This window comes from Dyadobacter sp. 676 (assembly GCF_040448675.1).
Lineage (GTDB): Bacteria > Bacteroidota > Bacteroidia > Cytophagales > Spirosomataceae > Dyadobacter.
This window is the reverse complement of sequence record NZ_CP159289.1, coordinates 5,552,819-5,610,489: the sequence shown is the minus strand read 5'-3', so window position 1 is coordinate 5,610,489 and position 57,671 is coordinate 5,552,819. Positions and strand designations below refer to the sequence as shown.

Below are 57,671 nucleotides of genomic sequence, written 5' to 3'. Positions count from 1 at the left end.
CGAAAAAGGCGACGATTTCTGGAATTTCGGCGCGTTTGCAATTTCGCCACGCAATCAGTTGGAATTTCTGGTGAAAGTCTATCAGGGCAAAACGCCGTTTTCCAAAAAGAATCTGGTGGTTTTGAAAAGTGTTATGGTCAATGAGCAAACTAACGATTATACCCTTCGTGGCAAAACAGGGTGGACGCGCGTCGACGGCAATGAAATCGGGTGGTGGGTTGGATATGTAGAGCGGCAGGATAATGTTTACTTTTTTGCAACACGGCTTATCAAAAAAAGAAACGAATCGAATCCGGATTTTGGAAAATGCCGGAAGACTATTACAAACGCTGTATTAACGCAGCTTGGAGCTATGTAGGTGCCAGCTTAGCACTCTCTCGTATTTTTGCCTGCAAGCCGATGAAAACACTTTCCAGCATCCAATCAAATCAGCCAGCCGCGGCGCGGGCACGTTCCGCGGGTCCAGCCTGAAGATACTGTTGACGCTTTTGAGCTGTTCGCCATGGTCCTCCAACACGGCATAGGCATTTACCCGGACAAATGTTTAGTATAGACGGTCGTTTTACCAATTACATTCGCATCAGCTACGCATTCCGCTGAATCCGGAAGTCGAGCAGGCAATCAAAATTCCCGGCTCATTAGCCCAAAATTTGATCCTTCGAACGCTGCCGCATTTTGTGGCGGAGCCATCTGATTAACTTACAGCTCCTTTCGCATTTTGTAATTGGTGATCCATACTCCCCTGATCAGGTTATGGTTTTCATGCAATATAACAAAGCCCAATTTTTCGAAGAACGGTCTTGCGGTTTTGCTAACGTCGGCCGTAAGGCACCGGGCTCCCATTTGGATAGCCTTTTCTTGCAGCTGCGCCATCATGAGCTGGGCAACCCCTTTTCTAAGATGGTCTTTATGTGTATACATGAAGTCGATATAGTCGGTGCCTTTTAATGAAGCGAATCCTGCTATGTCGCCCCCCGATTTCCGCTACCAGAAAATACTGTTCGCTAAGTGCCTTATCCCAACGAAGCTGGTTTTCAGTTCCCCGTTTCCACGCCTCCCGCTGCTGCGCGTCGTAGTCATTTGAGCAAGTGTGGTCGATGGTTTGACGATATATTTGTTGTAGGCGGGCTTTGTCACCTGGCCAAACTTTGCGGACTATAATTTCCATGTTCATAGTTTAAAAGCGATAAGCCTCATTAATAAGGTAGTCAATGCTGTACTGCGAAATTACGCCACAGTATCCTGGTTTAGCATATCTATCTTGTAAGCGGATACATTTCTCCACTATCTTTTAGGCATAATTCGCTTCAAATAACTGTCATTTTTCAACGAGATCGCAATCCGTAACCAAGCCGTCGGAGGTGAGATGGACGAGTATATAGGTGTCCGGCTGATTGGACTTCAATTGGTAAGTTACTATTTCGCTTACTTCGCTTCCATGGCGTTGAATTCCCCGGCCTGCGACGTTTTCCGAATGAATAAAAGTTAATGATTTCAAAGTTTCCGGCTCCCGCATTCCTCCCGCAAAATCGCGTTTGGCTCCCAAAGTGAGGCCTGACGCCTCTTCTAATACTTCTCCACCTTTTACCATTGCCTGCAAAGCCGCCAGGATTTTGGGTGTGCGTGACGGATCCGGATCCGCATTGGTTTTATGGGCATTGGCAAGCGGCCCGATACGTGATACTTTTCGCTGATAGCCCTGATCATTGTCCTCAAGCGTAAAGCCTGTCACATTTCCATTAATATCGGAATTGAAGGTCACAGAAACGCTGCGGTCGGTGGATGTAAACTTATTCTTAGCGACGGGCACAAATTCTTCATCGACAAAACCATCCTCCAAGGTAAAAAGTCGCTGGTTTTCAGCTTCGAATGTGACCATTCGATTATTAAATAATTCATATCGACCTTCGAATGCCTTTAAAGTTTGGGAATCCACGTCTACCGCGACCGGTTTGGTCTTTACAGGAAATCCATCCCACTGGTAATAGTCAGCGATAAAATCAACGATCCTGCCCATCATGTGCGAGTTATCATTTGCATTGATCATGATCACAACGCCTTGTCCTTTGTCCACGCTAGCGGTAAGTAACGCATCGAAACCCTCGTCGCGCCCGTTGTGACCGAAGCGGAGCGTAGCACTGTCGCCCTGCAAAAAAACACCAAGCCCGTCCCTGTTTTTCTGATCTGTCAACATTTGGCGGGCCATGGACCGGGATAACGCACTTCCTGGTTTTCCGGCATAGGCATTCTGGATACTGATCGCGAATCGGGCCAGATCGGACGGCGTAGTCCACAATCCCGCTGCTGCCATTTCGGGATAAATGTGCCAGCGGCCGTCTACTAACCTTCGGTTGTTGTAATGGCCGGTTGCAGTCAGTTTTGCCAGTTCAGGAGGTAAAGGTTGTTGGTAGGTGCTATTTTCCATACCCAATGGCGAAAGCACATTATCTTTCATGAATTCCGGGAAATCAGCGCCAGTCACATCCACCATCAGTTGTTGCATGACGGTATAACCGCCACCCGAATACCTCCAGCGGGAGCCCGGTACAAAGTCTACGCGAACCGGTGGTGTATTGGCCGGGGCTGTCCCATCCAGAATCTGAACTACCGAAGGAATCTTCGCGCCCACAGGATATCCGGGGAATCCGTGCACTGTAAGACCGGCAGTATGACTGAGTATCCCGCGCAGTGTAACCTTTTTATCATTTGTAAATTCATTATCAGGGACCTTCCAGCTTTTAAGTTTTACATTAACATCCTCGTCCAGAAGAAGTTTACGATGTTCAACTAGATACAAAGCCCCCATAGCCGCAACCGATTTGCTAACCGAGCCCGCTTGAAACAAGGTACTGGTCGTGACAGGCACCTTGTTATCTTTATCAATAAATCCATATGCCTGGGCCTTCAGGATTCTTCCGTCCTGAATGATAGCCAGGGATAAACCGGGAATACGCCGCTTCTGCATCTGGCTCCGGATAAAATCGTCCAGATCATCCGCGTGGACGTGAAATACAACTAATACAAAGGAAAGAATCAGAAAGAGGCGATGGTTTTTCATGGATGTTTTGGTAAGAATGTTTTCAAAGTTTCAACCACTGCGGTGGCCACCACTACGGTCGGCCGCAAAGCTAAAAAGTCTCTATCCTATCGTCTGTTAATGACCTGTAAAAGAAGGTTAACGAAATGTAAATGCTGCTTTCACGACTGCTATGGATTTTGTTGGATATGCTATACAAAATGTTGCCTATACAACTGTCTTACAAAAACGCTTCGATTTTCTCGACGAAAGTGTCGCATCGGCTCGGCCTGATCGGGTCCTGATAGAGGCCGAGACCGGATAAAAGCAGGGTGACCAGGATTTTGTAACCTGATTTTGGATACAAATCTCCCGGATACTGTTAATTCTGCCGGACCGGGCTTCCCTAGTTTTGTACCGGTTAAAACAAACGAACACCAAAGTATGAAACTTGTGAAATTGGGAAGCCAGGGCCTGGTGGTACCTTCGATAGGACTGGGCTGTATGGGAATGACGGGCATGGCCCATATGGATATTTACGGTAAAGCGGATGAAGCCGAAGCCATTGCCACCATACACCGCTCGCTCGAACTCGGGGGAAATTTTCTCGATACGGCCGACCTTTACGGGCCGCTGGTCAACGAACAGCTCATTGCCAAGGCGACGAAAGGCCGCCGCAGCAGTTACCTTATCGCGACAAAGTTCGGGTGGGAAATCGATGACAATGCACAGATTACCTGGAAATTCCGGGCAGACAAGGCTTATGTAAAAAAAGCTGCGGAGCGCTCGCTTCAAAACCTGGGAACCGACTACATTGACCTATACTACCTGCATCGGCTGGACGCCGGGACGCCAATCGAGGAAACAGTGGCCGCTATGTCGGACCTGGTGAAGGAAGGCAAAGTGCGTTACATTGGATTGTCGGAAGTTTCGGCCGAAACCGTCAGGCGGGCCCACGCGATCCACCCGATCACTGCTGTGCAAACCGAGTATTCACTTTTCGAACGCGGTCCCGAAGAAGCAGGTATCATGCAAGCATTGGAAGAACTGGGCGTTGGCTTCGTGGCCTATTCACCATTGGGTCGCGGATTTATTTCGGGCGAACTGAAAAGCCCGGACGATCTGGCCGCGGACGATTTCAGGCGTGGTATCCCGCGTTTTCAGGGCGACCAGTTTTATAAAAACCTGGACTTACTGGCGGAAATACAGCGCATGGCCGGGCAGAAGCAGGTAACCTCGTCGCAGCTGGCACTGGCATGGACGATTGCCAAAGGCGCCGTGCCCATTCCTGGAACGAAACGCAGGAAATACCTCGAAGAAAATATCGCCGCCACTGAAATTGTGCTCAGCCAGGTCGAACTGGCGCGGCTGGAAGCAATTATCCCGCTGGGAACCGACACAGGCGACCGTTACGACCGATTTGGTATGGACGCAATAGACCGGTAGTCATCGTGCGGGCTGGGCAAAGTCCCGCACGTTGCTTATATTTAAACAATGAAGAAACAGGCCCCACACATTATCCATTCGATTGCCGAGCAGCACCGCGTTCTTGGTTTACCCGGGCCGGTGCACCCCCTGGTGAGCGTATTCGATTTTGACGAAATGGACCACGCGCGCGCCGATACCGGTAGCGAAATGCTCGTGATAAACATGTATTGTATTTCTCTCAAAAGAAATGTGACAGGTAAAGTGCGCTACGGGCAGGGTTTCTGCGATTTTGATGAAGGAATTATGTTTTGCACCGCACCGGGCCAGGTGAGCAGCAATATCTCCGGGGACCACAGGCCCAGCGGTTGTTGCGTGGTATTCCATCCCGATTTTATCAGGCGTCATCCGCTCGGTCGGCGCATGAAAGAATACAGCTTTTTCGACTATGCTGTCAACGAGGCGCTTCACCTGTCGGAACGGGAAGAAAGCCTGGTGCTGTCGGTCATGAAGATGCTCCGCGACGAAATCAGCGGGCGGGTCGACGCGTATTCCGAAAATGTGATTATTGCGCACCTGGAACTGCTTCTGAGCTACGGGCAACGTTTCTACGGCAGGCAATTCCTTACCCGCAAGCCCGCAACGAGCGACGTGCTCGTACGCCTGGAAAAGCTCTTGTCCGACTATTTCGCGAGCGACCGCCCCATGTTCGAGGGCCTGCCGACGGTATCTTACCTGGCCGGCGAACTGAATTTTTCAGACAGCTACCTGAGCGATCTGCTCAAAAATCTCACCGGACAAAACACACAGCAGCATATTCACCGGTTTGTGATTGAAAGGGCCAAAGTTTTACTCACCCAAACCCGGCTAACAGTGAGCGAGATCGGTTTTCAGCTGGGGTTTGAATTTCCACAATCGTTCAGCCGGCTATTTAAGAGCAAGACCAATATGACGCCGGTAGAATTCCGGGCTTCGTTCGACTAGGCCTGCCGGCAAACAACCCGACTGATTCATATTCAGTAGAAATGAACAGATATAATCAGGCTCTCAACCGTTCGAAATCCACGTCGTTTTCAACAGAAATCAAAGTGGGTAGAATTCGAGGAAATTGTTCGGGCCGTAAAAAACAGTATGATTAAAGCCCCACACACTTTTATGTTGACTTCTACAACTACTCCTCGTTCCCGAAATGCCCAAAACGGCTTTTATATCTAGGCAAAAGGGATTGCTATCCCTTCTGGTCAGCCTTTGGGTTCCGGTGTTGATTTTTAATGTGCATGTTCTGCGTGCGCAAAGTGATTCGGCTCAAAATAAGTCGGAATTTACCGTCACCAAACGGCTGCTATCCATTGAACATGGGCTGGCTTCGCACGAAGTTTTCTGCGGGGTTCAGGACACCGCCGGGTTCCTTTGGTTTGGAACACGCAACGGGTTAAATCGCTACGACGGCCGAAATTCCTTACTATTTACCCGGCAGCGCAATAAGTTGCAGGAGAACAAGGTGGTTCAGTTGGCAAGGGACGATGCCAACCGCCTTTTTGTCCAATACGGCAGCACTGGTTTTCAACTGATGACGAACGGAAAAGTGGATGTGATCGACGCGACGACGCAAGAGGTTAAAACATTGACAGCTGCATTTCCGGACCTGCCTTTCAAAGAGCGCGACGTGTATTCGGTCGCGAACGACGGCACGGGGGAGGTTAGCTTCCTGACCGCTTTTCCGTTTCGTTATTGGCGCTATTCAAGCAAAAAGGGGTTCCGGCTCCGTTTCGAGATGAAGGATTGGGACAAAAATGCTCCAATTGACTATCGGGCAACCGGCCCCCATTGTGCGTTCATGGAAGGGAAAGCCCTGTTGAAATTGAACAATCAGGAAAAACAGTTCCTGGTCACCCCTGACACGGTGATTGCATTTCAACAGCATGATGTGTTACGCTCCTTGCCCATTGGTTTTACAAATTACAATGAGCTCTTAATCACCTATAACACAGCCGGCAACACCGATCAATTCGCTGTGGGTAAGCTGGGCTCAAATGGAAAACTTACATTGGTAAAGGACCCCGCCCGATACAATCTTGCACCGGTAAAGAACCGTTATTGGTTCCAGGTTTATGCTGCAACCGGCAGTGGCGGGGCTGCATTCTACATTCCTACCGATGCGCTTTACTTATGGAACAAAAGCGCCTTCTTGAAAGTCATCGATCATTCGGAGCTGAAAGGTTTTGAGAACCTGTTTATCTACCAACTCTTTCCCGATGCATTGGGGAACCTTTGGCTTTGCACTTCACTCGGTGTATTTCAGCTGACGCTCAAAAAGAATAGGTTCCAGCCTTACTTTTCAACCAGCCAGCAATCGATTGAACCCAACAGCCAGGCCCGCGGCATCTATGCAGACCAGACCGGGAAGGTCGCCGCCAACATTTGGGCGCATACTTTTTCGCAAAGCGGAGATAAAATGCAAGCCGTCAGGAATCAGTTCATTAACTATGCGCTCATCAAACACCAGTCGGCATTGTACAGCGGAGGTTATGCGCTCTCGCGATATGACGATGCCCAAAATAAGGTCGTCACTTTCGCCAAAAGCCTGGGCTCCGAGATCTGGTCGATGCATTCGCTCAATGATAGCCTTTTGCTGTTAGGCAGGACGAATGGTTTCTCGGTTTTTAACTCAAAAACCAACAAGTTCGATTCCGTCCCGGTTACGAAAGCAAGTGCCGAGGCGAAATTCGTTTACAGATTTTTTACCGATAAAACGGGGATTTTGTGGGCTGTCGCCGAAAATGGGTTATATAAACTGATCAATGCTCCCGGGGATGCCAGAAAAGGTTTCCACAACTTGTCAATGGAGAAACGGCAATCGGGTTTTCTGAGCGGGCTGAGCCTGTTGGACGCCTATCAGGACCCCGACGACATTTTCTGGCTTGCTACGAATGGCGAGGGGCTTTATCGTTGGAATCCTAAAACGAATCAATCAAAACAGTTCAATATTACCGCCGGTTTTCCTTCCGATGTTTTGTACAGAATTGAGCCAGATGCATTCGACAACCTTTGGATCAGTTCCGATTATGGGCTAATCCGTTTCAATCGGAAAAACCTTTCGGTCAATACTTACACGACCGTCGATGGCATTTCCCACAACGAATTTAACCGCACATCCTCGTTCAAGGCCAGCGACGGCAGGTTGTTTTTTGGCGGTTTAAACGGCGTGAATGCGTTTGATCCGCGTGAATTTCGTACCGACAGTTCCAGGCTGGAAGTTCCTTTGCAGATCATTGCTTTCAATCAGTTCGTAGGGTCGCAAAGCAAGCTGGTTAATAAAACCAACGTCTTGCTGAGCGAAGGAAAAATAGTATTAAAACCCGACGATAAGTTTTTTACGCTGGACTTCCAATTGCTGGATTTTACCAAAAACGAAGAACGCCGGTATGCCTATAAAATTGAAGGACTGGACACTGACTGGAATTATATCAACGAAAACTCGGTCCGGATCAGCGGATTGCCTTATGGAGACTTTGCGCTGCGCATAAGAGCCCAAAACAGGGAAGGTGCATGGAATAAGCGCGAGCTGAACATTCCGCTTGCGGTCCTGAAACCTGTCTATCTCCAATGGTGGTTCATACTGATCGCATTGACGTTATTCACGCTGAGTATTTATTTAATTATTCGTCTCAGGTTAAAGCAATTAGCCCACGAAAAAAGGCATTTGGAGCAAATTGTCAACGAGCGGACGGCACAATTAAGGCAGTCGCTTTCGGAGCAATCGGCTTTACTATTGGAAAAGGATGTGCTTATGAAAGAGATCCATCACCGCGTAAAAAATAATTTGCAGGTTATCTCGGGATTACTCGAACTGCAAAGCAAAACTTTAACAGATGAAACGGCCCGCGAGGCTTTGCAGGAAGGCCGCAACCGCGTCCGCAGCATTGCATTGATCCACCAAAACCTTTATCAGTTTGAAGACCTGAGCACCATTGAGCTGAAAAGGTTTATCGAGGACCTGTGCAAGCAGGTACAAAGCGTTTTTCAGTATAAAAAAAGGTTGATGTCACCATTAACGTGCCGGAAGTACACCTGGATATCGACTCTGCCGTTCCTCTTGGTCTGATATTGAACGAATTGCTGACCAACTCATTCAAGTATGCATTTGCCGAGACGCGACCCGGAGTTGTCGAATTGAAAATCAGACAGAGGGGGGAAGGCGAATATCAGCTGGATTACGTGGATAATGGGCCCGGTCTGCCTGAAAATCTGAACTTTGATAAAGTATCGACGCTGGGGTTACAGCTGATCAATGATCTTAGCAGGCAAATCGGAGGCAAAGTTCAGTATGTAACCGACGGTGGTGCTAAATTTACTATTAATTTTACGACTCGCGACGTTCGAAAAAATCAAGATTAAGACCATGGGTGTTCTGAAAATAGGCGTGGTAGAAGACGAGCTTGTCATCGCCCGCACGATTGTTAATACGCTCGAAGAGCTGGGATATGCACCTTGTGGTCCGGCAATCAATTACACCGAGGCAATTGACATGCTGGAAAATGAAAAACCTGATCTGGTGCTGCTTGATATTCGGCTGGCAGGCCGGAAAGACGGTTTCGATGTCGCCGAAAAGCTTAACGAAACCTATAAGCTCCCTTTTATTTTCCTGACTGCGAACAGTGACGTTGAGACGATCGAGCGCGCCAAAAAGGTCAAACCGCATGCATATATTGTCAAGCCATTTGCGAAAGAAGAACTTTTTGCCGCCATCGAAATTACCTTTAACAACTTTACCGGAAACCTTGCCGAAGTGAAACCGGTCAAGACCACCTTCAATCCGCCGAAAAACTTCATGTTTGTAAAGGACGGCTATGTTTTCAGAAAGATATTTTTTGATGAATTGCTTTACCTGGAAAGCGAAGCCAATTATGTGCTTTTGCATTTGACCTCGCAAAAAAAGGTCATGGTGCGCTCAACGATCAACGATTTTGTCCAGCAGCTCGACCCGGCGGCATTCGCCCGAATTCACCGGCGCTTTTCAGTCAACGTGAACCTCATCGAAGATATTTTTCCAAACGAAATTTCCATGCAAGGCGTCAAACTGCCCATTGGAAAATCTTACCGGGACGAACTTTTCAGTTCGCTAGGCATCAAACACGCCTGAACCCGCTTCCCAAACTCCCTGCATTCCATCCCGAACCTGCCGCGTTCATCCCTTTTTTTGACCGAATAATCAGCCATAACCACCTTTGGTGCTGCTATGGCGCTGATAGATCTGGACAAAATTATTGTAAAAAGAACCATCCTGGGAATTCGCTGCACCGTGTGCGGCGGAAACCTGGCTATTTCTCCAAAAAAATCAGTCACCAGCCAGCTTGCCAGAATCCTTTCCCTGGGCACCGTCAAAGCCGGGGATTACGAATGTGAAACTTGCAAAAAGCGCTATGTGCTTCTGTGAGTGATGGCTAATATATATTTATATCGATCCGTAAACCATTAATATACAATCGCATGAGCCTCCGATTGAATGACCCTGCCCCTGATTTTCACGCTGACACAACACAAGGCCCGATCCAGTTTCATGAATGGATGAAGAGAGCAGGTGATCCAGTCCATTCCACCGCTCATGCGGCCTCAGGCTCAAATTGTTGAGCTCAACAAATTCAGCGTAAAAGATGTGGCGCGGTATGCTGTGGAATAACCAAGATCAGAAAGAATGAAACAAATTATACTTGCATTTGCAATCAGTCGGAGAACTGCATTGCGGCATTTTCCTGTGCTTTTGTCGATCATGTTGCTGGCAATGAGTAATGTTTTTGGCCAAACAACCTGGAAGGGAAGTATCAGTTCCGATTGGAACGATGTGCAAAACTGGTCGAACGGGGTGCCTGACGCCAGTGCTGACGTTATCATAACCGATGCCGGAGCTGCGCCGGCAATCGAGGGTAACGTTGTGATGCATGCGAAATCTGTACTTGTGCAGCCCAATTCCACCCTGACAATTGGCCCAGCGGCAATTTTGATCGTCAGTGGGTCCAATGAATTCACGACAACGTTCACATTCAGGGCAGCAATGAACAATTTGGGCCATGTTGTCAATGCAGGAGGTCTTAAATTGGGCACAGCGTTATTTCCAATTCCCCAGTATGCGATTGTAAATCAAGGGACGTTCGACAACAAGCCCGGCGCCAGAATCCACATTGACGCGATTGATGATACGGGGATCTATAACACTGCGACCGGCACGTTCAACAACGAAGCTGATATTTTCATTGGAGCGGAATTATTAGTTCGCTTTCACGGCATTTGGAATGAACATCTTTTTAATAACAAGCCAACCGGAAATATTGAGATTAACCGCAGTAGCCTGAGAGGAATTGTAAATTATGAGAATACAGCGACTGGGCTCCGGGGTTCATTTATCAATGAAGGGAAGATTAGCATTGGCGCACTGGAAAGCGTGGGCGACTCCGGAATTGAAAACACGGCGGATTTCACCAATGAGGCGGGCGGCGTTGTCATCATTGACCGCGCTGTTACCGGAATATTTCAACCGACTTCCGGCGACTTCATAAACAAGGGCAAGTTGGTTGTCGGCACCAGTGTTCCTGGCCGCTCCCTCGAGAAAGCAATTAGCAATCAGGGAGACTTCTTTAATCTTCCCTGCGCGGACCTTTCCCTTTTTTCAGCGCTGGATAACAGCCAGACTTTCTCCAATGCCGGACTACTTTACATACAGTCGGACAGGGCCCATCGAGTCGCCACCGGCCTGGAAAACACTGGTATCCTGGTATTTTCTGCTAATAGTCAGACAATCGGGTCACTAGAAAATAAAGGAATAATCATTACCAGCAAAACAATTCCGGCTTGCGGAGGCACGGTGAACATGCTGACTTTGGGAAATACCAAAGGCTTTCATGTGGAAGGGGTTTTCACAGATCCCGAGGCAACTACTTCTGCCGGAACATATGATGCAGAATCAAATGCTTTTGAACCTGCTGAATCGATTGCCGCCGGTGTTCATACACTTTATATCAAAATTCAGTCTGCGTACGGGTGCACACGCGTTGTCCCGTGGCAACTGACGATCCCCGAGGGAATTATTAAAGTCATCATTGTTGAGCCGACAGTCGTTCAGCCCACCGAAACAGTACCGACCGGCAGCATTACCATCAACACGCAAGGTACCGGCGAGCTGGAATATAGTGTGAATGACGGAACTTCGTGGTCTGCTGAACCCATTTTTACGGGTCTCCCGGATGGCGATTATGACATCAAAGTCCGATCCAGTATCAATACGAGTTGTGAAGTGTCTTATACGCAAAACCCTGTTAAACTAAGGTTGAATGTCGTCGCTGATGAAACGGACATCTGGACCGGGTCGGTTTCTTCTGATTGGACAAACGGTCAGAACTGGCGTGACAAAAGTATTCCCACGGCCTCCAATGGTGTGATTATTCCGAATGTTTCCAATTTACCGGTCATCAAAACAGGCACAACTGCAGTTGCACTGGCGGTGAAAGTGGAGGAGGATGCTACATTAACCATTGAGAAAGAAGCTAGTCTCAGTCTCTCTGGAAGTTTGGCCTATGAATCGCTCGCCTCGGGTGCGGAACCCTTGAATTTTACCGCGGCTTTGAACAACATTGGAACGGTGATAAACGTCGGAACGCTTCAAATAGGTTCACAAAGCAGCGCCGGGACTTTTGGTATTGTTAATCAAGGAACTGTGAACAACAGTGCTGGAGGAAATATACAGGTGGACCGTTCGGAAGACACCGGCATCTTCAATGCAGCCGGAATCTTAACTAACGCGGCCAACATTACGATAGGCAGCCTGGGAAATGTGGGCAATCATGGAATATGGAACGACGCGACGTTCAGTAACGAGGGTGACGGGCACATTAAAATTGACCGTTCAACGCTTCGTGCCATTAAAAACAATGCGGATTCATTGAAATCGGTCAACGCTACATTTAATAATTCAGCGGCCATCACAATTGGCGACAATTTCAGTGCAGGCGTCACCGGAATTGAAAACCTTGCCAATTTCAACAACTTCGGCAGCGGCGAGATCAGGATGCAGCGCTCAACGGGAAGTGGCTTTTACAATGCAGCAGGCAATTTTGTCAACGATGCTATCATCTCCATCGGCACAACGGGTGCCGGAAGCAATGGGATTGCAAACTGGGGAAACTTAGCCAACAATGGGAGTGGTAGCATTTATATTGACCAGTCCGGTAACTTTGGATTGTTCAATGCAGCCGGAATCCTTGATAATAAGGGCAAAATAAATGTAGGCGAAGCAACTTCGGGCGGGGCGACGGGAATCGAAAACCATGCTGTTTTTAAAAACGCACCCGGGGCGGAGATTCAGATCGACCATACGCTGGCGGCAGGGATCCACCATCTTACAGGAAGCTTCACAAATGACGGCACCATTGTCATGGGCCGAACAGGGGGCACCGGAACAAACGGATTATGGACAGAAACCGATTTTACCAACACGGCAACTGGAAAAATCTATATTGACGGAACGAAGGCTTACGGCGGATCGAGTTTGAATCATATCGACGGCGTTTTTGATAATTCGGGAGAGATTCGGTTGGGTATGAACGGAACAAGCGGAAAGACCAGCATTTTCGTCGACGGAAATGCCACTTTAAATAATAACACGGGAGCGCTTCTCACGGCTGACCGCAGTAGTACCGCCTCCGCTGAGGTCAAAGGTTTTTTAAACAATGCGGGGCGTTTGCAGCTTGGTTCCGTGGCGTATGTTGGTAACTATGGTCTGTACATTTCGGGAACGGTGAGCAATAATCCGGGAGCGGACGGTTTGCGCGGGGAAATACAGATTTCCAATACAGGAGTTTGTGCGCTTTACATCACAAATACGCTCATTAATAATGCCGATCTCAAGATTGGAGCCACAGCAAGTGTTGGCACATGCGGGATGGAAAATCAGGGGATGGTCCGAAACAACGCCAGCGGCCATATCAGCATCGATCGCTCCACCGTTGTAGGACTGACGCACGCGAAGGGAATCTTCGAAAATGCCGGGGCCTTGTCCATTGGAGCAAATCACGCCGTAGGGCCTTCCGGTTTTATCAACCAGGCCACTTTCCAGAACCTGGCCGGAGGAACCGTTGGCATCGACCGCACCTTTCGCATGGCGCTGCGAAACGACGGCGCTTTTTCGAATGCAGGCAACATTACCATCGGTGCGTTGACTTCGGTGGGAGCGACAGGTCTGGAAACAAATTCTGTTTTCAACAATAGTGTCGGCGGGCATATCCGGATCGATAACGCTACGGACATTGCTTTATCCAATCCAGCCGGCACATTCACCAACGAAGCCGACATCACTATTGGCGCTGCGACGGCCGTTGGCCGGTATGGACTGGTAAACCGCGCAGCATTCAACAACAACGCAGGTCACATTCGTATTGACCGCAGTTCAGACACAGGGCTATATGAATCGGGCGGCACTTTTACCAACAAAGCTAAAATCACCATTGGTGCGTTCGAAAACGTAGGTGTTCACGGAATTTTCAATGAAGCGGCTTTCCTGAATATGGGAGAAGGCGACATTCGGATAGACCGCACATCGCTGGCTGGGCTTCGCAATTTCAACGGCAATTTCACTAATGGAGCCAATATCACTATTGGAACAAATGCTGGTGTAGGGACGTACGGAATCAGGAATCAGGCAACTTTTACAAACAATGCCGGCGGAAATATCAAGGTGGACAATGCTGCTGAAGGCATTTTTGTAGAGGGTAACACCTTCGCTAATGAAGGCTCGATAATCATTGGCGGGGTAAATGCAGTGGGAACGCTGCTTTCCCGGCAGGGATCAGGAAATTTCAGCAACAATACTGGTGGAAATTTCAAAGCGACCGGACAGATAGCGGCAGCCGGCTTCACCAATGCAGGCGGCACATTGTCTCCCGGCTATTCTCCCGGCAAGCTTACCTTCAATGAAAGCACGGATTTCAGTAACAGTATCATGGACATCGAAATCAATGGTGCCGGCATTGCAGGCGTAAACTATGATCAGATAGAAGTGTTGGGAACCGCGACTTTGGGCGGCACATTGAAAGTAACCGTCAATTACAGTCCTGTTGATGGTGACGAGATCGAAATTTTGAAGGCATCTGCGATCTCTGGCCAGTTCAGCTCCGTTTCCGGTGGAAAGTTATGGCGAATCGAATATTCGGACAATGCAGTCAAATTGGTTTATGACTCTTCCTTGCCCGTTAATCTGGTAGAATTCCGTGCCAGGGCAACTGGTTCAACCATTCAGCTGAGCTGGCGTACGGCATCGGAAACGGATAATGCTGGCTTCCACATTGAGCGGAGTTCAAACGGCATCAGTTGGCAGGATATTGGATTTGTAGCAGGAAATGGGACGGTAGCGACAACACATGATTATCATTTTCAGGACATTAACCCAATTCCCGGATTGAACTACTACCGCCTCCGTCAAATAGATTTCGACGGCAAAACCGAACATTCAAGTATTCAGGCTATCAAGTTCGAAGGTCAGGATTATGAGCTGATCGTGTGGGCTGACGAAGCGCGGCAAGCGCATATCGAAACTGAACATAAGATCGAGCGAGTGACCGTTTTCGACCTCGCCGGGCGGATCGTCTGTGCTTCGAAACTAAAAACCTTAGACTTGTCCCATGTAAATGGCGGCTTACTGCTGGTGCGCATTCAAACCAGTAATCGAATTGTTACAAAGAAACTGTTGCTTTGGTAGTAAACCGAAAACGAGTTCAACAAGATCGGCCCTGAATCGCCTGGATATAGTGTGCTACCCGGAATCCTAACTTGTAGTGGCTCCACATTTCCGCTACATCTTGCAGTCGGCAGAATGTAGGACAAAATGCGTTTTGCTTCTTTGTCAACTTTGCTATCCGAAGGTCTCACCAGTTGGCCGGCGGCACCCATTTTGTAGTCGTTGCAAAATATCCCGGCCAGAAACAGCAGACCGGTCCACGCATTGTCTTGCAGTATGATCTGCCCTACTCCTTTCAGCATTTCTGAAATAAATGGAAGCCTTTTTTCTAAAATTTCCATGAGAGGTTAAAACTATTTGATATCGATCACCCCTCCCCAAAACACCATCCCGGCAGCACGGAACGTGATGACGACGCCGCTCACCGCATGGACGTACCGTTCCAGGCAAAGATAAAACCAACTTGATCATCCCTGCGTATTTTAAGGTGTTCAATCCGAGTTTTTTCGGAAACCGGGCGGTGTCTTGGAAGAATGTACTGCTTCTTCTGCAACTGCCCAGGGAAGTCATTGACCGTATAAGTGAAAAATCGGGGTTAATGACTCCGATTTTTCGCTTATACGGTTTTTAAAAAAGTGTTTTTATCGATCTGAAAACCTGTACCGGCTTTTCAGGGTTAATCAAACTGGTTTTAATATCCCTGATTTTGCACCAGGAATCCTTCCTCGCCGGAAGCTCCGTCGATCGCTCTCTGAGGTATTGGGAACAGTCGTTTGCTGACATTATTGTCCGTTTTTTCCGTCCAGTTGCCCTCATATTTTCCAAACCGGATCTGATAATTTCTTCTGAACCCTTCCCAATACAGCTCAAATCCGGATTCACGGAATAAGACGTCAAGGTCAATTCTGGTCAGCGCTTTCGGAGTCTGGGCTGGTCGGGCATTTCTCGAAGTTCTCAATGTATTGATATCGGCCAAAGCCCCTGCATTGTCGCCGTTTCTTAGCTTCGCTTCGGCACGCATCAGGTAGATCTCTCCAAGCCTAATCAGTACCAGGTCGACACTGCTGTAACTGCAGCAATTGTTACCGGTATGACTAAACTGATACTTTGAAAACCGGTAGCCCGTGTTATGCAGGCTGCCCGGGCCTGTAAAGTCGACGTTGCGCGTGTGGTTTACATAAGTCAAATTAGCTCCGCTGGTTCTCCTGTTAATCACCGGATATATCCTTACCTTGCCGTCGTCGCATCTTAAAATATTCCCGCTTCCGTCTTTTCTGGGGCCCCAGATAATTCCCCGGAGGATTCCCCGGTCCATTTCGAACTGCGTGGCTTCCACGCAATAGTAATGCTCCTCATCATTCAGCGGAGTAACTCCTGTAAGGTCTTTCAGGTTCTCGGGTACGATTGTATTTCTTTTGAAGAAACGAGCATCGGCATCGGCTGGATCGGTATTACCATAGGCATCCACCCAGGTTTGATAGAAATCCGGAGTTGCTGCTACCGCATCCGTTCCACGCGTATTCGGGAATTCCGGTCTTGGTATCTGGTCACCGGATATCGACCAATACGCCCATCGCTGGTGATCGGTTTCCAATACCCCCCGTTGATCAAGCGCAAAAATAATCTCCTTATTGGTATGGTTATCGTCGCTGAACAAATCGAAGTATTCGGCGGACAGGGTATACGGTCCGGCAATGATCTCGTTGGTGTATTTAATCACCTTATCCATATCCTCCTTTTTGAATTCAGGCGTGCCGTACGGATTGCGATAGACAGCGGCATTCAAATACAAACGCGCCAACAAAGCTTTCACCGCATTTTGGTTTAACCGGCCCGGGTCATTGTCTTTACGGATCAGATCAACCACCGATAAAAGCTCGCTTTCGATATAACCGATTGCTTCCTGTCCCCGCAGGATTTGAGATACGTCGCTCGAAAGTTCTTTTTTGAAAACCAGGCCCCAGTTGTCCAGTGCCAGCATATTGAGGTATGCCTTCATGGCAACCATTTCGTAGTAACCTGCCTGCGCATTCGCGTTACCGGTTTTAGCTGCTTCGTTCAATCTTTCGGCAGCGATGACGGCCCTCGACAAGGTAAGGGTAATTTGCGTCCAGGTATCGCCTACGAGGGCATTACTTGGGGTCATCAAATGCTGGTGGACCGCGATGAACTTGCCTCCATCGTACCAGTCGGTGCCGCCGCGATAAGGAAGGATACCTTCGTCGGAAGCTACTTCCTGAAGTCCGAAATTGTTTGTATGCAGCCATACACCGGAGCGGAGAAGACCATATACCGGGGCGATGGAGCCACTTACAAGTTCTGCCTGGCCGGTTCCCGTGAGGGATTCGTCGAGAATTTCCTCATCCAGGCTGGTACAACCGATAAAAGCCGTTAGAAATGCAATGACCGTCAGCGCTCTATAAAGTCCTATATTTTTCATCGTAATTTGATTTTCAACGAATCGTAGATAATCGTTTATGTTCTGTTAAAATGTCACATTAAGCCCAAGCAGAAAAGTCCTCGCTCTCGGATAGGTAAAGCGGTCGATTCCGAATGTCTGAATTCCGCCGGAAGCCGACCCTGTATTGACTTCCGGGTCAAAGCCTGAATAGCTGCTTATGACAAACAAATTCTGCCCGGTTAAGGTAAGACTGGCTCGTTGAATGAAATTCGTTAGCCTGGTTCCTGCAAAATTCAGATTGTAAGTCAGCGTGGCATTGTTCAACCTCATAAATGAACCGTTTTCCAGATATCGGGTCGACACGACGTTGGCATTGCTCAACGCCTCGTTGGGGTATTGAATGGCAAAATCGGTAGTATTGTTGGATTTGGCCAATTGTGCCCTGCTGAACAAGGTCATGGTCGTGTGGTTGAAAACCTTATTGCCGGCTACACCATTAAAATTCAGGCCCAGATTAAAAGCCTTGTATTTGAAATTAAGGTTATATCCGTATATGATTTTAGGAATTGCGCTGCCGACTACAACACGGTCGTTGTCCAATATCACCCCGTCTCCATTGGTATCCCTGAATGCATTTTGACCATTGTCCGGATTAATTCCATCGAACTGGTACATATAGAATGCACCCAGCGGATAATCATTAATATAGCCGTTGATAGTCGCCCCCGATTGGCCGGAACCTTGTGCCGCCCCGGTCGCCAAAACTGCGTAAGGCGACTTCTTAACCTTATTCTGTATGTAGGTGAGGTTACCTCCGATATTGTATGAGAAGTCGCGCTTCGTATCGCTGCCATAGTTCAATGTCAGTTCCACACCATTGTTCCGGATTTTCATATCCGGGATATTGGTCCAATACGTCGAAGTAGGCTGAACAGGATCGGCCGGCACAACTTCGAGAAGGATGTTGGAAGATTTCTTATTGAAATAATCCAGCGTACCGGTCAACCTGGATTTGAAAAATGCGAAATCGATACCTAAATCTATCTGCGTGGATACCTCCCATTTCAGGTTAGGGTTTGCCAATCTCGTGAAGATAATCCCGTACGGATAGCCTTGCAGGGAAGTAGCATCAGTATCGATGGGATAAGTACTTACGCTTCCTGTACCCGTTTGCAAGCGCTGCTCCAGATAGCTCGCTTTGGTAATCTTGGACGGAATTTCCTGATTGCCAGTCTGTCCCCAGCTCGCCCGCAATTTGAGGTTGTTGAAAACCGTATTGTTCATGAATGCTTCCTTGGAGATGTTCCATCCAGCGGCGAACGAAGGGAAATAGCCGTATTTGTTATTCTGCCCGAACTTGGAAGATCCGTCGGCGCGAAACGTACCGGTGAACATGTATTTATCGGCATAAATATAATTGACCCTTCCGAAGAAAGATTGCAATTCGTTTTTCAACGCTTCCGAATTCACCGCCGTAGGCAATGCAGTTGTACTTGTGTGGTCCTGATAAATCGGGTCGATATTGTTATTTGCAAAGCCGCGGTAGGTAGTTATTCTGGTCTCATCCAAAAACTTTTGGTAGGAATGGCCGGCCAGAAGTGTAACATTATGATCGTTACGGAACCAGTTATACGTCAGCGTATTCTCCACAAGTTGATTGGTGTTTCCGCTTATCGCATTGTCCAGGAAACCATTAGAAACGTCGGACTCATTCACAACCGCGGGAAAAGGCTTGTACTGTTGATTTCTGGTTGTGGTAGAATAGTCGACACCGAAATTCAATTTATAGGTAAGGCCATCCAGGATTTCTATTGATGGGGAAATATTTGCCAGAATCCGGTGATTAATAGCCTTATCGCTGAACAAATTATACCGGGCAAGCGGGTTTAATGCATTTGTGTTCAATAAGGTGGGCGCACCGTTGGTGTAAGGGGGAATCGTCGGATTCAAATTCAGCATGTCGCTCATGGTAGAAGTGATATCCGGGCGTAAATTTTCAGTACGGGAGGCTGTCAGGTTATAATCGACATTGACCCGGCCGTTGAATGCCTTCTGGTTCAAATTTAATTTTCCCGAATAGCGTTTCAGCCTGCTGTTTTTCAAGATACCCTCCTGGTCCTGATAACCTGCGGAAGTGAAATAGGAGAAATTTTCGCTGTTGGCCCCGCTCATCGACAGGTTAAGCGTGTTGGATACGCCTGTTTGCGTCAGTTCGTCCTGCCAATTCGTATTTGCTCCGAAATCCTGCAACGTTCCGCCGGTAGCCACCACCTCTCTGCGAAAAGCATTGGCATCGAAAACGTCGATTTTATTAGCCATGGACGATATCGCCGTGGAGGCCGACAAAGTCAGCTGTGGTCTTCCCTTACCTTTTTTGGTGGTAATTACCACAACCCCGTTAGATGCCCGGGATCCGTATACAGCCGTCGCACTCGCGTCTTTCAGCACGTCGATACTCTCGATATCATTGGGGTTAATGAAGTTAAGCGGATTGGTAGGAACGCCGGTGTTGGAATTGTCCAGCAAAAATCCGTCGACCACATACAACGGCTGCGTTCCGGAGCGCAAGCTGCCGATACCCCGGATAATGATGTCTTGCGCAGCTCCGGGTTCACCGCTATTCGCAGCGATGGAAACCCCGGCCAATTTACCCTGCAGTAATTCGCCGGGATTCGTGACAACGCCCCTGTTAAAGCTTTCGCTGCTGATGGAAGAAATAGCGCCGGTAATGTCCGATCGTTTCTGTGTGCCGTAGCCGACTACCACCACCTCATTTAATTGCGAAAGATCCTGGCCTAACTGGATAGCGATCGACGATTGCCCGTTTACGGGAATTTGTTTGGTGGCATACCCGACAAAAGAAACTACAAGAACGGCGTCAGCATCGGCATCTATAACAAATTTCCCTTCGGCATTCGTCGATGTGCCCCTTGTAGTTCCTTTAACAACAACCGTCGCACCTGGCAGCGGCGCCCCGGCTTCGTCAGTAACCGAGCCCGAGACGGACTGTGCAACAGACGCGGCATTTAAAAGAGAATTTTCTGCCTGAAACGAAAGCCCCGTATTGATACTCGCAGGGAATGCCTGGGCCGTGTACGTATTAAGTACAGCCCAGGGCAAACATGCGGAAAGACATACGAGCTTTGAAAGACGTAATTTTGAACGCATAAAATTTAAGTTTTTACCTATGATCAGGGTTTAAAATTACTTTCGGAGAAGTAAGAGGTGAGTTAATACGCATTACCATTGTATTAACAAAAAGTTACCCGGCCTCCGGCGCCAACGCAGCGGACTCTGGTAACATAAATTTAACACCGCTGTCTTTTTCGCCTGCCTACCTTTGCATGGTACGAAATCATCGACCATGAAAGCGCTACCAATTCTGTTGCTCGCCTGCTGTGTTCCTGTTTTTGCCCAAACGGATGAAAATCTAAAGATCAATAAAACACAGGTAATCGGTTCTCATAACAGCTATAAACAAGCCATAGACCCGTTGTTATTCAAGGAGTTTTTGAAAAAAGATTCCACTTCCGCACGCTCGCTCGACTATGAGCACATCCCGGTTACAGCGCAGCTGGACCTCGGTTTACGCAACCTGGAAATCGATGTGTATCCCGACGAGAAGGGTGGAAAATACGCTAACCCGAAAGGACTGGAAATGGTCGCAGGCCAGAAACCCTATGATCCGCAGGGTAAAATGAAACAGCCGGGTTTCAAGGTACTGCATGTACCTGGCTTCGATTTCCGGAGCCACTATTTCACCTTAACCGATTGCCTCGACGACCTGAAAGCCTGGTCGGAGGCGCATCCCGACCATACGCCGGTTTATATTACCCTTGAAGTAAAGGGAAAGGTTGCCACTGTCGGCAATACCGAAGGCATTACCGCCAAAGATTTTGACGACCTCGATAAAATACTCCTTGAACACCTGGGCAAAGCGCATATTCTCCTGCCCGACGTGATAAAGGGCAAATACGAAACCCTGGAAAGTGCGGTGCTGCACGATAACTGGCCGACATTAAAGGAAGCAAGGGGGAAGTTTGTCTTTGTACTGGACGATTCGGGCAGTAAGCGGGACATGTACATCGCCGGGCACCCGTCACTGCGCGGCAGGACAATGTTTGCGAACGCCTTACCTGGCACGCCGGAAGCCGCTTTTCTGATCCGAAATAATGCCAAAGCCGCTGAAATACCGGATTTGGTAAGAAAAGGCTACCTCATCCGCACCCGGGCCGACTCCGATACCCGCGAAGCGAGAAGGAATGACAGAACTACATTCGAGGCGGCATGCAAATCGGGCGCGCAGATCATCACGACGGACTACTACCAGAAAAGCACCCATTTCGAATCTGATTATTCGGTTAGCTTCGAGGGCAACACCTATTTCAGGAAAAACCCGCTGTTTTAAGCACGGGCAGGAGATTCACTTGATTGGATAATTTACCATACGCCACATGATCTGCGGGCGTAAAAATGACACATCCCGGAACGGTATTCCATAAACTAAAAGTCCATGACGAAAAAAATCGCTGGGATTTATTCATTGAAAAGCATGCGCTTCATCCTTCCGGCCCTGGGATTCCCGGCAGTGTGGGGATAATGCGTTCGGCCGGCCGCTTACGATCGGGAGGAATTCCGGCTGTTCTCCGAAGCCGGCTCATAAACCGGTAGTAATACCTGGAACGTAGCGCCCTGATCCGGCTTTCCCAGTGCCCTTACGTACCCTTCGTGAATATATGCGACTTTTGCCACAACAGACAAGCCGATGCCTGAGCCGCTGTACTGCCCTCTTCCATGCAGCCGCTGGAAAATCTGGAAGATTTTTTCGGAGTACTTTTGCTCAAAGCCGATGCCGTTATCAGTCACTTCAATGAGCTGGAAAAGACGATCGACTTCCTTTTCCCGAACCTTAAAGGTGGATTCGCCGCCCGTAACCAATTTCGAAGAAATGGTGATGACCGGCCGGCGGTCCGTTTTGCAAAATTTGAGCGCGTTGCCTACAAGATTTTGAAAAAGTTGCCTGATCTGGGTAGCATAGCCATGAACAGTGTAAAGTTCTCCGATCCGGATATCGGCCTGCTTGTCTTTTATCAAAGTGTCCATATCCATTAAAACGATCCTTACTTCCCGGGCCACATCCACCGGTTCTTTGGCGGCAGACCCGGTTATCCTCGAATGCCCCAGAACATCGTCGATCAAGGTGGCCATCCTGTCGGCAGCGGATTCCATTCTTTCTATCAGGTGCAGGCCATTTGGATCAATTTTGTGCTGGTATCTTTGTGCCAGCAGACGGCCGAATGTCCTTATCTTTCTTAACGGCTCTTGCAAGTCGTGACTGGCGATATAAGCGAATTGTTCCAGTTCCCTGTTGGATTTTTCCAGCTGTTCGTTGGCCACACTGAGCTCCATTGTCCTTTCCAGCACATATTTTTTCAGCTCCTGCTTTCGGATTTTTTGCTCGTGTATGTCGACAATCGTGCCGATATATCCCACAAAATCCCCATGGGGACCAAATCTCGGGATGCCGTGCGAATGCACCCACCGGTACTCACCGTCCCGCCTCAACAGCCTATACCTTATATCATACTCGGTTCTGTCTGCAAAGCTCCTGTCGCATACTTCGCTGAGATAGGGCAAGTCATCGGGGTGTATATAGCGCATCCAGGCCCGACCTGTCAGCTCGGCTTCGGTTTTACCTGTATAAGCCGTCCAGGAATCATTGAAAAAGAACCGGTCTTTAACCGTATTGCCCATCCAAATCAGCACCGGGGCAGTGTTTGCCACGGTTCGAAACCGTTCTTCGCTTTCCCGGACGGCCTGTTCAGCCATTTTAAGCCGGGTTATATCCACTAGCATGTTGAGGGCGCCTGTCAGGTTGCCCTTGGAGTCGAATAAAGGTTTTGGATACGGAAGTACATGTCGCCGGGTACCGTCGGGCCTTTCGATGACGATCTGCTCGCCATAAACCTCCCGCGCTTCCGTCAAGCATATCGCCATGGGACACTCATCCAGCGGCAACGGCGAGCCTTCAGGTGTATATATTTTCCAGGAGCCGCACCAAAGATCGGTATTTAGCTGAGGCTCCCTTCCCCAAAGATCGACCGCCGCCCGATTATACATGTCGATATATCCGCGGCTGTCGCAGGTGTAAACAGCCGTCGGCAGGCCGTCGATAAGCTGGCGGTACCGGTGCTCACTTTCCTGTAAGGCCGTATATACTTTCTGGGACTCTGTTACGTCGATCGTAAAACACCGGCTGTGGACAAACTTGCCGTCCTCCCGGAATACATTGGATGTAATTTTTACATTGCGGATGGAGCCATCCTTGCAAATCAGCTCGGATTCGTATTGGTGGAGCGTCTCGTTAGCGTCCAAACGCCGCATAATGTCCTCGATCTTGTGGTTGTGAAGGTGAAACTCTGAAATATGATGTCCGATGTATTCATCTCTGTCATACCCGAGCATGTCCAGCTCAGCCTGGTTGGCCCATTTTATGATGCCTTTCTGATCTACCCAGTGAAGTGCGATGGCCGCGTTTTCGATATAGTCCTCAATTGTATGAGCTTGTTTTATCAGGTGCCATTCGGTAAGCTTCAAGTCGCCTACCTCGGTAAAGCAGTTGATAACTGCAATGAGTTTATCCGCATCATCTTTAACAGGCATTGCCGTCACCCGGACGTAGCTTGCCGTCGAGTCTGGCCTTTCGAAAATCAGGTCGACATTTTCAACCGGACTCCGGGAAGCCAGGCATTGGGCAACAGGTGAAGCATCGTGTGGCAAAAAATTACCATACGGATCAAAGATCTTATATGCCCCGCAAAACCGCTGAGCAACGGGAACCCGACTCAGGCCCCAGATTTGACAGGCCTTTTCATTACAAGACTGTATCAAGCCGTCGGCATCACAGACACAGACGCCAACCGGCAAAAGATCAAGTAAGCGGGCTGCGTCCAGTGCTGTATTACCTGTTTGTGTGCGCAGGGCAAAACTGGTTACTTGTGCAAGATTCATACTTTCTGGTGAGTTGGCGCTTCCTGGCGGCCTGTTTGACCTACGGAACTATAACTTTGTCACAATACCGTGCCTGATCCGATACAAAAACAATGCGGCTGTTCGGATTCCGGGCCATTGAGTACATGCATGTTCATATCGATAAGCAGCAGCACCGGGCTTTCCATATCCTGAACGGAAAGAAAATCAATAAGTTGCTGACCATTTCCAAATTCGATAATCCGGATCTGGCTGTCTATTTGCACTAACCAGCATTCGGTCATCAACACCATCATCCCCTAAACAAACCAGTCCTCTCATAGTCGCCGATTGAACAATTTTTATCGATGCTCATGGCTCTCCACGAAAAAAATCGACATAAAGGTACATTTTTTTGAGAAGCATTCGAGTGGCAACTATATCAAACGAGCAGATGCGTACGGAGATAGATGACGATAATGATAACCCTGCGGCATTGCTTTTGCCATACCGATTCGTCGCTTAAACATTAGGAGTTATGCCCTGGTACAACGGAGATTACCCGCCATCGTATAAGAATCAGCCTGTTAAAATCCGCGAGAAGGCTGTCGAGATCGCAAATGCATTGCTGGAAGAAGGCACCGAAGAGGGCATCGCGATCGCAACAGGCTTAAAGCGCGCGCGAGAAGTGTTTGCAAAAAAGACCGATAAAAACAGAAGCGATCTTGGTAAGTAAGGCATCGCGTAGCTGAACAGGCATGCTTTTTTAGCGCACCAGCGGGCTATTGCCTGCGCATTAGCATATCGATTCGGCACAAGCCAACGCTAAATGACGGGCTGCCTTTTAGTCCCACTTTTAATCTATTTGCAATGAAAAGTATACTAATGATCCTGACTTCCCATGCCCGGATGGAGCATACCGACAGCACAACCGGGGTTTGGCTGGGTGAGTTCACCGATCCGTATTATGAATTTATAGATGCAGGTTACAATGTGACCCTGGCCAGCCCGGCCGGTGGCAGGCCTCCCGTCGATCCGCTCAGCATGCTGACCGAAAATATTACCGAATCGAACCGCCGCTTCAACGACGACGCTTTGGCGCAGGCTGCATTTGACAATACCGATGTGCTGTCCGATATCGCCCCTGCCCGATTCGATGCCGTATTTTATCCTGGCGGCCATGGCCCGCTCTGGGACCTTGCATCAAATGAATTCAGCGGGCGGCTGATACTGGATTTCATCGCTGCCGGCAAACCCGTTGGAGCGGTATGTCACGGCCCGGCAGCTTTAATCAAGGCCAACGAATTACAGCCGGGCTTCTTAAGGGGAAAACGGGTTGCAGGTTTTACCAATGCGGAGGAAACCCTGGCATTTCGTGCCGACAATGTGCCCTACAAATTGGAAACGAGGCTCAAAGAGCTGGGTGCCGATTTCCGGAGTGCGGCGCTCCCATTTACAAGTCATGTCGAAACAGATGGACTTTTAATAACCGGGCAAAACCCGCTATCGGCCGGTCCGACGGCTAAGGCACTCATCGCTTTGCTCGAAAAGCAGCCCGCCAATGCTTGAAATTGTCGCATACATAGCTTCTGGCAATGGGCTGGGATCGACCCTGTCCTACCCTACCATACCGGACGGTGATCAAACTTTGGTCACGCTGAGTACAAATCTTGCCCACGGCTTTTACACCGAAACTCGTTAAATCCTGTGCCGCAGGTCAAAGACCAGGTAAATTGTTGGCCTGTTTGCTCTTCCATTTGATGCATATCGCTCCGGCCTGATCAAACGGCTTCGAGCCAATGGAGCACATCAAAGGCAAGACCGGGTAAAAAGTTATCCTGCAAGGCGTGCGTTCCGACAACATGATAATGGCCCATCCCCGTAACTGCACCACATCGCTTCTGGCATGCTTTTTAATACCAACGCTCGCCTTTACAATCATCCACAGAATCTAACTAAAAACGAGTATGAAAAAGCTAGTCATAGTAGCGGTGGCCTTGACCATCTCGGTATCGGTCGCTTTCGCCCAATCCACTACCAATTCTACAAATCCCAATCTGCAATCCGATGACACCACGAAACAAAACCCGGCCAGCGACAGAAGTACGGTCGGACCACGCAATACGAGTGATGGTGCCCGGCATACCAGGCAAGGCAAGCCGGACAATGCAGGCCCGGCAGGCAGGGCAACCAATGCGGGTAGCCGGAACAATGCCAACAATGAGTCCAAAATCAGCAAAGGAGGCAAAGTTAACCAGGCAGCAAAGTCAAATAATGCAAACCGTCCGCAGGAACAACCAGCAACTAACCGCACGGGCGCGAGCCAACCAGCCAGCAAAAAGGACAATTGACATCGGAGACTACCTGTCCGAACCCGCTTATGGTCAGTGGCTTCAACTGCGGCAGATCGACGTTTGCTGTTTTGAGAAAGGGGGCCGCCACCGGCGGCTTTCAGAGCTTGCTCCTGCGGCAACGAAAACCCGGGCCGGATTGATAGGGAGTCTCGCTTTATCGACAAAGTAAAACAGATTGTATCCGGTTGATGCCCCAATCTGAAAGCGGGTGGCCGACAAGCCAGGATTTGGTGCCGCGACTGCCCGATTCTTCAATTAAAACAAGAAAGCAATGAAAAGCAGAACACTTTATATCGCAGCGATGCTCTTGATGACGACCACGGCACTGCCGGCACAGTCCACATCCGCACAGACAAAAGCCAAATCAAGTGAAAAGCAGGGCGCAGCGGCTGGTAATGCCAGCCGGCAGTCACAGGGAAGCGCGTCATCGGGCGTCACCAGTGAGGCAACGATCGGCACGCCTCCGACCCACATCGATAAGACCAACAACGTTCCGCCCGCCAGTAACCCGCAGAACGAGGGAGTGAATGCCGTCAACAGGAAAAAATCCGCATCCACAGTTCAGGAGCGCCCAAAAAAAGAAAGCACCAGCAGCCAACCAGTTCGTAATGCTGAAAAGCACCCCGGCCAGAAAAAAGACAGGCCATAAATAATGGCGGCCGCTCGCCGCCATTATCCTTTATTCCACAGTCATGACAGTCTCTCCGGCCCCCACTAGAGGTATGCTGAGTGTAAAAGCAGAGCCGCTTCCCTGGCCGCTGCTTACCGTAAGGTGGGCACCGATTTTTTTCATTAAATCGAACACAATGACAAACCCGATTCCCTTTTGAGTTACTATTCCCTTGTTGAATTGTGAAATCTGCTCATCGGGCAGTCCTTTGCCCGTGTCCGATATGCAAAGTGTGATTTTGCCTTGGCCAGCTGTTGCCGAGAGTGTAATGAGCCCGTCCCGCATGTTCTTGTTGGCATTGTCGACCAGGTTGCGGATAATGGTACCGAGAATATATCTGTCGGTGTAACAATACACTTCGCCGCAGCTTACCATTATTTCATTGCCTTCGTTCTTTGCCAGCTCCTCGTAAAGGTCCTTCACTTCCATATACAGTGCGCAGATGGAAACACGCTCACAGCTAACGCTGAAATTCTCGCGATGGCTGCTGATCCAGGTAAAAAAGTGATCGGTGAAATTGTTCAGCGCCATCGTACCGCTTTTCAGCTCGCTCGTGGTTGTTTTCAATTCATCGGGCGTAAGGTTCAGGCATTCTTTCGATAAATAATTGCTGATAGTCGTTAGAAACCGGATAGGCGAGCGCAGATCGTGCAAAATAAGGGTGATGATTTTGTCCTTGAGGTGATTGGTCTCTTTCAGCGTGTTCTCGGAGACATTTAATTCGGCAACCTTGTCGCTCAGCTGTTGGGTCCTTGCGCTTATGAGCAGTTCAAGCTCTTCGGACTTTTTCCGTAGCATCCGGAATCTGAAAAGCATCAGAACGTAAATCATTCCAACGGCGACAATCGTCATGAGCAGGTAGAACCACCAGGTATTGTAATGATACGGCTTGACCTCGATCCCCAGGCGCAGGTAGTCGTAGCTACTATGAAACGAGCCGTTCTTTTTTCTGATGTTGATCCGGTAATTGCCGGACCTTAAATTGTTGATCAGGATCAGCCGGTTTGGCTGAACGACGAACCAGTCCTGGTTAAGCTCGGGAATCTGGTATTCGATCAGTATGTTGTCTTCGTTGCCGAAAAACGGACTCGTTACCGACATTTCAAACCTGCTGAAATCAGGTTCCAGGACAATGCGGTCGGCCATATTCACGCGCTTTCCGTTGATCAGTATCTGGTCGATAGATAGCGGTTTGTCGGGAAGGACCGGCGTTGTCCGGCCCGGATGAAACCATACCAGCCCTTCGAGCGACGGAAGCGACAGCATTCCGTTTGGCAATCTCAGGTATGACGGATCGCAGCCACCATTGAATTCGGTGGTTTTCAAACCGTCGCTTTTATTGAAAAGATAATAGTAAACGCCTTTTCTTTTTCCATAGGCATAATCCACCAGTTCGCGTTGGGAGACCCTGAACAGCCCGTCGTTGGAAGGAAGCCAAAAGTGGCCTGTGCCGTCATCGATGAAGCTGTGCACTGTTCGCAATGCCCGTCGTTTATCCATCGGCATGGCATAGACGCCCTTGCCGTCGGACATATAAAATCCGCTCCCGTTGCTGCTGATCCATAGCCTGTTGTGTTTGTCCAGAAATACGGTGCGGATATTCAACGAATCCAGGATAGACCCGGTGGTTATATTACTCGACAGGTTGTATTTTTTCACGCCATTCTCGGTACAAAGCAGGAACTGGTCGCCGCCGACGCGGATCGCGTGCTGGGTAAAATGGCCTGGCGAAGCCTGGTATTTCAACAAACCGTTTTGGAAAACGAGTGCCGAATAGTTCGTGAAAAGGTATAATGTACTGTCTTTCGTATCTTCTATGGTAGCTACGAGCCTGCCGTCCAGATCAATGATCTTTTTTTCGCGACCGGCCCTGAAGTCGTATGAATAGAATGCCCTTGCCCGCTCATAATAAATGATGTGCTTTCGGTTGCTGTGGTGAGAAACCGACTCCCGGTGCACAAGGTAAGGAGTGGTCCTGGGCGGGGCATTTTCGGAAAAAATAATGTTCTGCGCGAAAATTTTGTCTGAGTCGATAAGAGCCTGGGAATAGAATACCTGTGATGGTGCGTTCGGGGGCAAGGCGGGATAAGTAAAGAGGCTTGGTCTGATCACGAAAAGCCCGTTGGTTTCCGAACCGATGAAATAGGTTTTGTGGCCTTTTGAATAATAAACGGATTTGATTCCGGGAATATCCAGCCCTTCGAGGGCAACCCGGGAATCGAGTACTTTCCCGTTCCAATACAGCCGGTGTAACTTTTTACTACAGTACACAAAATTTTCGGTATCCGACCAGAATACCTTGAAGTCTCCGTTCAGAAAGTCGGGATCTGTGCTCAGTGAACCCTGTATCCGGGTGTTTTCGACTTCTTTCCGGCCGTCGCGCCACATCTTTATCCGGTTCTGCGGGAATATTTTCATAAATGAATCGCCGACAAGCGCCAGTGCCGACCATTTGTCATTGCTGCTCTCCAGAAGCTGGGCCTGGCCGTTACTTACATAAAACAGGTCGATTTTATTATACAGAATATAAGCATGGGTGGAGTCCACTCCGTAAAAACGGGGTGCCGCGAGTTCGATTCTCACCCTGTTAATCTTTTCAATTACCTCCTGGGGTGCCGCGGGATTAAACACCGATTCGGCAACCGCATACCCTCCTGTCGGGATATTGATTTTTTCTTCCGTGAGGACTTTGGGAACAGGTGCGTATCGATGGTTTTCGGGGGCGATCCTGAGTACTGCCGGCTTCGCCTCGTGTGCATACAAAACCCCTTTCCTATCCCGGCAAATCAGCCGCATGCGGTCGGTGGCCAGCCCGGGTGTATTTTCGAGGCCAAAGACCTTGAAGTTTTTGCCATCAAAGCGGACAAGCCCCATTTCGGTGCTGAACCAGATAAATCCGAGCGCGTCTTCGTCGATATCGGTCACGCTGTTCTGCGGCAAACCCTCCTGGGTAGTGTAATTAGTCCAGGTAAATGACTTTTGCTGTCCGTAGCAGGCAACTCCGATCATTAGCCAGCCTACGCCCAACAAGTACTTTATTTTAATGCCGGTCATTTATTCTGATGTAGTACAATTGTGTAACTGTAAGTAATTTTATTTCTTAGTTGATTTTGTAAAAATATGGCTACAAATAATAAAATAATTCTATTTCTATGAAAGAACCCGGGATCGAATCCGCTTCGGCGTTTGCGACAAGAGTATTGCCGAAGTGGGCAATCATCGCATTTCTTTGGTGCGTTGCCTGCGGGTGCCAGACCTCGGGAAAGCAGGACCAGCGCAGCACCGAAACAAAAAAGGACCGCGGACATCACTATGACCCGGTTGAAGCCGAAGAAACCCGCGCCATTTCAAACATTCTATTCGGCATTGCGGTACCCGAGTTTCAAACACAACTTAGGATATTCCTGGAAAAATCCCTGAAACTGGATTCTATCGATAAAAGCGGCGGAAAATTCTACAACCATGCGATAGGGAATTACATTTTTAGCTCGGTACACCCGTCGTTCCATCAGAATAAGCTATACAAGATCGATATTCAGGGAAAATATGTCGGATACGAGAAGTATACGGCGGAAATCCCTCATCAAAAAGAAGTACTGGACAAAATGCTGACGAAGTGGTTCGGGGCTCCCGAATTCAACTATCCCCTCAGGGAGTGGTATCATACCGAACATAATCACAGATACGAGTCGGGCAGATGGCGGGCAGGCAGAAAAGTAATAGAGACTTACATTTCGAACCGTGGTCATCAATATACTTATGACCTGTCCATTCTTTTGCCGGAAGTTGAAACGTTGAGAGGTGGCCCGGAAGGCGAAGTCGCGAAATGACGCCGCAGTTAGCCGGATTTTGCCATGATCTCACCCTTCATTGGTCTGAAAAGTAATCGGGGTAAAATCATGGCGCACCGTTTTGAATTGCTTGATAGTGTGGTATAGTGCTCTTTACTACCGGCTCTATTATTTTTTAACGATCTTATCGGAAGCCACCGACCCGTTCGAATAGGTAATGCGGATAATGTAAACCCCGCTCGCAAGGGCCCTGATATCCAGTTCGGTATTCACTCGCGAATCCCGGGTCTTACGCTGATCGGCCACTACACGGCCATCCAGTCCGGTGAGTTCTATGCGTTCGATATCCTCCGCCTTGCTCACCCGCAGCTTGATTTTGTCGGTCGCCGGATTCGGGTAGGATATGATCTGCGCCTGCCCGCTGAAACGGACGTTTCTGATGCTGCTGAACGCATACGTTCCATCCTGATCGACCATTCTCAGTCTGTACAGGTTATCACCTGCCGACGGCCCCGAATGTTTGTATTCGTAATGCACCAGGACGCTGCTCTCGCGTGACGAAGCTACTGTTCCCACTACCTCCCAGGTTTTCCCGTTTACACTGTGCTGTATTTCGAAATGATCGCTGTTGGTTTCTTCGGTCGTCGACCAGGTCAGCAGAACGGATTGTTCCGACAGCACGGCATCGAAACGCGCAAGTGTGACAGGAAGCGGAAAGAACGGGATGGTCACGTCCGAGGTCGGGCTTTCATGCCCCGCATTGTCCAGTAAGCTGAAAGGGACAACAACGCTTGTGGCCGCATCCACCGGGTCGATCAGCACCGGACTTCCATAAGGAACGGTTACTCCCGGAGGCGGTGGAAAATTCCCTGCATTATAGGGTGTTCCATCGACTATCAGCGTGGTAGTCTCGTTGGGAAAAGTCCTGAACCTGAGACTTGTTACCGTACCGTCCGGGTCTGTTCCCGTGAAATGAGCGCTAATGTCGACCGTATTGGTACCGCCGGGGTTCTGCTGACTAGGCAGCGTGACCGGCACTGAAACCGGCGGGCGCTGGATCGCGAAGTCCACATTGGTAACATCGGCGTCGGTTACAGTCACCGCAACCACGCCATCGACAGTCCCGTCGCCGGCCGGCATGAGCCCTTCATTCGTATTTACATATCCGGCAGGCAGGGAAGCCGCTGGTACGGGGCCGCCGACAGTTCCCTGCGTCGTGCTTAATACGACGGTGTAATCGCCGGGAGCCACATTCGGGAAGGTATAGGTTCCGAGCGTTGCGACAGGCTCAACTGCCACTACATTACCCAGGTTATCCGCCAGGTTCGCATAAAGCGAATCACTCACATTCGTACCTATTCCGCTGATGTCGCCGCCATCGGTGTCGTTGAATACCGTTCCTGAGAGGTTATAACCCGGCGCATCGGTAAAAGGAACCGTGACGTCCGCGGGCGCAATGCTTCGCTGACCGGCGTTGTCGATGGTGTGGAACGGAATGACCGACGTGACGGCGCCATCCACAGGATCGATTAGAACCGGCGTTCCGATGGGCACCGTCAACCCGCCAGCAGGGAAGCTGCCCGCAGTGTAGCTTGTGCCGTTGATCAGAACAGTTGTGGCATTGCTTGGGAACGTCGGAAAGAAAATACCCGTCACCGTGCCGTCCGGATCGGTTCCTGTAAAGCTGCTGGTGATGTCGACGGTCGTGGTGCCGCCGGGGTTAGACTGAGCAGGCCGGGTGTCCGGTGTGGCCACAGGGAGCTGCTCGATGGCAAAGTCGACATCAGTCACATCCGTGGTCGAGATCGTCGCGGAGATAGTACCGTCAACGGTTCCATCACCGGCAGGGGTAAGCCCCTCGTTAGTGCTTACATAGCCCGAAGGTAGCGACGCAGCCGGCGCAGGACTGCCGATGGTGCCGGCGGTTGTGCTGAGCACCACCGTGTAGCTGCCCGCAGCAAGGTCGCCGAACGTGTAGGTGCCATCGGCTGCAACAGGTTGAGTGGCTTTCACATCGCCGTTTTCATCCACAAGGCTTACGTGCAATGCGCCGCCAGCATTCGTTCCGGTACCGTTGATATTGCCTCCGTCGGGATCATGATGGATAGTTCCCGACAGCGACAGGCTGGCCAGGCTGCCGGCAGGGCATCTGGCTCCGTCGTTCAACGTCGAGGTAGGGCCTGTTGCCAGAAAAACGGCGGTGGTATTTCCGCTGTGCGGGGCAGAGATTTTGTAGATGTTACCCGTTTCGTTTTGACTGATAAACAAAGCGCCGTCACCGTCCATATATGCTGCCCCGAATGTTCCGGCGGTAATGCCTCCTCCCGTCACCGTGCCTACCACTGTACGCGCGCCTGTGGCCGGGTCAAAGCGGTACAGTGCCAGGGTGGCATTGTCCACGGCATAAATCTGGTTATCGCTCGGACTGATTGCCCAGTCGGTGATTCCGCTGGCGGTGGTAGTCAATGTCGGAAGTGTCTGCAGATAAGTTGGCGACGCAGGATTTACATCAACGCGGTAAATAGACGTCGTATAGGCTGCACTGTTATACAGATACAGCACGCCTGCCGCATCGACATCCCCTATGAAGAAATCGCCGTCCACAGGCAGTCCCGCAATGGGGAACGTTTGTACCGACCAGTCGGCGCCGACACGGACAATTTCGTTCACACCCCGGCGGAAGCCCCAGATGTAGTTATCGGTCCGGTTGTAGCCGATCGCATTGATCTGCGTATTGCCCGTCGTACCGAGGATATCCGTAGCAACCTGATTGGTAGCCCCGGTTTCGATATTAACCACAAAAACATCCGTAGTGGCATCCTGGAAAAGGTAACCCTCGCTGGTGCTGGTACACGCGAATGCAGGCTGCGGCGCAGCCACAGGGAGCGCGTATTCCTCGATTTCGCCGTTGTTCAATGCCATGGTACTGCGGTCGTCGAATGGCGTTCCCGGCAGGTCGTTGGACGGATCGGTGGAATCGAACGTCGAGATACGGAGGCGGATGTAGGTTGTACCCGGGGTAATTGTGCCCGGCGGGATGGTCGGCCAGGACAATGCAACATTCGAAGTGGAATTGGCCGGGACGGTCGCCGAGGCGAATTCCGACGCTTCGAAAGAGCCATTTCTGTTAAAATCCACCCAGGCCGTCACATAAGCGGGTGCCGCGCCGGTGGTGGCTGGTACCGAAAGCGCATAGCTGGTCGATTCGGGCGTCAGCGCCGGGATCGACGGCAGGGCATCCTCGTCATTGGGGCTTGTTCCAGAAACGTTATCCCCGTTCGCATCCGGTCCATAGTTGGTGGCATGGTCTGAGTCAGTCAGATTGGTCCCGAGCCTGGGTGTTGACGGTGGCGTCACCGTTCCGGCCTGGATAATAGTTGCACCGCCCGGAGCGCTTCCGCCCGCGCTGAGGTATTCATCGTGCGTTGTCGTGCTGACCGGGTTACCTCCGGTCAGGTCCGCAAAGTAAATGTTGGTCGGCGTTCCGTATGTCGTGGGGGCGTCGCCCAGGTCGTTGTCGAGTACAACTCCCAATGCAATAGCCGCTCTTCCGTCCCCGTAAATAGCCATATTCGATTCAAGCTGGTTCGCTGCTGTCGTTGCGGCTTTTTTAGTGTATAATACAGCGACGTTGCCGCCGTTGGGGTCTTGCGCTCCGGTGTAGATGACTCCGCTACCTGCCGAAATCCGTGCCGTATTGCCGAAGAAGGTGAGTTTTTTATTCGCCGGTGTATTGGCGTCGGTCTTTTTTTCCAGCAGCTGCCAGGCCGTACCGTTAGTCGACGCCTGCTCGAATTCATCGAGCGGGGTGCCATTGAATGTAACGGTAGCATCGTCTTCCGCATTGGCGAATACCAGCCCCAGGTCCATCGGAATACCGTTGACGGTCGCATAGGCCCTGAACCGGAAGTTCAGGATTGCCGCCAGGCCGTCGATGGTGTACGTACCGGTGATCTTGCCCGATAATGCGGATGCCAGGGTATTGGCTGCATTAGGGCCACCGGTATGGTAGAGGTTGTCGAACCCATCGCCAACCCAGCCGCCGGGGCGGTACGCAATGAGCCGTTGGTCCGAGGGCGTTTTACCGCCAAAAGAAATATTGTCGAGCGTAACCGTCACCAGAACGCCGTTGACATTGAAATTCCTTGAAATGGTTTGTCCCGCCTGGACCTCTCCGATGTTACTGAAGTCGAGCCACCAGATCCTGTCGCGGTAGGCCCCCGAACCTCCGGTAGCTTTAACGGCCTGTGCGTTGACGACCGATTGACAAAGCACAAGGCAAGCTGCCGCGAGGAGCAACCTTTTCACGGTTTCTAGTTTAATCCGGAAAATCTGTCGGACTATTGGAGAAAATAAATGAGTTTGTCTGATTAGCATCATAATCTATTGGCTAAGACTGATTAAGTTGAAAATTAATGGGCTATGGCATGCCTACCGTTTGACAATCCGCACCACGCGGACTGTGTCGTCCGTATGGGTTATGCGTACGAGGTAGATGCCTGCGGGGATGGCGGTAAGGTCTATTTCGCTCGGAAAGTCGTTTTGTACCTGCCTGTCTTGCCGCAAGACTTCCCTGCCGGTGAGGTCGATGAGCTGCACTTGTCGGATCGCGTGCAGGTTATCGGCATTCAAGCGGAACTTGTTGGTGACAGGGTTGGGATAAAGCGCAGCTTCCCGCTTATCGAAACGGATGCTACGGATACCACTGTACGCATAGGTCGCGTCCTGATCGGTCATTTTGAGGCGGTACAGGTTTTCGCCTCCCAGGGGAGAAATATCGGTAAATGTATAATGCTTCAACACGCTGCTTTCTCCCGTTGCATCCACGCGCCCGATCGCCGACCACTGCTTACCGTTAAGGCTGCGTTCGATTTCGAAATAAGCGCTGTTAGCTTCCGCGGTTGTCGACCAGCTCAAAACGGCGGTCCCGCTTTCGGCTTTGGCGGTAAATGCCGTTAATGTGACAGGAAGAGGCGGTTGGATCGAGAAGGTATAATCCTCGGTTTCTCCATAGTTGAGCACCATTGTGCACCGGTCATCCGAAGGCGTTCCCGGTAAATCGTTGGCCGGATCGCCGCTGGAATATTCCGAAATCCGCAAACGGATGTAGGATTTGCCCTCCACCGGGTTGATGCCCGTCCAGGTGAGTGTAGCATCACCGTCGGTATTGGGAGGAACAGTGGCCGATGCAAATTCGCTGGCCGTAAAAATGCCGTCCCGGTTGAAGTCAACCCAGCCGGTAATGTAATTGGTTACCGTGCTGGAGTGGTACGGCACCGTGATGCTGTATGTGGAGCTACCCGCATTGAGTGTCGGGATCGCGGCCAAGGCATCTTCGTCGTTGGGAGCGCGTCCGGCGGCATTATCACCGTCCGCCTCGACGCTGAATGCACCCGCCGGGTCAGGGTCGGTGCGGTTGGTACCTAGCCTTGGTGTAAGCGGATCGAGGATACCGGCAGAAGGAGCGATAACGATGGAACCCGCCGGCGCGCTGCCGCCCTCGCTCAGGTATTCGTCGTGAATCGTCGTGTTGGCGGGATTCCCCCCCTGCCCGGTAGCCAGATAAAAGTTCTCGGCATCGCCATACGACGAAGGTGCATCGCCATGATCGATACTGATCGCGATGCCCAATGCAATGGCGCCCCGTCCGGCACCTACGAGCACAATGTTCGATTCAAGTGGGTTAACCGCACTCGTGGCCTCTTTCCTGGTTGCCATAATTGCGACATTGCCGCCGTTGGTGTATTGCCCGGGAGTGGCTCCCGCAGAAATCCGCACCGACTGGTTGTTATCCCAGAATGTCAGTTTTTTATACGCCAGGGTGCCTTCCGCATCGACTTTGCGCTCCGAAATCCGCCAGGGGCTTCCGTTAGTCGAGGCTTGTTCATATTCATCCTCGGTGGTAACGCCGTTAGTGGAAGAGTAGTCGTCTTCCGCGTTGGCGAACAGAAATGCCAGGTCGACGGGCAGTCCGTTCAGCGTTGCGTAGGCCCGAAGACGGAACCGGGTAATAGACATGAGGCCCGTTCCGGGATAGTCACCTGTGTATTTGGATGAAATCGCCGGAGTAAGCGTATTGGCGGCATTAGGGCCACCGATGTTGTACATATTGTCGAATCCGTCGCCCTGCCATCCGCCCGGCGTATAGGCGATCAGCCGTTGTTCGGCCAGGGTATGGCCCGTTTCAACCGATCCTTCAAACGAAATCTGATCGATTAGTACCGTTATGTCTACGCCATTGACCGTAAATGACTGGTCGACCGTCGCTCCGGCGGCTATTTCTCCCATGCTGGAAAAATCCAGCCACCAGGTCGACCGGTTTGCGCCGGTCCCGCCGGTAGCCCTCACGGCCTGGCCTTGAACGTTGCCGTAAGAAAGTAACAGGCTGGCAGGTAACATCGCACAGCAAGCCAGCCGGGCGGCTTTCTGGGAAACCGTCTGCCAGGATGGGAAAGGCCTGCTTTTCTGTAAGTAAAGTTTCTCTTTCATACAATCGGAATTAAAGTAAATACTAACACCATCTGATGAGGAACGAGGGTCGATTACTGTCCGGAGATTGAGGGAGTTATATGCCCGCAAAGTCGCCGCTATCATTATACGGGCTATGGAATCCTGTGCGTTAAATAGAAATAATTTTTATTGCGTTTAGAACTATACTTTTACGCTATCAAAACTATTGCTACTTCTTTTGTCGAAAAATAGCGAGATCTTGAAATGCATTGTAGCCGAACGGCTACAATCAAGACGGGACAAGTAAACGCGACAGCGAAATCCGTTACGAATACGGCTTTTGGCAGATGTCGAATAAATAGGCGGTGTATGTATGAACCGGAGAGCGCGGGAGAGGCTTTTGCCTGCCGATTTTAACGGCATTGACCCGACGTTGCCGGGGCAGGGCGTAGGAAATAATGTAATTCCGCGGTTCGGAAGGCCGACGACAGGGCGACGTGCAACGCGCGATGGTGAGGTTGTCCTATCTTCGGAATTCTTGGTTAGTCTTCCAAAACGGAATGCAATTTGGCAAGCTTTTGCAGGTCCAGCAGGTTCTCGACCGCGAGCTTGTGGAAAATGCGGGACTTATGGGTGCTGGCCGTCGATACCGAAATATGCATCGTTTCGGCAACTTCCGCCAGTCCGTGGCCCTTTAAGAACAACATTGCCGCCGCGAATTCCCTTGGAGAAAGCTGGTCGAAGGGGTTTTGGTATTTTTTTCCGAAAAGCATATTCGAAAAAAGTTGCATTTGCGCCTGGCTCATATAGCGCTGCCCGCCCGCGATATGGACGATCGCTTTCCGGAGCTCTTCGTCGGATTCCCCTTTCTCGACATACCCATATGCTCCCGCCTCGAGGTAGCGTTTGGCGTGCGCTTTTTCGGGATTGACCGAGAGAACGAGGATCCGGATTTCCGGCGACCGGGAAATAATTTCCGTAACGAGCGTAAGGCCGTCGGAGTGAGGCATATTGATGTCCAGGATCAGGAAATCGTAGCGGTTGGTCTGCAAAAGTTTCCTGATTTCCAGGCCATCCCTGGCGAAATCGATCGCGCCGTTTGTTCCTGTAACTTCCTGCACCAGGAGGCGTAAGCCGTACCGGACAATGGAATGATCGTCGGCTATCAGGACTTTCTGAAAGGGTTTCATCGATGTAAACAAAGTGAGAGGCGTAAAAGAACCTCGAAATATATCTAACGGCGCAGAAATTATTTGTCGAATTTATACGATTTTTTGATAGAAAAATTAAAAACCGGTAATCGCTTCTGCTGCCCGGTATGGAGTTAAAGCAACATGCCCGCGCAGGCCATATTCCGGTGGTTGTCCACAGTGCCAAAAACGAAGAGGTTACCCTTACCCCGTATGGAGGTGCCATCGCCGGGCAGGCGCTGCTCAAAAAAATCGTCACAATCGTCGAAAATAACATGGCCCAAAGCGCTTTCACCGCCGGGAGACTTATTGCTTACAGAATAGTAACCAAACTTCCAGGCAATCAAATTCAGCTTCTTTCGCTCAGGTAACTGTATTATAAGCTAGAATCTTTAAGGCTGTTAACTCTTGCTTTCTGGTCATAGTGTGGCAACAAATGACCGTTCTTCCGGGCAATTGCTTTATCTCCCGGCAATAAGGGAAGAAAGATTTATTCGCTTGCAAAATAAACCATGCAGCATTCAATGACCACCTCCTGTCAGAACTTTAGGGAATAATTCCGGCCCAGCAAATAAAGTTTTTCCCGTCGAAAAAAATTAAGGGAATCCGGAAGCTGAGCTATACAAAAAAGTATTTGGCATAAAACCGGAAAATAACCCGGGCCCGATACGGCAATTGCGGGGAATGAACCGCATCGGTCCTATCCAAAACTACTAAAAAATTGCTAATGTATTAAGACCTTATCGAGCAATCGTATACAGGATTTGACAAATAAGTTTTGTTTCAGCATTCATTACAAAAACAACTTCCGAAAGTATTTGCTAGCATGAAATCTAGGTGTTTGTTACTACGATGAGCCTGTTATTTATATGCATATAATCATATTATAACAATGAGATATCTCTATAAACAATCGAAAAATAATTTCAACGCTTTGAGACACATTGCAGCTTTTTTTGTAATTGTGTCACATGCCTTTGATATTGCCGAGAATGGTGAAAATGAACCGCTCCGCCGGCTGACCGGAGTCGATTTTTCGTTTAGTTATTTGGGATTAAGTTCATTTTTCCTGATCAGTGGTTTCCTCGTTACCCAGAGTTGGATACAGAAAACGTCTGTCAAACAATACCTCTTCCATCGGCTGCTTAGGATCGTTCCCGGCCTTGCTGTTGTGGTGGTCTTGACGATTCTCGTGTACGGACCACTGTTCACGACGCTACCACTTCGAACGTATTTCGGCAATATCGAGACCTATCTGTATTTGAAGAATATACTCATTTTTCAATCACAGGGGCACTTGCCCGGCGTTTTTGCCGGCATCTATCCTGCGCCCATTAACGGTTCGATCTGGACTTTGCCATATGAGATGCTGTTCTATATCTGTGTCCCTTTGTTTAGCCCCATATTGTTTAAGACAAAATTACGGTCGTTGGTTACCGGTATAGCCATCACATTGGCGGTTTATTGGATGCTTACAAACCAGGAGGTCGCAAGGATGTATAGTCCGAAAGTCAATATGTATCGGGGCAGCCTAGTATTATTTTTGGCGTTTTTCATGTCTGGTTCCTTTTTTTACTGCTATCATGAAAATATCCGCTTCCGAAAAGATTATTTTTGGATCATTTCGCTGGTATATATAATAGTAATAGCATCGCGGGATATCATTCTGATCAAGCTGTTAAATCCTTTCCTGTTGGGCTATATGGTTTTTTGTCTCGCGTTTTGGCCATCTCCGCTCAACACATTTGGAAAGAATAGAGACCTGTCCTATGGAATATATATCTATGCATACCCCATTCAGGTAATGGTTATCTATTATTTCAACATTCAAAGCGCTTGGTTTTCTCTGGCAATTACGCTTTTGTTGGTCATGCCGTTAGCTATGTTCTCGTGGAATTTCATAGAGAAGCCCGCGTTGAAATTAAGGCACATGCTGAAAACGCCGAAACTTCAACGCCAGATAGATGTAAAATCGGAGCATGAGGTTACCTGGTTTAACCGGGAAATAATGTAGAGCCATGTCGCCGATCTTTTGACTACGAAAGTGGAACCCCTGAAATATGATTCATCTCTCTTATAGCCAGGCATGTCCGATTCGGCCTGCTGGACCATCTGTTAATTCCATCTCGATCTGTCCGGTGAAATAAATTTCGGCGGGAGCAGCATAGGTGGTTTTTTAAAGAGCTGATGCCAGACAGGCTACACATTCAACCGAACCTGATTAATCCGGCTACAACAAAAGCGAATCCGGCTACAAACGGCACCGCGGACCGTCAGACATTTGCAGTGTAAAAAACAAACGCAAAGATGAAAATCGCAATAACAGGTTCGTTAGGAAATATTTCCAAACCCCTTGCCGAAACGCTGATCGCACACGGGCATTCAGTTACTATCATTTCCAGCAACGGAGCAAAGCTCCCGCAAATCGAAGCTTTATGCGCGCAAGCCGCCATCGGCTCGGTGACCGACCCGACATTCTTACAGTCGGTCTTTGCAGAGGCCGACGCGGTATATGCGATGATCCCACCCAACTATGCCACGCAGGACCCGGTCGGGCATTACCGGCAGGTCGCCACCGCTTACGCGGAAGCACTTGCCGATTCGGACGTCACAAAGGTCGTGCATTTAAGCAGTTGGGGAGCCGATCTTTCGCAGGGGACAGGATTCATCCTTGGCTCGCATTATTCGGAAAAGATCCTGAATGAAGTTACCGGCAAGGCAATTACCCATCTTCGTGCGGGTTACATCTACTACAATCTGTATCATTTCATTCCAATCATCAAAGCCACAGGCGTCATCTCGTCCAACTACGGCGATAGTGACCGGATTCTGATGGTATCGCCGCTCGACATTGCCACGGCCGCTGCCGAAGCACTGCTTTCCGCAAATGAAGGAATACAGGTGCGTTATGTAGCTAGCCAGGATGTCACCGCGGCCGAAGCCGCCGCAATAGTGGGAAATGCCATCGGCAAGCCAGGCTTACAATGGAAAACGCTGAGCAACGACGAGTTGAGACGAAATCTCGGGGCTAGCGGCGTGCCTCACGATGTAATCGAAAACACGTTGCAGCTGGGCGCCAGCATCCACGACGGCAGCCTGCGCAGGCATTTTGATCAAAGCGGCCCCCACGTTTTTGGGAAAGTACGGCTGGAAGACTTTGTGAAGGAATTTGCCGCTGTATACCACAACGCGTAAATTAGAGGCATGTCGTCGCAACGCATCAAATCAATCAGCGAGTACCATCATATTATGGGATTGCCCAAGCCAGGGCATCCCATGATCAGCATTATCTCATTTGAAACAATCAAACGGCTCCCCGCCGGCGGCCCCATTAAACTGGTCCTTCCTTTTTACAGCATCGGGTTAAAGCGCAATTTCAACGCCCGGATGAAATACGGTCAACAGGAATACGACTTCGACGAGGGGATTCTAACGTGCATGGCGCCCGGCCAGGTGTTGCAAATTGAGACGGAAACAGACCAGCTGCTTAACCACTCCGGATGGTTACTGCTCGTACATCCGGACTTCCTGTGGAGCAGTCCGATGGCATCAAAGATCCGGCAATACACCTATTTCAGCTATGCCGTGCACGAAGCGTTGTTTTTATCGAAAAAGGAAGAGCTAACCCTGATTGCTATTTTCAAAAACATAGCAAGAGAATATCAGGGTGGTGTCGATGCCTTTACGCAGGATTTGATCGTCGCCCAACTGGACATCCTCCTGATTTACATTAACCGATATTACGCACGGCAGTTTGCGACGAGAAAAATAGCCAACCACCGGCTTCTTGAAAAAGCGGAAGAGCTGCTGGCCCGCTATCTCGATAGTGGCCAATTAGCGGAAACGGGCCTTCCAACAGTCCAAATTATCGCGGAGCATTTAAGTGTTTCTCCTGGTTACCTTAGTGCCGTTCTGAAAACTGTGACCGGCAAGAGCACACAGCAGCATATCCAGGAAAAGCTTTTGGAAAAAGCGAAAGAAAAATTGTCGGCAACAAGTCTTTCCATGGCCGAAATTGCTTACGAATTGGGATTCAGCCATTCGCAGTCATTCAGCAAATTTTTCAGGTCGCAAACGCAACTTTCCCCCACGGCGTTTCGCCAATCGTTTACAACCGCTAAAAATATCGTTGGAAACTTGGATAGCATTCAGCACTGATATCAAGTACAAGCATTACCGGTCATTACCAGACCAGGCGCGCTGTCTTACCGCCATACGGTAAAGTGTTGTGCACTATATATAATTTAATTATATATTTGCGTAACTAACTCCGTGTTCAAATTGACTTAAAAAACTCAATGGATCTTCTACGGTTTTCCAGGTTTAACCGACTGCACCGGCGCTTTTATCAACAGGCAAATAAGCGTAGAATGAAACAGAGGAGGCTATTGCCGGTACTGTTTACCTTACTATTCACGCTTCTATGGGCGGAAGCCATGGCCACCGCCCAGGTTCCCGACAGATTGGTTTATAATGGAGACACCCTTCTCATTTTCTCGAACCCGCTTGAACAACTTTACGCGAAGGACACAACCAGGCCTGGTTTCTTTGGCGTTAAAGCCCCTTGTATTACAACAGCATGCTGGCGTGGATATGTGGCGGAATGGCAAATCAAAAATGAGCAGCTTTATCTAACCGGCATTTTCAGTTGCTGCTTTTCCGAGGATAGCGTGAAAGCGGATTTAAAGAAGCTATTTGGCGCAAAGCTGATCGACGGTGCAGTCAAAGCCGATCGGTTTAGCGGTAACATTCTGGCCCCCCAGGGCAAACGACTATATTACGTTCATTTGGGCTACGAATCGATCTATGAAAAAGAACTGGAGCTTCAATTCAGAAACGGGCATTGCATCGGCAGAAAAACGTATGACAACACGAAAACAAGGCTATCTGCTTACAGTCAGAACCAGTCCGTGCTGCAACGATTCCTCTATTCTAACATCAGATGGAACGATTTACCCCGACTCGATGGCAGGGAAATCAAGGTATTTGCCTGGTTCTCGGCAAATGAAAACGGCATCATTGACACCGTTATGGTATTGCGGGGTCACAGCCCGGTTTTTGACCAGGAGGCGATGCGCGTGGTGAAAGCCATTCCCGACTGGGACGTTTTTTACCGGCACGGCAAACCTCTGAGAAACGGCTATATGCTTCCAATAATTTTCAGCAATGCTAATAAAGAAAGGTACGGTAGATAAGATAGGTTGTCCCTTGCTGAAATAACCCGACGGGACATCCGGGCGTACCCTTACTTACTTTTTAACTAAGTCTTAGTTCTCCCGAATCCGGATATTGCGAAACCACACCTTTTCTTTGGCATTGTGGTTTTGAAGGGCGATTTTACCGCGGTGATGGGCGGTGGCATATGGCCAGTCCCGGAACTTGCTTTTTGCGACGTTTGCCTTCCAAGTCGCGTCGCCATACTGATAATCTGCTACCAGTTTCCCGTTCAAAAAATGGCGGACATGCTCTTTGGAAACAGCTATTTTCCCAGTGTTCCAGCTTTCGGCGGGCTTGAAAGCCGTTGCGTCCAGCGGCGGATTCATGTCATAGTTTGCACCGGTAAGCTGCACGGGTTTCAAGCCGATATTTTTTCCGGTGGAGTCTTTGACTACGTAATTCTTATCGTCGATAATCTGGTACTCGGGTGCGGAGAAAACGGTGCGTTTGATATCCGGTTGCTCTATAACCTTATAAAGTACCCCGCTATTGCTGCCTTTCGGGATTTTGAACTCAAATTCGAGCTCAAAATCGCCGTATTCTTTGTCGGTGACCAGATCTCCACCGGTGCCATCGGTTGTGAGCGTACCGTTTTCCACGAACCATCCCACCGCCTGCTGCCGGTTATAGCTGTGCCAGCCTTCCAACTTCGTTCCGTCGAAAAGGACTACCCAGCGGCCCGGAGCACGAAAACCGCAGGCCAAGGCTATGACAATGTTCAATAAAAAGAATGCGGCTAAACGGCTGACTTTGAAACTGGTCATATTGATTGGAAATGGTTATGTGCGGCCTTTAAATTACCAATTTGCCGCTATACCCGCAACCTGAAACAGCTGTTATTCCGGCTTTTTCCCAGCGACGGCAAGTCCGCAAAGGTTAGATACGGAAAATTCACCTGGCCCATGCACAACTGCTCAACGTGCAATTGTGCATGGGTGCCTTCGTTGATACACTTCTACGAATCTATCGAAAACACGCCGGTTAATTCGTAAACCGCGCTATTACATAGAGTTCAATACCGTATGTAGCCAAACGCGAAATCACGGTGTCGTTTAATTCCCAGTTGATAGCGAGGTAAACAAAGTTAAGTTAGTCTATTAATTAAATAGATTGTATTTTAGCAAAACATTTCATCCTGAACTGGAAGTATTTTGCGAAATAATTAAACTTTACTTAGAAAGTCCGGCTCTCTCATGTATCTACCCAGGTTCTTTGCCGATACTGGTCCCGACAGCTTATCTGATCAAAATTTGCTGCTGGCGTTACGCAGCGGTGAGCGGTCGGCTTTTGACGTGATTTATAGCAGGTATTGGCAGCTCCTCTTTGAAAATGCCATGCGCAGGGTTGGGGATGAAGACCAGGCGAAGGATATTGTCCAGGATGTGTTTGTGAGCATGTGGGACAACCGGCAAAAGGTGGAAGTCGTGGATCTGAAAGCATACTTACTGGCTGCCGTCAGAAATCAGGTATTTTCGCTGATCGCGCGGGACAAGGTGAGCGATAAATATTTCAAATACCTGGAAAGCACCGGACTGCCCGTGTCCACAACCGATTTCGACCTGCACTACAATGAACTCCTGGGCCAATACGATCACCTGGTGGCCCGCATGCCCAACAAACAAAAGCAAATCTTTCAACTCCGCTTTGACGAGGGCCTTCCTACCGCCCTAATCGCCGATCAATTAAACATTACCCAAAAAACCGTTCAGAACCAGCTATTGAAGGCGGTGCATTTTATTAAATCGGCGCTGTTCAGCCTGATACTTTTCCTGTAAGCCCCCAAAAAACCGGGTGTCGATAAATTTATCTGTCGCCGGCGTGGGAGATTTGCCTTTTTGCCTTACTAGCTATCAGAAGCAGGGAATATGGACAAGGCAAATTTCAGAAATCTGGTAAAACGCTACCTCGACGGCACGGCCACCGAGGCAGAACGCCGCTGGCTCGAAGCTTACGACGAGTCGGTCGGGCAGGATTCCTGGTATCGGCTCGATGCAACGGAAGCTGATCGCATAGGAAATGAAATTGCGGCGGGAATTGACAATAACATTGCTGCACGACCGGCCAGGCACTCGGCATGGCGGGCATATAGCGTAGCGGCCATGCTGGTCCTTGCGATCGGTGCCGGCCTGTTTCTTGTCCTGAAAAAAGATTTGCCCGACACTGCCCGGCCAACCTACACAGAAATAAAGGTCCCATTCGGAAAAATTAAAAAGATAAAGCTGGAAGACGGTACGCAGGTCACCCTCAACGCCGGCAGCTCTTTGACCTACCCCGCTACTTTCGAAAAAGATAGCCGGAAGGTTTCTCTCACGGGAGAGGCGTTTTTTGACGTGGCCCATCAAAATGGTAAACCATTCATAGTCAACACACAAAAGCTGCAAATCAGGGTGCTTGGCACCCGCTTCAACGTAGGCAGCTATCCGGGCGAAGAAACCGCCCGGGTGGCTGTTGTATCCGGTAAAGTTTCAGTGCAAAACCGGGCAAAATCTGCTGATCATGTGATCCTTACTGCCGGTGAATTTGCGCTTGGCACAGTTGCGGGATTACAGAAATCAAACATTGATTCAGCGGCGGTATTGGCCTGGCAAAACGGACAGTTGAATTTCAAAGATGAAACCTTCAAAACCGTAGCGGCGGCATTGGAACGTCGCTATAATGTGCGGATCCGTGTAGCTAAGGCGATTGAGCAATGCAGGGTATACGCCAATATTGGCAATGAGCCCGTGCAGGAAGCGCTGGGCGCATTGGCTTTAATGATGCAGGCGCAACTGAGCGGCTCGGGGAAGAATTTTCAATTTTCAGGAACAGAATGTCACTAAACCCTTTCGACATGCAGCCCAATAAATCACCATGAACAAAAAACTCCCTGCGCGAACAGGGAGGTGAATCAATGCTTAACGAAGGTAAAATGCAGGCCTAGGAAACCAATTGCATCTACCGGTCATAAACCTTAATTCTTTCTAAAAGTATGAAATCAATATCGTTTACCAAACGATTGTATGGCTGTGCCATGAAAGTATCTGCCCTTTTGCTGGTATTGGGAATACTCACCACCGTGGTGGCCGCACCCGAAAAGGCGCTGGGCCAAAAGTTGCTCGACCAGCTCGTGACACTGCGCGTACAGAATGCGCCGCTCACTTCGGCGCTGGACCAGTTGGCTGCCAAAACCGGTGTGAACTTCCTCTACTCAGCCAACGCAATCCGCTCCGCCCCACGGGTAAATGCGGATTTTGAAAACAAGAAATTAAAGTCGGTGCTTGATAACCTGCTGCCTCCCGCCAACCTGGCTTACCATCTGGAGGGCAATTACATAATCATTAAAGCAGCTGAAAAAGCGATTAAAGCCGCTCGCGACAGCCAGTCCGAAATAGGCGTTTCGGGTACAGTGGTGGACGAAAGGGGCGTGGGGCTGCCGGGTGTGAATATCGCCATCAAAGGCACTACGAAGGGAACTTCTACGGACGCGGAGGGCAAATTCAGCCTCACCGCGGAAGATAGGAGCAGCGTGCTCGTGTTCTCGTTTGTAGGTTACCAGGCGCAGGAAATTACGGTCGGCGACCAGTCGCAGCTGCATGTGAAAATGGTACCGGATAACAGTCAGCTCAATGAAGTGGTGGTGATCGGGTATGGCACCCAAAAGGTAGCCGACCTGACAGGCTCCGTCGCCCAGCTGAATCCGGCCACGACGCGCTCGCTGCCGGTTGCGACCATTGACCAGAAAATGATGGGACAAGTGGCCGGGGTGCAAATCCAGCAGGTATCCGGCGCGCCGGGAGCAGGTACTTCGGTTAAAATCCGGGGCAGCGGTTCGCTGGGCGCAGGTAACGAGCCACTTTACGTCGTGGACGGAATGCCCTACTCTTCGGGTTTAAATGCGAATACCAATCCGCTGCTTTTTATCAATCCCAATGATATTGAATCGGTTACTGTTTTAAAAGACGCTTCGTCCACCGCTATCTACGGATCGCGCGGGGCCAATGGGGTGATCATGATCACTACCAAAAAAGGCGGCTTCGATCGTACGGAAGTGAACGTATCCTCCATGCGTGGTGTGCAAACCGTTCCGCAACGCGGCCGCCCGCAGCTGATGAACCAGCGCGAGTTTGCCGAGTTTCAGCGCGACCGCATCGATATCGCAGTGAAAAGGCTGGAAAACCGGCAAGGTACCCTGGAAGATTATCCGGTGGCTTACCGGAACCTGGACGCGCTTAACGGGCCCGGCACGGATTGGTATGACTTGCTGCTGCAATCCGCCGCAATCCAGGACCACAACTTCAGTCTGCAAAAAGGCTCCAAAGAATCGCTGCTCTCATTCAGTCTGGGCTATTTTAACCAGGAGGGTACCGTTAAATACACGGGTGTAGAGCGTTTCAGCAGCCGCATTGGTTTTGATTCCAAAGTGGGAAAGGTGATAAAAGTAGGCGCTTCCCTGCAGCCAACCTATATTAGTCAGAAACGTACTGCTACCAACCAAAGTCGAGGGGATATTATCGGAGTGGCCAACTGGGCTAATCCGGTGATGTCGCCTTATGATGCAAACGGGAATCTGATCCCGTACATTACCTCGCCCCAAAGCAAGTATCACTCGGCGTGGAGCTTTGCGAATCCGCTTTTCGTGCTGCGCGAAACGGTGCAATCCGAGCGCGATTTTCAGAACCTCGGAATAGCATTTGCGGAGTGGGATATCACGCCCGAACTGCGGCTGAAAAGCTCGATCAACACCATTTGGTCTACTTCCAAATACAATCAATATGTACCCAGTACGGTAGGAGCGCCTAATGCACCGCCTGTGCCGGGAACGGGGGCTGCGTACAAAGCCAATGGAGAAAGTTTCAACTGGCTGGTGGAGAATACATTGAATTATGAAAAAGAGTTGGGCGATCACCGGATCGATGCACTTTTGGGCTACACTACCCAGAAATTCCGCGGCACCGGCGTTTCCCTCACGGCGCGCCCTTATGCAAATGATCTGATCGAGACCATCAACGGCGCGCAGGCAATCAGTGCGTGGGGCGAGGACGTGAACGAATGGAGCATGATTTCATACCTGGGAAGATTGAATTATGCTTTCAAAAACCGCTATCTGCTCACAGCTACATTCCGCTCCGACGGTTCTTCGCGGTTCGGGGAAAACAACAGGTTCGCGTTTTTTCCATCGGTAGCGGCCGCCTGGCGTGTTTCCGAAGAATCTTTTTTCCAGGATATTAAATCGATCAATAACCTGAAACTACGCGCAAGTTTTGGCAAAAGCGGCAACAACAATATCGGTAACTACTCGCATCTGGCGGCGATCAGCGCGGGGGCTTATGTTTTTGGAAATAACCAGGTTACTGCGGCTACCGTTGGTCTTTCCAATCCCTATCTGGGTTGGGAGGAATCCAATCAGATCGATGTCGGCGCTGATCTTGAAATGTTCAACAGCCGCCTTTCGCTGGCGGTGGATTATTATTACCGCAAAAGCATGAATATGCTGCTGCCGGATGTGATCCCTGCGATTACCGGCTTCACTTCTCAAACCGTCAACAAAGGAAATATCCGCAACACAGGCGTGGAAATTGCGCTCGGCGGGACGCCCGTGCAGGGTGCGCTCAACTGGGACGTGAACTTCAACATGGCCATCAATCGCAATAAAGTACTCTCGCTCAACGACAACGGCGACCGCATTCTGGCCGGAAATAACGACGGGAATGCAACCAACGTGTCGGTAGTAGGCAAACCTATCGGGCAGTTTTTCGGGTATGTGTTCGATGGATTATACACCGCCGAGGATATCGCCAATCCCGATCTGATCAAAACCCCGCAGGTTTACGAAGGCAATATCCGCTATAAGGATATCAACGGGGATGGCGTGATTACCGATATGCTCGATTATACGATCATCGGAAACCCGCAGCCCAAGTTTGTTTACGGATTAACCAACAGCTTGTCTTACAAAAATTTCAGCCTGAACGTGATTGTGAACGGACAATACGGCGGGCAGGTGATGAACGGGCTGCGCCAGACGGTGGACAACCTGCAGGGATTTTTCAATGTAAGCCGGGAATGGACCAACCGCTGGCGCAGCGCGGATAATCCGGGCGACGGCCGGCACTACGGCATTCCCAAATTGACCCCCAGCCTGGGCCACCGCGTTTCCAACCTTTGGGTAGAAGATGCGAGCTATTTGCGCATTTCCAATATCACATTAAGCTACAATCTGCCCGATCGGCTGATGAAGGCGACGCGGTTCATCAAAGGCTGCCGCATTTACGCTACCGTGCAAAACCTGGCCACATTTACAAAGTACGGCGGGGCCAATCCCGAGGGACAAAGTGCGAGTGTGAGCAACACGCTGGCACCGGGCATCGATATGTCGTCGTACCCGCTGGCGCGCACCGTTTCAGGTGGTATCAATCTGAGCTTCTGACCATTAACCGAAATTTGATTGAAATGAAAAAGCTATTGATCCTGCTGATAGCAGGCATATCGAGCAGTTGCGACAACGATTTCCTGCGGCTGTACCCGGAAACAACCCTTAACGAAAGCAACTTTTATAAGTCCGAAACCGAATTCATCCTTCTGGCAAACGGCTGCTATGTGCCGCTGCGTAACCTGGAAAAGGTAGACCACTGGGTAATGGCGGAGCTGCCTTCGGACAATGCGAGTTTTCAATACAGTAATGTTACCGGAGAGGCTTCCAAAGGCGTGATCGACCAGTTTATTATGTCCACCAGCAACGTGGCCTACGCCAGCTTTTGGAATACTTCCTATAATGGGATTACCCGCGCCAACAAGCTGCTCAACGAGATCGACCGGCCGGAGGTAACCTGGTCCAAAATGTCGCTGAAAGAGCGCACAGCCGGGGAAGCCAGGTTTCTGCGTGCGCTGTATTATTTCAACTTGGTGCGCCAGTACGGCGGCGTTCCGCTGGTATTGAAGCCGATCGGTTCGCAGGAGGCGGTAGGTATCAAGCGGTCGGGCGAGCAGGAGGTTTATGCCGCCATTATTGAAGACCTGAAAGCAGCCGCCGCGCACTTTGCCGCCGCACGCGATGTAGAGGAAAACGGCCGCGCTAGCGAAGGCGCCGCGTTGGGACTCCTGGGAAAAGTGTATCTCACCACCAGACAACACGCATTAGCCGAAACGGTACTGAAACAGGTGATAGATTTAGGAAAATACAGCCTGCTGCCTGTTTACGACGATCTTTTCAATCCTGCAAACAAGGATTACAAGGAGACTATTTTCTCCGTACAATACTCGGAAAACAATGCGGAGCTGGCCAACCGGTTTTTGTTCTGGTTTGCCCCCTGGTCATCGGGCGGGGAAATTACGAAGCGGCCTAATATCAATCTGGTCGGCGGCGGCTGGAACCAGCCTACGGACGATCTGATCGATGCGTTCGAGGAAGGCGACAAGCGTAAAGCAGCTTCGATTGCGATCTGGCGAGGCAAAGATTGGGACGCGGTGGTGAAGGATATTCCATATTGTAACAAGTTCAAAGCCCCGCTTTCCGCCCCCGACGATCGAACTGGCGACAATATGCCCGTCCTGCGCTATTCCGACATCCTGTTAATGTACGCCGAAGCACTCAACGAACAAGGGAAAACCGGCGAGGCAATTCCATTTGTACAGCAGGTACGAACACGCGCCGGACTCACCAAAGCGATCACCGCGGGTAGCCGGGCCCAGCTGGCCGCACTGATTGCCAAAGAGCGGCAGGTTGAATTTTGTTTTGAAAACCAGCGCTGGTACGACCTCAAACGCACCGGAAAAGCATTGGAGGTAATGAGTGCACATGGCGCGAGGGAAAAGGCTAAAAAGTCGTTTTTATACGCCGCCGCCTATGAAATGGAGGCTTTTAAACTACTGGCGCCCGTGCCGGAAGAACAGGTGCTGGTCAACAAACTCGAACAAAACCCCGGATATTAAATTTTTGATTCTATGAAAAAGATATTGCAAGCCGCATGTATCCTGGCTGTTGCGTTTGCCTCTGTTTTCGCCGTGCGTTTGAAGCAGCCGAAAGCGGCCAAACCGAATGTGATCATCATCCTCGCCGATCAATGGCGGGCCGAAGCGGTAGGCTACGCGGGAAACAAAGATGTAAAAACGCCGCATATCGACAAGCTGGCCAGTCAGAGTGTCAATTTCAAAACCGCGGTATCCACCATGCCCGTTTGCACGCCTTACCGCGCCTCGCTGCTCACCGGGCAGTATCCGTTGAAGCACGGATTGTTTTACAACGACAAGCCACTGGCCAATGAAGCTTTGACAATGGCCGAAATTTTCAAGGAGAACGGCTACCGCACAGGCTACATCGGCAAATGGCACGTGAACGGCCACAAAAATGGCGAAGGCCCGTTCAGCGCGCGCGACAAGCCGGTACCGCGTGAGCGCCGGCAGGGGTTTGATTATTGGAAAGCGCGCGAGGTAACGCACGATTACAACAATTCATTTTATTTTGATGAGAATGATAAAAAGGTCTATTGGGAAGGCTACGACGCATTCCCGCAGACCGACAGCGCCATCGGTTTTATCAAACAATCCGGCAAAAACCCTTTCCTGCTGGTGCTATCCTGGGGGCCGCCACACAATCCATACGAAACGGCACCTGAGAAATACCAGAAAATGTACGACCCCGCCAAACTCAGGGTTCGTCCGAACGTACCCGCCGAAATGCAGGACAGCGCCAGAAAAGTGCTGGCCCAATACTACGCGCATTGCACGGCATTGGACGATATGACCGGAAAATTGTTGGACGCACTCGAAAAACAGGGCATTGCGGAAAACACGATCGTGGTATTCACCTCCGACCACGGGGATATGCTCCTTACCCGCGGGGTATTCCGCAAGCAGCGCCCCTGGGACGAATCGGCGCTGGTGCCCATGCTGATCCGCTATCCTGAAAAGCTGGGCAAAAAGGGCATTACCATATCCAAACCGCTCGGCACTCCCGATATTTTGCCTACCCTGCTCGGTTTGAGCGGCATCAAAATCCCGGCCAGCGTACAGGGTACCGACGTTTCCGCAGGCATTTTGAAACCCGAGAAATATCCCCTGGACGCGGCGTTGATTACGTTGCCGGTACCTTTCCACGAGTACAATTTCAGCAATGGCGGCAGGGAATACCGCGGCGTGCGCACGGAGCGGTACACCTACACGCGCCGACTGAACGGGCCCTGGCTGCTTTATGACAATCAAACCGATCCGTACCAGCAAAACAACCTGATCGGCAAGCCGGAGTACAAGAAAATCCAGTCGGAGCTGGAAGCGAAACTGACTAAAATGCTGAAAGACATTGATGACGATTTCCAGCCTGCGGATGTATACATGAAGCGCTGGAACTACAATTACGACCACAAAGACAGCCTGCGCCCGGCTTCCTATTACGAAGAATTGAAAACCAGATAATATGAAAAACGCGACGCTCACAAGCATACATCGGCTCGCAATGCTTGTCATGCTGGGTATTGTCCCCGCCATTTCTGCCTGGATAGTGAAAAAGCAATCCGCCGATCCAAAAAAGCCCAATATCATTTTCCTGCTGACCGACGATCACCGCTGGGACGCATTAGGCGTAATGGGGAACAAAATTATCCAAACCCCTAATCTCGACGCGTTGGCCCACAACGGGATATTGTTCCGGAAGGCCTACGTAACTACCGCGATCTGCTGCGTAAGCCGGGCAAGCATTATGAGCGGGCAATACGAATCCAGGCATAAAATCAATGATTTCACAACCGATTTCAGCCCCGGGGCCCTGGCACAGACATATCCCGCATTGCTGAAAAAGCAGGGGTACAAGCTCGGTTTTATTGGAAAATTGGGCATCGACGTCAAAAACCAGCCCGACTCTCTGTTCGACTACTGGTCGAGCCCGAAGGAGGGGCAGCCGGTGTACGAGCTGATCAACAAGAGCGGCAAAATAGTGCACCATACCGATAGTGTGAATACGGACATTGCCCGGTTTATCGATCAGTTTGCAGATAAAGGCCCGTTCAATCTTTCGGTGAGCTTCAAAGCCCCGCACGAGCTCGACGGTAACCCACCTACCTATCCGGTTCAGGCCCGTTTTAAGGATTTGTACAAAAATGCAGCTATTCCCAAACCCGAAACTGCCGACCCCAAATACTGGGACAAGCATCCCGACTTTTTCAGAACCGATAAAAACATTGGCCGCGAACGCTGGAAGCCGCTTTTCGCAACCGAAGAGCTCCGTCAGGAAACCACCCGGAACTATTACCGGCTGATTTCCGGCGTAGACGAAGTAGTGGGTAATCTGGTGGCGCAGCTGAAACAAAAGGGTATTTATGAAAACACCGTGATCATTTTCATGGGGGATAATGGCTTTTCGCTCGGCGAGCATGGTCTGGAAGGGAAATGGTTTGGTTTTGAAGAATCGATCCGCATACCGATGATTATTTCAGGTCCGCCTTTACCTAAAAACCTGGTTGGCAAAAAATCAGATGCGATTGCGCTCAATATCGACGTAGCGCCTACCATGCTCGCACTGGCCGGGGCCGAGGTGCCTGCCGGAATGCAGGGTAAGGACCTGCTGCAATTTGCCAGCGGCAAAGTCGCGCCGCGCAAGGATTTCTTCTACGAACACACCTATCTCGGAAGTCCGCGCCTGCCGAAAGTGGAGGGTGTAGTAGGACAGGATTTTAAATACATGAAATACATTGAACACGATTACGAGGAGCTTTATAACACCGGTAAGGACCCGCACGAGACTACCAATCTTGTAAAAAATGAAGCGCACAAGCAAAAACTTTTGCAAATGCGTGCGCGCTACGAAGTGCTGAAAAAAGAAGTTCAATAGCCCGCGTTGCCGGCAAAGCTTATTCCCCGCCTTTGCCGGCAACAATAATATTCTTTCCGCCTCTGCGGACAGGCCAAAGTAAACACCCATTTCCCGGCCTTAGACATACCATCCCGAATTACCCGCGCGTAGATTGTGTAATTATTGACCGAATCATAAGCATTTTCCTGATATGTGTATGGCGGTAGTCCCGTCGAACGAGACCAGAATTCCCTATTTTGAAGAATTCACGCAAGAAACGGGTTTTCACAGAGCAGAGGAATGAAGAATTTTGGCAAAAAACACAAACATGTGCATCAGGTAAGCAATCCTTCGATATTGTATTTTGGTGTAAATCGTCAGCGAAAAGTGGACAACTTTGAATGAAAGTAAAGAGAGTGTTTTCCTAAAAATGAGTACTTTAAATCATGGGAAACACAAAAAAGCCTACACCTGAGAATTACATTAAGGACATTCGCCGTAAGACCCGACGGCTTTTCACTGCCGAGCAGAAGGTACTGATCGTGATGGAAGCGCTGCGTGCGGAGATCTCGGTCGCCGAGCTGTGCCGCAAACACCAGATCAACGAATCTCAATTCTATAAATGGAACAAGGAGTTTTTGGAAGCTGGAAAGAAACGGCTGGAAGGTGATCTGACGCGAGAAGCCACGACAGACGAAGTCAGCGAACTGCGTAAGGAAAATGCCCGACTGAAAGAAATGGTGGCAGATCTGTTTTTGCGGTATGATATCGTAAAAAAAGTTTGACGATGCTGGATTAAACCTCAAATACCGAAGATTTATGAGATTATCGGCATCAGAAAAATACGAGATTATCCAGACTGTAACCCAATCCGAACTGGGTGTCAAAAAGACGTTGCAGGAGCTTGGTATTGCCAAAAGCACGTTTTATAAATGGTATAGCAAATTCCTGGATCATGGATACGATGGCCTTTTGAGCACGAAGAAAGCGTCGAACCGGCAATGGAACAGCATCCCTCAACAGCAGAAAGACCTGGTTGTCCAGCTAGCCCTGGACCAGACAGACCTGTCCTCCCGTGAACTAGCCCATTACATTACCGACACGCAGCAGGTATTCATCTCTGAGTCAAGCGTCTACCGGATACTCAAAGAACGTGGATTAGTCAGTGCCCCGACCCATATTTTAATAGCGGCATCGGATCAGTTTAAGGACAAAACCGCTTTTGTCCACCAGATGTGGCAGACTGACTTTACCTATTTCAAAGTAGTCGGATGGGGGTATTACTACCTGAGTACGGTTCTCGACGATTACAGCCGGTACATCATCCACTGGGAGCTGTGTAGCAGCATGAAGGCAGATGATGTGAAAAGGACCGTTGAGCTTGCTATAAAAAAGGCAAGAATAAAAACCAAAGCTAAACCCAAGTTGCTCTCAGATAACGGGGCGTGTTACATATCCAGCGAGTTGGGCGATTATCTGAAAAATACGCTTCAAATGCAACAGGTGCATGGCAGACCGGCCCATCCGCAGACGCAAGGAAAGATAGAACGTTACCACCGGACCATGAAAAATGTGGCCGCCATGGAATGGTCAAGCTCGAAAATTTCTTTCACCCAGACCAGCTAAGGGAAGCAATCGGCAAATTTGTAGAACGCTATAACAACCAGCGGTACCACGAATCGCTGAACAATCTGACGCCTGCTGACGTCTACTTTGGCCGCGGTGAACTCATTTTGAAAAGAAGAGAGCAAATCAAAAATCAGACCCTGAAACAGCGCAAAATCCAGTATCTAAACCAAAAATTAATAGCTTTATAAACCTGAAAATACTCTCTAAGCTGTTGTCCAAGTTAGTTTGAAGACATACAGTAGTTGTCCAGTCCCCAAGTTGCCTATTTGCATTATCTCCCATAGCATATAGACTACCATCGGTATACAACACATAATAAGTACCAACAAAACTTGTCATTCCTATCATTTTGATAGTGCCACCAGAGTTAGGCAAAGTCATTTGAGTTGCCCTGTTTCTAGACGCATAGGCAGTGCCATCTCCCAGATAACTGTAAGTTCCCCAAGTCCATAGCGTACCATCAGCACGTAAGGCTAACATATTGTTAGCACCTCCTCTAAGGGCAACCACATTATCCAAAGTCGGGTTACCTGGCTCTGCGGTGGTTACGCGGTTCCAGGTATGATTTACAGTCGACAAACCAGCACCTGCGGCGCTGGCATTTTGGGTTAATACCCATGCTTCTCCGCTACAAGTCAGTACTGCCAATGTTTTGGCAGTACCAAACAAGCTCTTAACGTTGCCCGGCTCCACCCCTTGCGGCAAGCCATAGGTATTGCTCCCGGCTATGGTCACAGGCCCCATAGCAGCTGTCGACTTGACAGTGGTAGATAGCATTTGATTCAAACCAGACCAGGCATATAAGCCTTGTGTTGTTAGCACCACGGCTTGACCAGATCCGATAGCTGCTTTTAAGACTGTGCCTTGCAAACCCGGAAAGTTGGTGCTATTAATTACTAATGGGCTGAGTACATTACTGACACCGTTATTGTCCATGCCATAGCCAAACACCTTAAACGTACCATCTGATTCCTTAATGATTGTATTATCATTGCCAGATATCATATTATCGTACTCAATTGTTGCAGCATCATTGTTGGAGTTGAGGCCATAATTGCTGTTGCAGCCGGCTGTGCA

At 49.8% G+C, this 57,671-nt stretch carries 37 protein-coding genes and 2 pseudogenes (2 of these 39 running past the window's edge); 27 read left to right on the top strand and 12 right to left on the bottom strand.

Annotated features, from left to right (window positions below; translation table 11 throughout):
* Positions 1–358: the 3' portion of a penicillin-binding transpeptidase domain-containing protein gene (locus tag ABV298_RS24875; RefSeq protein WP_353718834.1), read on the top strand. The gene continues 443 nt to the left of window position 1, outside the view; the window shows 358 of its 801 coding nt (coding positions 444–801); the start codon falls outside the window, past its left edge; its stop codon occupies positions 356–358.
* 341 nt (positions 359–699) lie between these two features.
* On the opposite strand, the gene ABV298_RS24870 is transcribed toward ABV298_RS24875, so the two are convergent.
* Both ABV298_RS24870 and ABV298_RS24865 read right to left on the bottom strand, forming a co-directional pair.
* Positions 700–966 (bottom strand): GNAT family N-acetyltransferase, encoded by a 267-nt coding sequence (locus ABV298_RS24870; protein ID WP_353723251.1) that lies wholly within the window; start codon positions 964–966, stop codon positions 700–702.
* 352 nt (positions 967–1,318) lie between these two features.
* On the bottom strand, positions 1,319–3,058 hold the full coding sequence (locus ABV298_RS24865) for a serine hydrolase domain-containing protein (RefSeq protein ID WP_353718833.1): 1,740 nt from the start codon (positions 3,056–3,058) through the stop codon (positions 1,319–1,321).
* Between the two features lie 402 nt (positions 3,059–3,460).
* Between ABV298_RS24865 and ABV298_RS24860 the strand changes: the two genes are divergently transcribed.
* From ABV298_RS24860 to ABV298_RS24830, 7 genes and pseudogenes are all read left to right on the top strand, one after another.
* A complete protein-coding gene (locus ABV298_RS24860) occupies positions 3,461–4,462 on the top strand; it encodes an aldo/keto reductase (RefSeq protein ID WP_353718832.1) in 1,002 nt (333 codons plus the stop codon).
* Between the two features lie 48 nt (positions 4,463–4,510).
* Positions 4,511–5,425 carry a helix-turn-helix transcriptional regulator gene (locus ABV298_RS24855; RefSeq protein ID WP_353718831.1) on the top strand — a complete coding sequence of 305 codons (915 nt, stop codon included), beginning with the start codon at positions 4,511–4,513 and terminating at the stop codon, positions 5,423–5,425.
* A gap of 241 nt (positions 5,426–5,666) precedes the next feature.
* Positions 5,667–8,546 carry a histidine kinase dimerization/phosphoacceptor domain -containing protein gene (locus tag ABV298_RS24850; RefSeq protein ID WP_353718830.1) on the top strand — a complete coding sequence of 960 codons (2,880 nt, stop codon included), beginning with the start codon at positions 5,667–5,669 and terminating at the stop codon, positions 8,544–8,546.
* Complete coding sequence (locus ABV298_RS24845) at positions 8,498–8,839, top strand: sensor histidine kinase (RefSeq protein ID WP_353718829.1); 342 nt, start codon at positions 8,498–8,500, stop codon at positions 8,837–8,839. The genes ABV298_RS24850 and ABV298_RS24845 overlap by 49 nt, the downstream gene beginning before the upstream one ends.
* A 4-nt stretch (positions 8,840–8,843) precedes the next feature.
* Positions 8,844–9,584 carry a response regulator gene (locus ABV298_RS24840; protein WP_353718828.1) on the top strand — a complete coding sequence of 247 codons (741 nt, stop codon included), beginning with the start codon at positions 8,844–8,846 and terminating at the stop codon, positions 9,582–9,584.
* Between the two features lie 347 nt (positions 9,585–9,931).
* A pseudogene (locus ABV298_RS24835) lies at positions 9,932–10,012 on the top strand (peroxidase); the annotation flags it as partial.
* A gap of 124 nt (positions 10,013–10,136) precedes the next feature.
* On the top strand, positions 10,137–15,185 hold the full coding sequence (locus ABV298_RS24830; RefSeq protein WP_353718827.1) for a hypothetical protein: 5,049 nt from the start codon (positions 10,137–10,139) through the stop codon (positions 15,183–15,185).
* Here the strand turns inward: ABV298_RS24830 and ABV298_RS24825 are convergent.
* The 3 genes from ABV298_RS24825 to ABV298_RS24815 all read right to left on the bottom strand — a co-directional run bounded on the left by ABV298_RS24825 (position 15,140) and on the right by ABV298_RS24815 (position 20,733).
* Positions 15,140–15,505 (bottom strand): urea transporter, encoded by a 366-nt coding sequence (locus ABV298_RS24825; RefSeq protein WP_353718826.1) that lies wholly within the window; start codon positions 15,503–15,505, stop codon positions 15,140–15,142. The genes ABV298_RS24830 and ABV298_RS24825 overlap by 46 nt on opposite strands.
* Before the next feature lie 350 nt (positions 15,506–15,855).
* The gene (locus tag ABV298_RS24820) at positions 15,856–17,604 is read right to left on the bottom strand and encodes a RagB/SusD family nutrient uptake outer membrane protein (protein WP_353718825.1); all 1,749 of its coding nucleotides are present in this window, start codon (positions 17,602–17,604) and stop codon (positions 15,856–15,858) included.
* A 45-nt stretch (positions 17,605–17,649) separates the two neighbouring features.
* Entirely contained in the window at positions 17,650–20,733 is a 3,084-nt protein-coding gene (locus ABV298_RS24815) for a TonB-dependent receptor (RefSeq protein ID WP_353718824.1), read from the bottom strand.
* 196 nt (positions 20,734–20,929) lie between these two features.
* On the opposite strand from ABV298_RS24815, the gene ABV298_RS24810 reads away from it, so the two are divergent.
* Entirely contained in the window at positions 20,930–21,973 is a 1,044-nt protein-coding gene (locus ABV298_RS24810) for a phosphatidylinositol-specific phospholipase C1-like protein (protein ID WP_353718823.1), read from the top strand.
* Positions 21,974–22,182: 209 nt separating this feature from the next.
* Here the strand turns inward: ABV298_RS24810 and ABV298_RS24805 are convergent, their stop codons facing one another.
* Positions 22,183–24,576, bottom strand: a complete 2,394-nt coding sequence (locus ABV298_RS24805) for a PAS domain S-box protein (RefSeq protein WP_353718822.1) — start codon at positions 24,574–24,576, stop codon at positions 22,183–22,185.
* Positions 24,577–24,668: 92 nt separating this feature from the next.
* On the opposite strand from ABV298_RS24805, the gene ABV298_RS24800 reads away from it, so the two are divergent.
* The 5 genes from ABV298_RS24800 (at position 24,669) to ABV298_RS24780 (ending at position 27,537) form a co-directional block, all read left to right on the top strand.
* On the top strand, positions 24,669–24,824 hold the full coding sequence (locus tag ABV298_RS24800) for a hypothetical protein (RefSeq protein ID WP_353718821.1): 156 nt from the start codon (positions 24,669–24,671) through the stop codon (positions 24,822–24,824).
* A 248-nt stretch (positions 24,825–25,072) separates the two neighbouring features.
* Positions 25,073–25,270: a DUF2188 domain-containing protein gene (locus ABV298_RS24795; protein ID WP_353718820.1), complete on the top strand. Its 198-nt coding sequence runs from the start codon at positions 25,073–25,075 to the stop codon at positions 25,268–25,270.
* A 134-nt stretch (positions 25,271–25,404) separates the two neighbouring features.
* Positions 25,405–26,103: a type 1 glutamine amidotransferase domain-containing protein gene (locus tag ABV298_RS24790; RefSeq protein WP_353718819.1), complete on the top strand. Its 699-nt coding sequence runs from the start codon at positions 25,405–25,407 to the stop codon at positions 26,101–26,103.
* 398 nt (positions 26,104–26,501) lie between these two features.
* Positions 26,502–26,885 carry a hypothetical protein gene (locus tag ABV298_RS24785; protein WP_353718818.1) on the top strand — a complete coding sequence of 128 codons (384 nt, stop codon included), beginning with the start codon at positions 26,502–26,504 and terminating at the stop codon, positions 26,883–26,885.
* A gap of 274 nt (positions 26,886–27,159) precedes the next feature.
* Positions 27,160–27,537, top strand: coding sequence for a hypothetical protein (locus ABV298_RS24780; RefSeq protein ID WP_353718817.1), 378 nt, complete (start codon positions 27,160–27,162; stop codon positions 27,535–27,537).
* Positions 27,538–27,567: 30 nt separating this feature from the next.
* Here the strand turns inward: ABV298_RS24780 and ABV298_RS24775 are convergent, their stop codons facing one another.
* On the bottom strand, positions 27,568–30,612 hold the full coding sequence (locus tag ABV298_RS24775; RefSeq protein ID WP_353718816.1) for an ATP-binding protein: 3,045 nt from the start codon (positions 30,610–30,612) through the stop codon (positions 27,568–27,570).
* Positions 30,613–30,710: 98 nt separating this feature from the next.
* On the opposite strand from ABV298_RS24775, the gene ABV298_RS24770 reads away from it, so the two are divergent.
* On the top strand, positions 30,711–31,388 hold the full coding sequence (locus ABV298_RS24770; RefSeq protein WP_353718815.1) for a hypothetical protein: 678 nt from the start codon (positions 30,711–30,713) through the stop codon (positions 31,386–31,388).
* A gap of 129 nt (positions 31,389–31,517) precedes the next feature.
* Here ABV298_RS24770 and ABV298_RS24765 read toward each other — a convergent pair whose 3' ends face one another.
* From ABV298_RS24765 to ABV298_RS24755, 3 genes are all read right to left on the bottom strand, one after another.
* Positions 31,518–35,657 carry a CshA/CshB family fibrillar adhesin-related protein gene (locus ABV298_RS24765; protein WP_353718814.1) on the bottom strand — a complete coding sequence of 1,380 codons (4,140 nt, stop codon included), beginning with the start codon at positions 35,655–35,657 and terminating at the stop codon, positions 31,518–31,520.
* Between the two features lie 123 nt (positions 35,658–35,780).
* The gene (locus ABV298_RS24760) at positions 35,781–37,838 is read right to left on the bottom strand and encodes a CshA/CshB family fibrillar adhesin-related protein (protein WP_353718813.1); all 2,058 of its coding nucleotides are present in this window, start codon (positions 37,836–37,838) and stop codon (positions 35,781–35,783) included.
* A 503-nt stretch (positions 37,839–38,341) separates the two neighbouring features.
* Complete coding sequence (locus tag ABV298_RS24755; RefSeq protein ID WP_353718812.1) at positions 38,342–38,989, bottom strand: response regulator transcription factor; 648 nt, start codon at positions 38,987–38,989, stop codon at positions 38,342–38,344.
* Positions 38,990–39,117: 128 nt separating this feature from the next.
* Here ABV298_RS24755 and ABV298_RS24750 point away from each other — a divergent pair, with 128 nt between their 5' ends.
* The 5 genes from ABV298_RS24750 to ABV298_RS24730 all read left to right on the top strand — a co-directional run bounded on the left by ABV298_RS24750 (position 39,118) and on the right by ABV298_RS24730 (position 44,184).
* The gene (locus tag ABV298_RS24750; RefSeq protein ID WP_353718811.1) at positions 39,118–39,360 is read left to right on the top strand and encodes a hypothetical protein; all 243 of its coding nucleotides are present in this window, start codon (positions 39,118–39,120) and stop codon (positions 39,358–39,360) included.
* Between the two features lie 521 nt (positions 39,361–39,881).
* Positions 39,882–41,003 (top strand): acyltransferase, encoded by a 1,122-nt coding sequence (locus ABV298_RS24745; protein WP_353718810.1) that lies wholly within the window; start codon positions 39,882–39,884, stop codon positions 41,001–41,003.
* Positions 41,004–41,296: 293 nt separating this feature from the next.
* On the top strand, positions 41,297–42,184 hold the full coding sequence (locus ABV298_RS24740) for an NAD(P)H-binding protein (RefSeq protein WP_353718809.1): 888 nt from the start codon (positions 41,297–41,299) through the stop codon (positions 42,182–42,184).
* A 9-nt stretch (positions 42,185–42,193) separates the two neighbouring features.
* Positions 42,194–43,147, top strand: a complete 954-nt coding sequence (locus tag ABV298_RS24735) for a helix-turn-helix domain-containing protein (RefSeq protein ID WP_353718808.1) — start codon at positions 42,194–42,196, stop codon at positions 43,145–43,147.
* 212 nt (positions 43,148–43,359) lie between these two features.
* Complete coding sequence (locus ABV298_RS24730) at positions 43,360–44,184, top strand: hypothetical protein (protein ID WP_353718807.1); 825 nt, start codon at positions 43,360–43,362, stop codon at positions 44,182–44,184.
* 72 nt (positions 44,185–44,256) lie between these two features.
* Here the strand turns inward: ABV298_RS24730 and ABV298_RS24725 are convergent, their stop codons facing one another.
* On the bottom strand, positions 44,257–44,970 hold the full coding sequence (locus ABV298_RS24725) for a DUF1080 domain-containing protein (protein ID WP_353718806.1): 714 nt from the start codon (positions 44,968–44,970) through the stop codon (positions 44,257–44,259).
* Between the two features lie 486 nt (positions 44,971–45,456).
* Between ABV298_RS24725 and ABV298_RS24720 the strand changes: the two genes are divergently transcribed.
* The 7 genes and pseudogenes from ABV298_RS24720 to ABV298_RS24690 all read left to right on the top strand — a co-directional run bounded on the left by ABV298_RS24720 (position 45,457) and on the right by ABV298_RS24690 (position 56,782).
* The gene (locus tag ABV298_RS24720) at positions 45,457–45,981 is read left to right on the top strand and encodes a sigma-70 family RNA polymerase sigma factor (RefSeq protein WP_353718805.1); all 525 of its coding nucleotides are present in this window, start codon (positions 45,457–45,459) and stop codon (positions 45,979–45,981) included.
* Positions 45,982–46,071: 90 nt separating this feature from the next.
* Positions 46,072–47,025 carry a FecR domain-containing protein gene (locus ABV298_RS24715; protein WP_353718804.1) on the top strand — a complete coding sequence of 318 codons (954 nt, stop codon included), beginning with the start codon at positions 46,072–46,074 and terminating at the stop codon, positions 47,023–47,025.
* Positions 47,026–47,174: 149 nt separating this feature from the next.
* Positions 47,175–50,612, top strand: coding sequence for a TonB-dependent receptor (locus tag ABV298_RS24710; RefSeq protein ID WP_353718803.1), 3,438 nt, complete (start codon positions 47,175–47,177; stop codon positions 50,610–50,612).
* 23 nt (positions 50,613–50,635) lie between these two features.
* Positions 50,636–52,114, top strand: coding sequence for a RagB/SusD family nutrient uptake outer membrane protein (locus tag ABV298_RS24705; RefSeq protein ID WP_353718802.1), 1,479 nt, complete (start codon positions 50,636–50,638; stop codon positions 52,112–52,114).
* A gap of 12 nt (positions 52,115–52,126) precedes the next feature.
* On the top strand, positions 52,127–53,593 hold the full coding sequence (locus ABV298_RS24700) for a sulfatase (protein ID WP_353718801.1): 1,467 nt from the start codon (positions 52,127–52,129) through the stop codon (positions 53,591–53,593).
* Position 53,594: 1 nt separating this feature from the next.
* Entirely contained in the window at positions 53,595–55,004 is a 1,410-nt protein-coding gene (locus tag ABV298_RS24695) for a sulfatase (protein ID WP_353718800.1), read from the top strand.
* Positions 55,005–55,411: 407 nt separating this feature from the next.
* A pseudogene (locus tag ABV298_RS24690) lies at positions 55,412–56,782 on the top strand (IS3 family transposase).
* Here ABV298_RS24690 and ABV298_RS24685 read toward each other — a convergent pair.
* Positions 56,718–57,671, bottom strand: the 3' portion of a protein-coding gene (locus tag ABV298_RS24685) for a hypothetical protein (protein WP_353718799.1). The gene runs 84 nt beyond the window's last position; the window shows 954 of its 1,038 coding nt (coding positions 85–1,038); the start codon falls outside the window, past its right edge; it ends in the stop codon at positions 56,718–56,720. The pseudogene ABV298_RS24690 and the gene ABV298_RS24685 sit on opposite strands and share 65 nt — an antisense overlap.

Excerpts from the sequence above, each read along its gene's own strand:
- ABV298_RS24865 (WP_353718833.1), bottom strand. The coding sequence starts at position 3,058 with ATGAAAAACCATCGCCTCTTTCTGATTCTTTCCTTTGTATTAGTTGTA.
- ABV298_RS24860 (WP_353718832.1), top strand. The coding sequence starts at position 3,461 with ATGAAACTTGTGAAATTGGGAAGCCAGGGCCTGGTGGTACCTTCGATA.
- ABV298_RS24855 (WP_353718831.1), top strand. The coding sequence starts at position 4,511 with ATGAAGAAACAGGCCCCACACATTATCCATTCGATTGCCGAGCAGCAC.
- ABV298_RS24840 (WP_353718828.1), top strand. The coding sequence starts at position 8,844 with ATGGGTGTTCTGAAAATAGGCGTGGTAGAAGACGAGCTTGTCATCGCC.
- ABV298_RS24830 (WP_353718827.1), top strand. The coding sequence starts at position 10,137 with ATGAAACAAATTATACTTGCATTTGCAATCAGTCGGAGAACTGCATTG.
- ABV298_RS24825 (WP_353718826.1), bottom strand. The coding sequence starts at position 15,505 with ATGGAAATTTTAGAAAAAAGGCTTCCATTTATTTCAGAAATGCTGAAA.
- ABV298_RS24820 (WP_353718825.1), bottom strand. The coding sequence starts at position 17,604 with ATGAAAAATATAGGACTTTATAGAGCGCTGACGGTCATTGCATTTCTA.
- ABV298_RS24815 (WP_353718824.1), bottom strand. The coding sequence starts at position 20,733 with ATGCGTTCAAAATTACGTCTTTCAAAGCTCGTATGTCTTTCCGCATGT.
- ABV298_RS24810 (WP_353718823.1), top strand. The coding sequence starts at position 20,930 with ATGAAAGCGCTACCAATTCTGTTGCTCGCCTGCTGTGTTCCTGTTTTT.
- ABV298_RS24805 (WP_353718822.1), bottom strand. The coding sequence starts at position 24,576 with ATGAATCTTGCACAAGTAACCAGTTTTGCCCTGCGCACACAAACAGGT.
- ABV298_RS24800 (WP_353718821.1), top strand. The coding sequence starts at position 24,669 with ATGCGGCTGTTCGGATTCCGGGCCATTGAGTACATGCATGTTCATATC.
- ABV298_RS24795 (WP_353718820.1), top strand. The coding sequence starts at position 25,073 with ATGCCCTGGTACAACGGAGATTACCCGCCATCGTATAAGAATCAGCCT.
- ABV298_RS24790 (WP_353718819.1), top strand. The coding sequence starts at position 25,405 with ATGAAAAGTATACTAATGATCCTGACTTCCCATGCCCGGATGGAGCAT.
- ABV298_RS24785 (WP_353718818.1), top strand. The coding sequence starts at position 26,502 with ATGAAAAAGCTAGTCATAGTAGCGGTGGCCTTGACCATCTCGGTATCG.
- ABV298_RS24780 (WP_353718817.1), top strand. The coding sequence starts at position 27,160 with ATGAAAAGCAGAACACTTTATATCGCAGCGATGCTCTTGATGACGACC.
- ABV298_RS24775 (WP_353718816.1), bottom strand. The coding sequence starts at position 30,612 with ATGACCGGCATTAAAATAAAGTACTTGTTGGGCGTAGGCTGGCTAATG.
- ABV298_RS24770 (WP_353718815.1), top strand. The coding sequence starts at position 30,711 with ATGAAAGAACCCGGGATCGAATCCGCTTCGGCGTTTGCGACAAGAGTA.
- ABV298_RS24760 (WP_353718813.1), bottom strand. The coding sequence starts at position 37,838 with ATGAAAGAGAAACTTTACTTACAGAAAAGCAGGCCTTTCCCATCCTGG.
- ABV298_RS24755 (WP_353718812.1), bottom strand. The coding sequence starts at position 38,989 with ATGAAACCCTTTCAGAAAGTCCTGATAGCCGACGATCATTCCATTGTC.
- ABV298_RS24750 (WP_353718811.1), top strand. The coding sequence starts at position 39,118 with ATGGAGTTAAAGCAACATGCCCGCGCAGGCCATATTCCGGTGGTTGTC.
- ABV298_RS24745 (WP_353718810.1), top strand. The coding sequence starts at position 39,882 with ATGAGATATCTCTATAAACAATCGAAAAATAATTTCAACGCTTTGAGA.
- ABV298_RS24740 (WP_353718809.1), top strand. The coding sequence starts at position 41,297 with ATGAAAATCGCAATAACAGGTTCGTTAGGAAATATTTCCAAACCCCTT.
- ABV298_RS24735 (WP_353718808.1), top strand. The coding sequence starts at position 42,194 with ATGTCGTCGCAACGCATCAAATCAATCAGCGAGTACCATCATATTATG.
- ABV298_RS24730 (WP_353718807.1), top strand. The coding sequence starts at position 43,360 with ATGAAACAGAGGAGGCTATTGCCGGTACTGTTTACCTTACTATTCACG.
- ABV298_RS24725 (WP_353718806.1), bottom strand. The coding sequence starts at position 44,970 with ATGACCAGTTTCAAAGTCAGCCGTTTAGCCGCATTCTTTTTATTGAAC.
- ABV298_RS24715 (WP_353718804.1), top strand. The coding sequence starts at position 46,072 with ATGGACAAGGCAAATTTCAGAAATCTGGTAAAACGCTACCTCGACGGC.
- ABV298_RS24710 (WP_353718803.1), top strand. The coding sequence starts at position 47,175 with ATGAAATCAATATCGTTTACCAAACGATTGTATGGCTGTGCCATGAAA.
- ABV298_RS24705 (WP_353718802.1), top strand. The coding sequence starts at position 50,636 with ATGAAAAAGCTATTGATCCTGCTGATAGCAGGCATATCGAGCAGTTGC.
- ABV298_RS24700 (WP_353718801.1), top strand. The coding sequence starts at position 52,127 with ATGAAAAAGATATTGCAAGCCGCATGTATCCTGGCTGTTGCGTTTGCC.
- ABV298_RS24695 (WP_353718800.1), top strand. The coding sequence starts at position 53,595 with ATGAAAAACGCGACGCTCACAAGCATACATCGGCTCGCAATGCTTGTC.